General features: G+C 30.5%; 46 protein-coding genes and 1 riboswitch (1 of these 47 running past the window's edge). All 46 genes read right to left on the bottom strand.

Features of this window, described 5'->3' with window-relative positions; all coding sequences use genetic code 11:
- Window positions 1-82: 82 nt before the first annotated feature.
- Window positions 83-1,378, bottom strand: a complete 1,296-nt coding sequence (locus DMR38_RS02600) for a putative ABC transporter permease (RefSeq protein WP_127719869.1) — start codon at window positions 1,376-1,378, stop codon at window positions 83-85.
- 145 nt (window positions 1,379-1,523) lie between these two features.
- Window positions 1,524-2,171 (bottom strand): hypothetical protein, encoded by a 648-nt coding sequence (locus DMR38_RS02595; protein ID WP_127719868.1) that lies wholly within the window; start codon window positions 2,169-2,171, stop codon window positions 1,524-1,526.
- Window positions 2,172-2,418: 247 nt separating this feature from the next.
- Complete coding sequence (locus DMR38_RS02590; RefSeq protein WP_127719867.1) at window positions 2,419-3,678, bottom strand: vWA domain-containing protein; 1,260 nt, start codon at window positions 3,676-3,678, stop codon at window positions 2,419-2,421.
- Between the two features lie 271 nt (window positions 3,679-3,949).
- Window positions 3,950-6,295 (bottom strand): hypothetical protein, encoded by a 2,346-nt coding sequence (locus tag DMR38_RS02585; protein ID WP_127719866.1) that lies wholly within the window; start codon window positions 6,293-6,295, stop codon window positions 3,950-3,952.
- A 32-nt stretch (window positions 6,296-6,327) separates the two neighbouring features.
- Window positions 6,328-9,735, bottom strand: coding sequence for a tubulin-like doman-containing protein (locus tag DMR38_RS02580; RefSeq protein WP_127719865.1), 3,408 nt, complete (start codon window positions 9,733-9,735; stop codon window positions 6,328-6,330).
- Window positions 9,736-9,754: 19 nt separating this feature from the next.
- On the bottom strand, window positions 9,755-11,209 hold the full coding sequence (locus DMR38_RS02575; RefSeq protein ID WP_127719864.1) for a vWA domain-containing protein: 1,455 nt from the start codon (window positions 11,207-11,209) through the stop codon (window positions 9,755-9,757).
- Window positions 11,210-11,230: 21 nt separating this feature from the next.
- Window positions 11,231-13,837, bottom strand: coding sequence for a hypothetical protein (locus DMR38_RS02570; RefSeq protein WP_127719863.1), 2,607 nt, complete (start codon window positions 13,835-13,837; stop codon window positions 11,231-11,233).
- A gap of 6 nt (window positions 13,838-13,843) precedes the next feature.
- Window positions 13,844-15,022, bottom strand: a complete 1,179-nt coding sequence (locus DMR38_RS02565; protein WP_127719862.1) for a zinc ribbon domain-containing protein — start codon at window positions 15,020-15,022, stop codon at window positions 13,844-13,846.
- Window positions 15,023-15,286: 264 nt separating this feature from the next.
- A complete protein-coding gene (locus tag DMR38_RS02560; protein WP_127719861.1) occupies window positions 15,287-16,330 on the bottom strand; it encodes a hypothetical protein in 1,044 nt (347 codons plus the stop codon).
- Between the two features lie 137 nt (window positions 16,331-16,467).
- Entirely contained in the window at window positions 16,468-17,343 is an 876-nt protein-coding gene (locus tag DMR38_RS02555) for an oligopeptide/dipeptide ABC transporter ATP-binding protein (RefSeq protein WP_127719860.1), read from the bottom strand.
- 171 nt (window positions 17,344-17,514) lie between these two features.
- Window positions 17,515-18,189, bottom strand: a complete 675-nt coding sequence (locus DMR38_RS02550) for an ABC transporter ATP-binding protein (protein ID WP_127719859.1) — start codon at window positions 18,187-18,189, stop codon at window positions 17,515-17,517.
- Window positions 18,182-19,336: an ABC transporter permease gene (locus DMR38_RS02545; RefSeq protein WP_127719858.1), complete on the bottom strand. Its 1,155-nt coding sequence runs from the start codon at window positions 19,334-19,336 to the stop codon at window positions 18,182-18,184. Before DMR38_RS02545 ends, DMR38_RS02550 begins: the two co-directional genes overlap by 8 nt.
- A gap of 92 nt (window positions 19,337-19,428) precedes the next feature.
- On the bottom strand, window positions 19,429-20,355 hold the full coding sequence (locus DMR38_RS02540) for an MBL fold metallo-hydrolase (RefSeq protein ID WP_127719857.1): 927 nt from the start codon (window positions 20,353-20,355) through the stop codon (window positions 19,429-19,431).
- Window positions 20,356-20,533: 178 nt separating this feature from the next.
- The gene (locus tag DMR38_RS02535; protein WP_127719856.1) at window positions 20,534-21,925 is read right to left on the bottom strand and encodes a cell wall-binding repeat-containing protein; all 1,392 of its coding nucleotides are present in this window, start codon (window positions 21,923-21,925) and stop codon (window positions 20,534-20,536) included.
- A 347-nt stretch (window positions 21,926-22,272) separates the two neighbouring features.
- Window positions 22,273-22,935: an MgtC/SapB family protein gene (locus DMR38_RS02530; protein ID WP_065077077.1), complete on the bottom strand. Its 663-nt coding sequence runs from the start codon at window positions 22,933-22,935 to the stop codon at window positions 22,273-22,275.
- A 398-nt stretch (window positions 22,936-23,333) separates the two neighbouring features.
- Complete coding sequence (locus DMR38_RS02525) at window positions 23,334-23,816, bottom strand: PilX N-terminal domain-containing pilus assembly protein (RefSeq protein ID WP_127719855.1); 483 nt, start codon at window positions 23,814-23,816, stop codon at window positions 23,334-23,336.
- A 24-nt stretch (window positions 23,817-23,840) separates the two neighbouring features.
- Window positions 23,841-24,365: a type II secretion system protein gene (locus DMR38_RS02520; RefSeq protein ID WP_127719854.1), complete on the bottom strand. Its 525-nt coding sequence runs from the start codon at window positions 24,363-24,365 to the stop codon at window positions 23,841-23,843.
- Between the two features lie 17 nt (window positions 24,366-24,382).
- Window positions 24,383-24,742 carry a type II secretion system protein gene (locus tag DMR38_RS02515; RefSeq protein ID WP_127719853.1) on the bottom strand — a complete coding sequence of 120 codons (360 nt, stop codon included), beginning with the start codon at window positions 24,740-24,742 and terminating at the stop codon, window positions 24,383-24,385.
- A gap of 27 nt (window positions 24,743-24,769) precedes the next feature.
- The gene (locus tag DMR38_RS02510) at window positions 24,770-26,191 is read right to left on the bottom strand and encodes a type II secretion system protein (protein WP_175412904.1); all 1,422 of its coding nucleotides are present in this window, start codon (window positions 26,189-26,191) and stop codon (window positions 24,770-24,772) included.
- A gap of 28 nt (window positions 26,192-26,219) precedes the next feature.
- Entirely contained in the window at window positions 26,220-26,948 is a 729-nt protein-coding gene (gene pilO / locus DMR38_RS02505; RefSeq protein WP_127719851.1) for a type 4a pilus biogenesis protein PilO, read from the bottom strand.
- On the bottom strand, window positions 26,935-28,173 hold the full coding sequence (locus DMR38_RS02500) for a hypothetical protein (RefSeq protein WP_243124414.1): 1,239 nt from the start codon (window positions 28,171-28,173) through the stop codon (window positions 26,935-26,937). The genes pilO and DMR38_RS02500 overlap by 14 nt, the downstream gene beginning before the upstream one ends.
- A 214-nt stretch (window positions 28,174-28,387) precedes the next feature.
- Window positions 28,388-29,581, bottom strand: a complete 1,194-nt coding sequence (locus tag DMR38_RS02495; protein ID WP_127719849.1) for a type II secretion system F family protein — start codon at window positions 29,579-29,581, stop codon at window positions 28,388-28,390.
- A complete protein-coding gene (locus DMR38_RS02490; protein ID WP_127719848.1) occupies window positions 29,578-31,254 on the bottom strand; it encodes a GspE/PulE family protein in 1,677 nt (558 codons plus the stop codon). The genes DMR38_RS02495 and DMR38_RS02490 overlap by 4 nt, the downstream gene beginning before the upstream one ends.
- Window positions 31,255-31,318: 64 nt before the next feature.
- Window positions 31,319-31,834, bottom strand: coding sequence for a type II secretion system protein (locus DMR38_RS22470; protein WP_127719847.1), 516 nt, complete (start codon window positions 31,832-31,834; stop codon window positions 31,319-31,321).
- Window positions 31,835-32,199: 365 nt separating this feature from the next.
- Window positions 32,200-32,949: an A24 family peptidase gene (locus DMR38_RS02480; RefSeq protein ID WP_127719846.1), complete on the bottom strand. Its 750-nt coding sequence runs from the start codon at window positions 32,947-32,949 to the stop codon at window positions 32,200-32,202.
- A 53-nt stretch (window positions 32,950-33,002) separates the two neighbouring features.
- A riboswitch (cyclic di-GMP riboswitch) is annotated at window positions 33,003-33,086 on the bottom strand.
- A gap of 68 nt (window positions 33,087-33,154) precedes the next feature.
- Window positions 33,155-34,522, bottom strand: coding sequence for a GGDEF domain-containing phosphodiesterase (locus tag DMR38_RS02475; protein ID WP_175412903.1), 1,368 nt, complete (start codon window positions 34,520-34,522; stop codon window positions 33,155-33,157).
- A 645-nt stretch (window positions 34,523-35,167) separates the two neighbouring features.
- Entirely contained in the window at window positions 35,168-35,734 is a 567-nt protein-coding gene (gene rfbC / locus DMR38_RS02470) for a dTDP-4-dehydrorhamnose 3,5-epimerase (protein WP_127723866.1), read from the bottom strand.
- Window positions 35,735-35,934: 200 nt separating this feature from the next.
- Window positions 35,935-36,822: a dTDP-4-dehydrorhamnose reductase gene (gene rfbD, locus DMR38_RS02465; RefSeq protein WP_127719844.1), complete on the bottom strand. Its 888-nt coding sequence runs from the start codon at window positions 36,820-36,822 to the stop codon at window positions 35,935-35,937.
- Complete coding sequence (gene rfbA / locus DMR38_RS02460) at window positions 36,819-37,721, bottom strand: glucose-1-phosphate thymidylyltransferase RfbA (protein ID WP_127719843.1); 903 nt, start codon at window positions 37,719-37,721, stop codon at window positions 36,819-36,821. The genes rfbD and rfbA overlap by 4 nt, the downstream gene beginning before the upstream one ends.
- A 254-nt stretch (window positions 37,722-37,975) precedes the next feature.
- Window positions 37,976-39,031 carry a dTDP-glucose 4,6-dehydratase gene (gene rfbB, locus DMR38_RS02455; protein WP_127723864.1) on the bottom strand — a complete coding sequence of 352 codons (1,056 nt, stop codon included), beginning with the start codon at window positions 39,029-39,031 and terminating at the stop codon, window positions 37,976-37,978.
- Window positions 39,032-39,346: 315 nt separating this feature from the next.
- A complete protein-coding gene (locus tag DMR38_RS02450) occupies window positions 39,347-40,714 on the bottom strand; it encodes a mannose-1-phosphate guanylyltransferase/mannose-6-phosphate isomerase (protein ID WP_127719842.1) in 1,368 nt (455 codons plus the stop codon).
- A 52-nt stretch (window positions 40,715-40,766) separates the two neighbouring features.
- Window positions 40,767-42,197 (bottom strand): oligosaccharide flippase family protein, encoded by a 1,431-nt coding sequence (locus DMR38_RS02445; RefSeq protein WP_127719841.1) that lies wholly within the window; start codon window positions 42,195-42,197, stop codon window positions 40,767-40,769.
- 42 nt (window positions 42,198-42,239) lie between these two features.
- Window positions 42,240-43,241, bottom strand: coding sequence for a UDP-2,4-diacetamido-2,4,6-trideoxy-beta-L-altropyranose hydrolase (gene pseG / locus DMR38_RS02440; protein ID WP_127719840.1), 1,002 nt, complete (start codon window positions 43,239-43,241; stop codon window positions 42,240-42,242).
- Window positions 43,242-43,250: 9 nt separating this feature from the next.
- Entirely contained in the window at window positions 43,251-44,303 is a 1,053-nt protein-coding gene (gene pseI / locus DMR38_RS02435) for a pseudaminic acid synthase (protein ID WP_127719839.1), read from the bottom strand.
- Window positions 44,304-44,310: 7 nt separating this feature from the next.
- On the bottom strand, window positions 44,311-45,495 hold the full coding sequence (locus tag DMR38_RS22615) for a GNAT family N-acetyltransferase (protein ID WP_127723862.1): 1,185 nt from the start codon (window positions 45,493-45,495) through the stop codon (window positions 44,311-44,313).
- Between the two features lie 8 nt (window positions 45,496-45,503).
- Window positions 45,504-46,694, bottom strand: coding sequence for a UDP-4-amino-4,6-dideoxy-N-acetyl-beta-L-altrosamine transaminase (gene pseC, locus DMR38_RS02425; protein ID WP_127719838.1), 1,191 nt, complete (start codon window positions 46,692-46,694; stop codon window positions 45,504-45,506).
- A 16-nt stretch (window positions 46,695-46,710) separates the two neighbouring features.
- Entirely contained in the window at window positions 46,711-47,769 is a 1,059-nt protein-coding gene (gene pseB / locus DMR38_RS02420) for a UDP-N-acetylglucosamine 4,6-dehydratase (inverting) (RefSeq protein WP_127719837.1), read from the bottom strand.
- 3 nt (window positions 47,770-47,772) lie between these two features.
- Window positions 47,773-49,224, bottom strand: coding sequence for a hypothetical protein (locus tag DMR38_RS02415; protein WP_175412902.1), 1,452 nt, complete (start codon window positions 49,222-49,224; stop codon window positions 47,773-47,775).
- A gap of 15 nt (window positions 49,225-49,239) precedes the next feature.
- The gene (locus DMR38_RS02410; protein WP_127719835.1) at window positions 49,240-51,036 is read right to left on the bottom strand and encodes an asparagine synthase-related protein; all 1,797 of its coding nucleotides are present in this window, start codon (window positions 51,034-51,036) and stop codon (window positions 49,240-49,242) included.
- 13 nt (window positions 51,037-51,049) lie between these two features.
- On the bottom strand, window positions 51,050-51,754 hold the full coding sequence (locus tag DMR38_RS02405) for a hypothetical protein (RefSeq protein ID WP_175412901.1): 705 nt from the start codon (window positions 51,752-51,754) through the stop codon (window positions 51,050-51,052).
- Window positions 51,755-51,777: 23 nt separating this feature from the next.
- Window positions 51,778-52,731: a hypothetical protein gene (locus DMR38_RS02400; RefSeq protein WP_127719833.1), complete on the bottom strand. Its 954-nt coding sequence runs from the start codon at window positions 52,729-52,731 to the stop codon at window positions 51,778-51,780.
- A 178-nt stretch (window positions 52,732-52,909) separates the two neighbouring features.
- A complete protein-coding gene (locus DMR38_RS02395) occupies window positions 52,910-54,025 on the bottom strand; it encodes a glycosyltransferase family 1 protein (protein ID WP_127719832.1) in 1,116 nt (371 codons plus the stop codon).
- A 77-nt stretch (window positions 54,026-54,102) separates the two neighbouring features.
- Window positions 54,103-55,257 carry a DUF1972 domain-containing protein gene (locus tag DMR38_RS02390; RefSeq protein WP_127719831.1) on the bottom strand — a complete coding sequence of 385 codons (1,155 nt, stop codon included), beginning with the start codon at window positions 55,255-55,257 and terminating at the stop codon, window positions 54,103-54,105.
- Between the two features lie 44 nt (window positions 55,258-55,301).
- Entirely contained in the window at window positions 55,302-55,970 is a 669-nt protein-coding gene (locus DMR38_RS02385; RefSeq protein WP_279230801.1) for an exopolysaccharide biosynthesis polyprenyl glycosylphosphotransferase, read from the bottom strand.
- A gap of 522 nt (window positions 55,971-56,492) precedes the next feature.
- Window positions 56,493-56,678 carry a hypothetical protein gene (locus tag DMR38_RS02380; protein ID WP_127719829.1) on the bottom strand — a complete coding sequence of 62 codons (186 nt, stop codon included), beginning with the start codon at window positions 56,676-56,678 and terminating at the stop codon, window positions 56,493-56,495.
- A gap of 720 nt (window positions 56,679-57,398) precedes the next feature.
- Window positions 57,399-57,671 carry the end of an RNA-binding domain-containing protein gene (locus DMR38_RS02370; RefSeq protein WP_127719828.1) on the bottom strand. It continues 1,056 nt past the right edge of the window, so 273 of the gene's 1,329 nt are visible here — the last part of the coding sequence; its start codon lies beyond the right edge, outside the window; it ends in the stop codon at window positions 57,399-57,401.

Genomic DNA, 57,671 nt, shown 5'->3' with positions numbered 1-57,671 from the left:
CAGTTTCGAGTATAAGTATTCTTCTTATACATGTCTCTATATCTATTGTTCAATAGTCCAAATACCATCTATTAAATAGCTTTTATGGTAAAACCGCATTTGGATAAATCATTTTCATTAAAGTATCTGGATAATAGATAGAAAAAAACAATTCCACTTTACCACTCACAGATATACCAGCCATCCGCAGACTATAATAGTATAGTGCCATAGCTGAGACCAATGCATTGAGCACTATAAATACTACAATGCACCACGTAAGCACCTCCCCTAACACCCGTGGGATTTTACCAATATATTTACTCACAAATGGATAAATTGCCTTCAACCATACAATAGCAAGCAGTCCCCAGAACAGACAGTAAAGCAGATTCACCCTACCATCCAGATTAAAAGGCATGCTACTATAATCCCAAAAACGGGCACCCAATACCTTTTCTGTAAACACACTGCACGAATACTCATAGGTGCCACCTAGGAAGAAACCTCCCAGAAAGATATATATGTCATTTTTATCAATCAATCTATGAAGCATTACTGTGGCAATTATTCCACCCAATCCCCAAACCACACTGAAAGGTCCATATATTAGACTACTGCGACTCATCAACTTACCCGACTTCACCAAGACAAATGCGGTTTCAATCAAATCCCCTGCCAGTGCACTGATAAAAAACATCCATACCAGTTTTTCAAAACAAATGCCTTCCGCAAATTTTTTTTGATCTATAACTTTAACATCAATAATCTCCAGTTTGGCATTCTCCAGCTCAGGGAAAGCTTTGTAAATACGCTTTTGCAATCTAGAAAAAAAACGTTGTCCCATAATCTTCTTCGTATTACTCAAACCTGCCGTTACCTTTAGTTCTAATCTACTTTGTTTACGAATATGGAATGCTGCCACGAATGAGGCAACAACATCAACCATCAGTAAAACAAAGAGTATCCAGAGAATAATGCAAAATAATAAATGTGGAATCAGCTGACTTATTGTATAAACCAATGGTTGCAGCAGGGAAATAACCAGCACAGAAACACCACTATATGCAAAGGCAAAGGTAACGTAGAACCTTGGACTATCATAATTCCACAGGCGTCTTCCGATTATCCGTCTTAGTAACCCCCCATCAATATACTCCACCACAGTAGCCAGAACGGCATTTCCGACAAACAATGCAAAAGGATTGGCATTGGCCGCCTCTAGAAATTGCAGACTAAGTATAATACTTAACCCATAGACCGGGCACAGTGGCCCATTCAGCATCCCCCGATTAACAAAATCACCTTTTCGTAAGCTCACAATTAAGACTTCTACTACCCATCCTAAAAAAGAATAAATCAGAAAAAAAGCAAAAAGCTCATATCCTGTATAATGCATATTCTCTTTCCTCTCTATAATTAATAATTTTCAAACCTTAAATTCATTATAATTTACAAATGTGAACTCTCTCATAAATCGCTAATAGAAATATCTTATAGTAGTTGAGTATTTAATATTGACTATTTATCTATGTGATTTTACTTTACAACCTGCAAAGCTTATAACTACCACCATATTTATCAACATCCTTTATAAATACTTTCACATATTCATCTTTCTTTACTGTTATTTCCGGCATTTCATTTATTCCCACATGAATGTCACAGATAAAATCAAATCTTATGCCATCCTTATTGTTCACAGGATAAGAACCTCTCTTTTTTACATAGCACAGTACATCCTTATGGAGGGGAATTTGTGACTTTATAGTTATCTGCAATTTTTTATCCCTGGAAAATAAACCTTTTAGAGATTTTACTTCTTTTATGTCATAGTATATGTCAGGTTTCCCTGTACTCACTACAATTTGATTCTTACCATTATTCTGCTTTACAAAAATTATATCATCATCACTTTCAATAGCTGGAAAAACATAGTACCTATACTGATTTATTTCTTTAATGCTCTCACAATACCCATTGAATTCTTTATACTCTTCCATGGTATACAATTTTGCCTTTTTCAACTCCGCATCGTTCAAAGAAAAATCATCCAAATTGTCAGTTTTCATTACATACACTATATCTGTATTTTTAGGCCATTTCCATCTTATATAAAGCCTGTCTTTCTCAACTTCGCAGCTAATTTCACATATTTCACTAGAACCATCTTCAAATTCAATTATCTTCATTGCTATACCACCCAATTCTAAATCAATTGACAATTCACAGTTCACAATGTACAATTTCGGTAGATTTTTCTCCGCTATGCTTCGAAAAATTTTAAATTTGAAGCTTATTGAAGCTAAGCTTCAATAGTGCTATATTCTAGATTTTCTGAAGTTTTAACGCAAGAAAATCATCCTTAATTGTGAATTGTGCATCGTGCATTGTGAATTAATTTTACGTTATTTTCAAACTGCAAAAGTTAATTAATAATTATCTAAAAGTATTACCTTTAGTTTTGTCAAAACTAGTCCTCTGATTTCCTCTCAAATAACTGCTTTTAGAATAATCTTTTATATCAACTATAACTGGAATAAGTGTAAATATAAGTGCAATCATAATAACTAAAATCGCCCTATAAAGAGAACCATGATCTGGAGAATGTAAAAATCCTACTTCCATGATAAGTCCTCCTAAAAATCCAGCTGTAATTCCACCTATTAAAAATCTCTTAAGTAAATTTTTATTATCAAATACAAAACTTATAGACATTGTTATAAGTCCAGATATAATTGTAATTAAAAGTACTCTAAGTATCATATATAAAGTAGAAGATTCAGTTAATCCATCTCTTCTGTCTACTAATAACCTCTGCTGCGTTGCATAATATATCTTACTAAAGGTTCCCTTTAAATCACTGGCATTTTTTACATTATAATATTCTCCATGAGTATCTTTTGCAATTTTCTTTAAGGTAGTAAAGTTATTTTCATTAGACATACCTATTGTATAAATAGATATATTTGAATCTTTAAAAGGTTTAAGAGTCTCCTCAAATTTTTTATTTAATCCAAAATTATCTTCACCATCTGAAAGTAAAATTACCGCAGCCTTTCTTCCAGATTTTTTAGTTGAATTTATTTCATCATAAGCACTGTCAATAGCTTCTCCCATGTTGGTATTTCCAGATGGAGTTTCATATTGTTTCAACTCTTCCTCAGCATTTTTCTTAAGGTAATCTGAAACCTCTGTCATAGGTATTATTCTCTTTGAAGTATCATCAAACTTATATATTGAAACCCTATTTTGTGTGTTCATATTATCCATAAGATTTAAAACCGAAGAAAATCTCTCATTTTTAGGATCAGTATTTGCCATACTTCCTGACGTATCTATTACAAAAACTATATCGTTCACCTTTTGAAACTTCAATCCACTGCTTTCATATATAAATTGAAAAAGCATGCCAAATACAAAAATTGCAACAAAAGTACAAGGAATCAAAAACTTAAAAGAAGTCTTTAAATAGTTGTTTTTCCACGTAACTCCATTTAGCCTTGGATTTATCATCTCTCCTACAAGACAAAAAGTACCTATACAAAGTGCTATGATTCCAAAGTAAAACCCCATAAGTATACTTCCACTCATCTTATACTTATAAGCATTTATAAAAATTTCTCCTATAATAAATCCTATAATGCCTCCTATTAAACTCATAACGGTCATAGTTAAATTTACTCTTTTTTCTACCAACTGGATACCTCCTACTTGTTATATAAATATTCTAAGTAAAATTAGATTTATATATAAAAATCTTTTACTCTTAATGGATAAAAATACAATTAATAGTTAAGAGTTAAGAATTAATAGTTATGGATGATTTTCTTCCGTTAACACTGCAGAAAATCTAAAATGTAACGCCATTAAAGCTTCACTTTAATGAGCTTTAAGTTTAAGATTTTTCGTAACATAGTGGAGAAAAATCTTCATTCACTATTCACTATTCATTCTTAATTATTAATTCTTAACTAATTTCTGGCAACAGTTTCTCATCCACTCCGTGGATCAAATATCCATTTTCCATACAATAATTATAAAATTCCATTGAATTTCTTACATAAATTATATCCTTTGCTCCAAAACCACCCATTAAATTCAATTTTTCAATACCGCTGCTCTTTATTTCATCTATGTATCCTATTTTATAATTCCTGGTTTTTCTGTCAAAATCAAAAGCATACTTTATAAAATCGCTGCTGTAATCTCCAAAAAAGTATTTTTCCATGTAGGGCTTTACATCATAATTCATTATATAAATTTTCAAAGCTGAATTTTTATCCAGCATGTCGTAAAGTTTTCGATATAATTCTTCTTTTGAAAGCACTTTAGTTTCCAAATTAGGAACATTCACATTGGCCCTTTCATTAAATTCTTCTTCAAAGGATTTTTTAAACTGATCCTCACTTAAAATATATTTAGTACAAAAATATATTATCTTCCCCAGAAATTTTTCATCCGATTCCTTTAAATTCTCTACTGTATTTCCCAGGTATTTATCTTCTAAATAAAAAGCTTTTCCAAAATTTTTCTCAAGCTTATTCAATATATCATTTACTACATTTTTATAGTAAGCCCTTACATTTTGAGCTGTATATTTATCCTGTTTTTCTATAACTTCATTTTCATAACTTTTTATTGTTCGCCCTAAATCCTTTACCCTATTTATATAACTTGAAATTTCACTGTGAACCTTTAAAAGAACATCTTCGTAAATATCAAGAATTTTCTTTGATATATTTAATTTCAGTATTTCTAACTTTCTACCGTATATATCTAAAAATATTTCCTCCTGAGCTTCTTTCACCTTTGCACCTTTTGAAAAAAAACTTTTAATACCAAAGCTAGGAGCAAATCTTGTTTCATATATATTCTCAATTTCATCATTTAACTTACTTACAAATTTCAAGATAGAAGCTTTTCTATTTCTTATATAATTTATAGTTTCTCCTTCATCTGAGGTCCAGTTAAAGGCACAATACAAATTAAGCTTATTGTCCTTAAGTATATTTTTCTCTATTAAAATTCTCATATTATTTTCTAAATCACAACTTTTAATTGCCTTTTCAGAAGCCTTTTCAAAATTTTCGAAGAAAAACTTTTCGCATCTATCATCGTATAATTTTTCTTCTATCTCCCTTAAGTTAAAACTTGACATTTTTTTCTCTACCTGTTTTAAATTATCTGTCATAATCCCCTGCATGTCTTCTATCGTTACTCCCCCAGGAAGTATTTCTTCAACTTGCAGTTCAATATTTGCCTCATCAATTTTTAAAATTTCATTTATAAATTCCTGCTGCTTTTTAGAGAGTGTATTCATTTCCTTTAACATTCTTTCATAAAATGCTCCAAGCACAGAAATAGCAATGGCACTATTAGGTCTTTTCACCTGTGAAAGTCCTGCTGAAATATACCTATTCATAGAATTATCATAACTTATGTTTGATTTAAATATATTGTTATCATAGTACTGATTTTCCGTATCCGAATAGGCATTAGATGATGCCTCCCTATTTTTTATAAGGTTTATATAGGAAATTATTTCATAATTGTTATCCATAGAACCTTTAGGAATTATACCCTTCTCATTCTTTTCCTCCAGCACATAGGTAAGATAAAATAGAGGTCCTTCCCAGGTAACATTAAGCTGTGTCTCATCTCCATAAACAGCTATGTCTTCTTTAAATCTAAAGCTATCTTTTTGAAAATATTCCACTTCCCTAAAAAATCCTACTGTAACTGCCCCTTCATAGACCTCATCCTCTAAATTTTGACTTTTAATTAAAACATAGAGATCTGCAGAACTTAGCTTAAATACCTCCAGCATCCTCTTTTTTAAAAGTACCGTTACTTCTGTAAGTATTACATTCAATGGGTCCTTAGACGTAGTAATTACAGAAATATTTATGCTGTCAAAGGAGTTAAACATATACCCCTCTGACAACAATTTATTCCTAGCTTCTGTAATTTTTCGATTTAAATTTTTAAGATTTTCCTTATTACTGTAAAATCTATCTCTTATATCTTTTCTCAACGTCTTTTTATTTTTAAAATCTTCACGGAGCTGGATGTTAAAAGAATTATCCGTATCTTTAACAGGTTTTGTGGAAACATTTATAAAAACTGCGCCTCTGCCATTATCCCATTTTTTATCTATATTATTTCTAATATACTCATAGGCATCTTCAGTACTATCTCCTATAAAGAGAAAAAGTATGGGATTATTCACATTTCTTTTAGTGTCACCATCGTATATTGTTTTTTCCACCTTTAAATCATACTTTTCCACAAAATTTTTTAAAACTTCTTCCATGAAAATTCCTCCCAATTACAGATCCATATTATCTAAGCCAATAATTTTTGTACTTCCTGAAGTCTTGAAAGTATGTCAGTATAAAAAGCATACAGTTCGTCACCCTCTACCATCTGATATTTTCTAGTTTCCAGTTCCCCAGCAGATGATTTAACTTCTTCTATAATAGAACTTACTTTTGATTTTAGAATTTCAACTCCATCTCCTGTGGAAAGCTGTTCTAACTTTCTATCTGAAGTTTTATCTACAATAGTCTTTTCTCCCTTATCTAAAGTCTCATATTTATCAAATATTGCTTTATACTGATATTCCTTTTGCTTTAATACATTTATAAAAGGTTCTATATCTACCTTGCTGTCTTCACTTCCATTATAAACATAAAGCAAACCCTTTTTTATTATAGTTTCCGTATAAAGTGCCCTTAAAAAACTATCTACGTTAGCTTCAGCTTTACTCAAATTTGATATTACATTTTCAAGTTCCTTTTTCTTATCTATTATTTTTTCATACTTTTCCACTTCTTTTTTTACAAGTTCTGTAAGCTCTGGAGTTCTTATCAGATCAATTTTAGCCTTTTCGCTGCTGCTGCTTTCATAAATATAATATTTCTGACTGTCACTATCTTGCACAGGGGTCAGTTTATCCTGAATAAGTTTATTCATGTCCCCTATGGCCCTTTTTGCCTCTCCTATATTTATTTTGTCACCTTTCATATCTATATTATAATTTTTCATAAAATCATCTATATCAAATTCTTCAGTAATAACACACTTATATCTTTCATTACTTCCCTTTTGGGTATCTACTATACATCCAAGTTCTAAAGCTCTATCAAAGAGATTCCTTACTTTTTCATTATATCCTTTTACTCTATCATTTACATAAGTTGTACCCCAGGCTTCTTCTGGTATAGGTGATGGAAGGTACACCCAATTTTTCTCTCCGTTTTGATATAAATGCCTTCCTATTCCATCCCGTTCAAACATAGTTTTTTCATAAATCTCTTCATAATGTTTTATAGGAGCATAAGAATACAATGGAACTCCATTTTTGGTATTAAGCCAGAATATCCTATTTGTAACCATGCTCTCCTTGATGTTAATGGCATTGCCTTTATTGGAGTTTTTCTTATACTCCTTAATTCCTTCAAGAATTTTCTTTGCATTTCTAGGTACTGAAACCATACTCCATGCCGGAAAATTCAATGCTTCCGTGTTACTTAAATGGAAAATAGGCACTGCATCCCTATCAAGCTTTGGTGCAATTTCATCTTTAACTATATTTATTATCGATTTATCTTCTCCGTATTCCAAAGCAAGGAAATCTTCCATGGACTTTGTTATTACATCTCCATATTCTTCTGAGACAAAACTTGAAATTGAGCCAACTACATCAATATGCATTTCGTCAATCCATTTCTCAGATTCCTCTAAAAGTCTCTCTGAAAATCTCCTTACAATATCATCTGCTTCTTCTTTATTCACAACTTTTTCAATATAATCCACTAAATCCGGCACTTTTACTACTGTCCAGGAATAAGTTCTTCCAAGAGCCCCTTCTATTTCCTCTCCCTTTACAAGTACGTCTCCATCTTCTTTAAATATCCTGTTCAATTCATTTAATATTTCAGTGTATACCTTATAAATACTGTTATTCAGTTTGCTAAGTTCTTCAATTACACTGCTGTAAAAATCAGCCATCCTCATTATTCTCTGTTCTTCAGATTTTAATAAATACTCCTCACTTTTAGCCTCTATGTAGTCATTTTTCTTACCTTCTTTAGTAAACAATAGGGCTTTTCTAGCTTCTACAAATTTATCCTCAGCTAGTTCTTCTGCAGACTTTATTTCCGTAGAAATATTCATAAGTCTTTCATTTAAAGAAGTTACCTGTGTCTCTAGAGTTCTTACAACACAAAATCCATCTGAAAACAACACTCTAGATGCATAAAAAGGTCCTTTTTTAGGGTCTTTAAAAATTTGATTCACCATATCCTTAACCAGTTTTAAAATTTCACCTGGATACTGTATTTTTACTTTATCATATTCGTTAGTGCAGTCCCTCAAGTACTCTTTCATCTCTTCATCTATATTCACGGACTGCTTTTTTATTACATTGTCATAATTAAACTTTTCCCTGTTTTTATAACCTGTTAACGGCTTTCTATTTTGAAGATGCTCTTCAAATCTGTCTATTACAGCATCCTCATCCAATCTTACCTTTCTTATGAACTGATCTATTTCCTGTTCTTTAGGCATGTTCTCAAACATATACTGTATTTTTTCAAAAAGTTTATATGCCATATAAGTAGTAATTTCTTCAAGAGGAAGTACTGCAGAGGAAGCACCTATCATTACATATTTGTAATTTGCCATATATGGTTTTGCCATATTATCCGTGTTCTGCTTCAAGTTGCTTATATAATCCTGTATTGCAAATACTCCTCCAGATTCTCTAACCTCATTTGACATAAAGTTTACAATATTTTCTGCAGTTACATTCATGCAGTAGTCATATGCATTGCTCATGGGTCTACCATCCACATTTGTAGCAGAAATAAGATGACACAGATTAAAAGGAGGCATAGGTGAATCCACTGTAAGCCTGTTTCTGTATTTTTGAGTAAATCTCTCATGCCTATCTCCAATACCCATGAGATAATCCAGTTCCTTAAGTGCTGCAAATCCATTTTTTATAATATAGGATTGTGCGGACTGGTTGTCGGAGGTTTTGGATAAGTTAACATCCGGCATAAACAAATAGCTCATAATATTTACCTTGTCATCACCTTTTGCTCCATAAATATTATTCATTATTCCCCTTACTATATAGGCAATATCTATGAAGGTTCCACTTCCAGTTCCTCCTGAAAGTCCAGAAAGTACAAACACATGTAAAATTTCCTCTGTGTCTTCCTGAAGAAGTCTTATTTTCTTTTCTAGACAATCCACAATCTCATTAATTTTTGTAAAAAGCAGCAATCTTCCAACCTGTCTAACTCCACCGGCACCATCAGTACCACTTTCAGAAGATAATTCTGGTGCCAGCCACTCTTTTATACAATCATCCAATATCTTACGATCGTTTAATATGGACCTGACTTCTGCATTTGAAAGCATGACAAGTTCACTTTGAGGATCAAGTCCTACCCCACCATTCATGGGATATCTTTTATTTTTCTCTCCCTGATTTGTTTCAAAACCTAAAAACTCAACTTTCTTAGGTTTATCTTTTCTTGTATTTGAAATACTATCCTGCTCAAGCACAAATCTCTTATTTATTTGATATTTTAATCTCAGCATAGCATCTATACCTGTTCCTCCAAGTCCTATTACAAGAACTGGATTAGGTATTGTTTCTATACGTATCTTGTCACTTATTATTCCTCCACCTTTGCTAACTTCAAGGTCTTCCAGGTGCTCTCTAACTCTAGTATTCATATTCTACCTCCCTTTGACACTATTTTGAGTGAAATTCTAATGTTATACTCTTTGTTACTTTATTTAAAAACACTGTTACTTTATCCCTGTTATAAAGAACTAGCTTAGAACTTTCCTCAAGCTTTCTACCAGACTTTTGCAGTACACAGCCTGACTTATTTACAAGTTCTATGCTGTCATCTTCTTTAAATATAATTTTTATATTATCTGTTTCTGCATACTCTTCTTTTAACCCTAAGACTTCAAAAAGTGTAAAACTTCCGTTGTAATTGTCCAAGTTTCTAAATTGAGGTGAAAAAACCTCACTAGTATTTTCATCCTTAATATGAATTTCCAATCTTCCAAATCCCTGTACATGTCTTTTCTTCATCAGTACAAAGACTGCAAGACCTATAATAATTAGTGCTGCAGCCACAGCTGCTCCTATGGTCTTTGAACTTTTAAGTGTAGACTTATTGCCTTCAAGATTTTTATCTGCAGAACTTTGTTTTCCCTGATTTTTATAGTTAAATACGTAACTTATCTTTATATTACTTCCACTTACACCTTTCACCTTTAGATTCCACTGACCACTTGCAGGCTTTACAATCTTAAGTACTGAATACTTCTTTGACTTTGTAAAAACCACATCACTTGAAGGTATCTGTATTTCCTTACCTGAAGGGTTTATAAGCTTTAATTCTAAAGGTTTGTCTGTAACCATTGATATATTGGCCTCCAAAACATTTGACCCTGGTACATTTATTTTAAAATCCTGAAAGGTTCCATCAGCCACAATATTTCCCTGATCCTGAACTTTTACATTTGCACTGTCTCCATATATATCCTTTAGTATATCCGTAAGGTCTGATGCCTTATTTGTTATGTAATTTTTTCCCTTTGTTTCACTGGCTATTTGAGTTAACTGTGCTTTATCCACAGTTCCATCATAGTTGAGTCCTATAGTGTACACAGGATAACCTTTGCTTTTGCATGTGCTTATTGCACTATTTAAATCCTTTAAAGATTCACTGGAACTCCTTTGAGAATCATTTTTACCATCGGACAGCAGTATTATAAGTGGTCTGTTACTTTTGTCATGTCCACTATCTAATACCTTTGCACCTTCCAAAAGGCCTCTTCCAATATCCGTTTTTTGTCCAAGAGGTATATTGGAAGCCATTTCCTCTATTCTCTCTTTATCCGATTCAGAATTTATTGCATCCAGGTTATGTTCTTTTATTATGGTATCTGAATAAGCCACAAGTCCTGCTTTGTTTCCCTGTACCTGTCCCATATCCAAAAACATCTTTATAGCTTCTGTCCTTATTTCTTCTGGATCACTTTGTTTCATGGAGCCACTTGAGTCAAGCACGAAAACTACATCTACATTTGGAGATGATGTAATGGCGTATACCTTTTGCGAAGGCATAAAACCAAATTGAAGAACATACACAAAAACTGCAATGAGAACCATCTTAGCTCTAATTTTCACAGTAAATAACACCTCTTTAAATCATTTTTTAAAAAGATCAAGTATACCCTTTTTTTTGCCCCTTCCCTCTGCTTCTTTTTCAATTTCAAGCCACTTCTCTCTAATATAGACTTGATTTTTTAATTTACTTGTCTTATCAACAATATAGGCAGTATACTCTTTTAACTTTTTTTGAGAAATTTTTATAAGTATTTCTATTACTCTATTATATATAATATTTTCCCTTTCTTCACTTAAATTTTTCTTATTTTTATATAAGGTTATGAAAAAATCCAAAAATATTTTATACCTCTCATTATATCGAGAACCCATTAAGTTTTTATATTTTTTTGTAAAAAGTATCTCTTCTATACCATTAACATATACATTGTAAAAGGTATCTTCATATTTGGAACAAAAAAAAGTCTTTTTTACCTTTATATGGCCTGTAAATCCAGAAGACTGCACCAATATATTAGGTAAAAGCCAGCTTAAGTATTCTCTATACTTTTCTTCACTCATATATGAAAAGTTATATTTGACCTTCTTAAGAAGTTTTTCATCATAGTCCATATCTGGATTTTCAATTCTCTTACCAATATACAAAAGCTCTGATATATTACAGATAGTTGTAATGTTATACTTTCTTTTTAATTTTAAAATTGTTTCAATAAGTGCATTTTCTTCTCCTGCATTATCTATATTTAACTTTTCTTCCACATCCGTTATAAACTTTTCCATCACTTTTTTATCCACAATGTGAATATTTAAGTTCTCAATTATATAATTCAGTATGCTTTTGTAACTTTCAAGAGATGCATCATCTCCATGATAGAACTCCAAATATAATTTAAAAGCATCTGAAAATTTTTCACTTCTGTATTCTTCAAAAGAATTGAATATTTCACTGCAGTAATTTACAAAAAAATCCCTATTTTCAATGTTTTCCTTTAGTTCAAAAACATATAGAGAAAATAAAAAATTATAGGAGTTTGGAAGGTTGTATATATTTAAATAGACTTTTTTCTTCCAATTGCCATCCTTATTTCCCTCATCTACAACAAATTTCGCAAGCAAATCCAAAATAGCCTGGCTTCTACCTAAATAATAGTTTATACAGTAAATTCTAATAATAATTTTTGAAATACACTCACAATCATTTTTAAAATAATTTAGCACATATAAGGTGTTATCCTCAGATCCTATTAAAAATTTTATACAGTTATTTAAAAGCAAAGTCACATTTTTATCTTTAAAAGTGTACCCAGAATAAATTATATCTGATATTGTAGAAATTGAATAATAAACTGGGTTTTCTTTAATGTCATTTTGAATATTTTTTATTCTATCTGGACTCAGCGAGACTTCTAAAAATTGGCTGATATTATCCATTTCATCCTGCGCCATCTTTTTACGTAAATTCAACATTTCATAAATATCAGTATCTTTGCTGTAAATTGCAATATAATCAAGAGAGTCAAAGAAAAATTTATAAGCCCTTACTATATAATTCTCATCACCTATGTCTCTGGACGCTTTAAGTAAAAACGTAGTTATCATATAGCAAAGCTGCACATCTACCTGTGTACTTATCTTTTTAAGTCTTGCATTAATCTGATGAAAGAGTTCCTCATAGGCCTCTTCCGATTTATATTTAATTGCAAAACTAAGAGCCTTTTTCACATCTTCTATACTACATTTTTCAAGTCCTTTTTTTACTATATTATAAAGAGTTACACAATTATCCACTTCTTCATCTAGTTTATTGTACTCAAACTGATCTAAAAATTTTAAAAAAGGCAGGAATACTTCTTTTGAAACAGTATATCCTACTTCAGCCCGCTTTGAAAAACTGCTTTTGCTCCTTGGACAATCTTCTGAAAAATTCATAGCACTGTATTCATACATCTTTCGATTGTCTGCAAAATTGAATTTGCTGCCATTTTTACTTATACCGCAGAGTATATAGTCTGTATTGTCCGGGTTATAGCTGTAAGTAGTAAAACTAAATTGTAGTGCCAACTTCTTAGGTAGTGACATACAAACTGCCCCAATCCAAAAAGGAATGTTTTCTTTTACATCTGCAAGTATAGTTCTTTTTCTGGAACTATTATACATCACAACACGTTCTAAAAGACTTGTAAATTTCTTACCCCTGTCTCCTCCACTGCCTTTTAAAAAATTACTTATTTCATCAAAATCAACTACATTTCCTAGTGGAATCTCCGTAATTTCAGGAAGATAGTCTATTTCAACAGCATTTTTTTCTTCTTCACTCAAACAATATCTAAAAACAGGCGATTTATAAAGCTCTATGGGATAAAATTTCCAGGCATCATTTGATATAAGTACATGGCAAAAGTAATTTCCATATCTCTCTGAATAATCTTTTCCTACATATTTAATTTGTGAAATACAGTACTTTCCATTTTCAAGTCTAAAAGAAGAAAAAGATATAGGAAACAACCTGTCTATCTCTTCTTTGGTAGGTTGTGTTGGAAGATTAGAAGGCGGTATGTATATGCAGTGGCTTTCTATTTCCATTCTCTCTTTGTCTGTAATACCTTTTGACATGGAATAAGTTTGAAATCCCATTCCAGAGGACAATCCCTTTTTACAGGACGTATAAAAAAGCTGCTGAACTGCCATTATCTATCACTTCCTCTTTTCTCCTTTAATAAATTTGTATTTATAAAGAAGCCACAAAAAAGGATCTTCCACCCTATGTGGTCTAAGTTTAGCTATCCTGTTACTTTCAGGATTGCACCCAAGAGCTGTCAATCCAAAATAAGCGTACTCTTTAAAATTTGAACTGAGCTGATTTGCAAAATTTTCTCCGCCCCAGCTCCTGACTAAAGATTCCATTGTTCCATTTACATCCTCAAAATCTGCCAAATCAAAATATCCCTTGCTTACATGGCTGCTTGGATAATTTATGCAGCTTGACGGATCAATCAGTGATTCCACTGCATCTATTTTTGAAAAAGCCACAGCCACAGGTATGTCTATAAGTTTATCCATTCCTATACCATTTGCCTTTCTAATGAGGTTTGCCGTTCTAGAAAGCAAGTCTTCTATCTCCGTATTTTGCTCTGGCAATTTAATATTTTCAGGCAGCTTCCTCCTGACTTCCTCCAACTGAAGAGGATCAAGCAAAAATATTATACCTGAAGAGTTATATATGTACTTATTTACAGTTTTCATAGTATTTTCAGAATCTAGATCCTCACCTGCAGTATCAAAAAAAGCAATGGTAACTGCATTACTTATCCTCTTGCTTTTCAGAAGACTTCCAAATATTCCGTTATCCTTAAAAACAAGATTATATATAAGAGGCTGCTTTACAGAGGCATCAGTTTTAGCAGAATGAGTTACTCCTATAATTTCATTTCTCTTAAAAATAGGATTATAAAAATCATTTCTATATCTATTCATAGTAGCATCATCAACTGCTGAAAGACTATAATTGAAGGCCGAAGCTATCTCATTCATTATCTTTTGAATCAAAACTGCAATATAATGGCTTTTTCCTGCCTCCTTTGCACCAATTACTGCAAATATTAAATTATCATATTCTCCAATTGAATATGGAAGTTCATGGTTACAGGTTGGGCATACTTTTATATTGGTTTTCTGTCCACACTCATTACAAAACACATAATCCGGCATTTCATTTTTGTCCTCAACGTTCTTTGGCTTTATAGGTGTTAGGTTTCTTGCATTTTCACATAAATCAGGATCATTTTTGCATATAAAATTCACTTCATTTAAAGCATGTTTAGAAAAACAATAGGGACATATATAATCATCTTTTTTTCTAAAGTTAAGTTTCACAGTTAACCCTCCTCATTTAACGTAGATATTACAACTTAGATTTATATTTGTATACAGGAATATTTTCCCCATTATGAGATCTAAATTAATTCACAATTCACAGTTCACAATGCACAGTTTCGGTAGATTTGAAGCTTATTGAAGCTTTGCTTCAATAGTGCTATATTTTAGATTTTCTGAAGTTTTAACGGAAGAAAATCATCCTTAATTGTGAATTGTGCATCGTGCATTGTGAATTAATTATTTCGCTTTGCAATTTCATCTTTACTTAAAGTATAGCTTTTCCTTAGCTGGTGAAACTATCCTGTATAGCTTGCTGTTAGAGTCATCTACAAAAAATAATTTCACATACATATTTTTTCTTATATTTTCAACAGGCAAATCAAAGTCTATGATTTCATCATTTTTTAAGGTTTCATAATCTATATTAAACAAAGTTTCTCCATCAGATTTTTGAATAGGCATATTTCCTATCTTACTGATTAAAACAAGCTGCGGCAATTCTATTTCATCCTTTGGAGAAGATTTAGAAGATGGTGCAGACAAGCTTAGCCTAGCAGATTTTAATTTACCCAAGAGGCTTCTTTTTAAGTCTATTTCATAAAATATTTCCTGGGGTACTTTATTTACCACAAGCCTTCTCTGACCTTCAGAATATAATGTCTTGTTTTCATATTCCACCACAGTATAAATACAGAAATAATAATTTCCTTCTTCTATTTTACTTATGGTGTAATCTCCTGTTTCAAAATCTTCCTCTCTCTCTATGATTACATGAGAAGCACTGGAATCTGAAGGTGCCTTGGGAAATCTATCCATCCTGCAGCATAAAAGTACTTTGTCTATACCCTCTGGCCATCCCCATTCCAGAGACAGCTGTCCATATTTTATTTCTGCTTTTACAAAGGGTACATCCGGAATGTTTCCATCATCAAAAATGGGTTCAATTTTATTATTCTCTGATTTCTCAGGTAATTCATCTATATGTAATTGTAAATCATCATTTACATTTTCAATTTTATCTTCATCAAATTCTTCTGGAGAGTCTTCAGTCTTTACTTCACTGCCTCTTTCAGCATCTATATTCTTTGTGGAGTTTTCATCTTTTTGATGTGAAGACGAATTTTCTATATAAGAATTATTTCCAGTAATTTCTGATATTTTTTTTCGTATATCATCTTCCGATAACTCAGTAAATTTATTTAGGAAGTTATTTATTTCACTCTGAGAAATATTATCTTTAACTGAAAATATTATATCAATTTCCTCAGCTAATTCTTCCATTTCCCTCTCCTTTTTTTCGTCCATTTTGCTCATACTCCCTTCAATATTAGTATATACCATTGTATTAGGAGTTCAAAATTAAAATTTTGTGAATATAAAAAAGTTCCTTGTTGTAGTCATTTCAATATCTACAACAAGGAACTCTATATACATCTTACTTTTTAAGCATTATAGTTCACATAGTTAGAACAAATTACCTGTCGACCTGAACTCAAAAATTTTATTTCAGGTCTCATATACATGCAATCATAAGATGACTTTTCACAGTTCAAACAAAAATAACATCCTGTTCTAGGCATATTATTAATACTTTTTATATATTCTTTAATCTCAGATGATGCTTCCGCAAACTTCGGATTGTTTTTATAAAAAAGAATATATTTCGTATATGGGTGAATAGGATTTTTCAAAATTAAGTCCTTTTTTCCATATTCAATTACAGTTCCTCTATACATAATTGCTATATTATCTACAGCTGCAGCTACAACCCTAGCATTTTTGGATATGAATATCAAACTAGTGTTATTCTCTTCCCTTAACTTTTTAAGTTGTGCCAACATATAATTCTTTATTTTATTGTCCAGTCTAAAGATAGTATCATCTAATATTATAAGTTTTGGTTTAATTAAAAACGCCATGGCAAACATAAGACGCTGTTTCTCATAAGCTTCTAATTTAAAAGGAAAAGCTTTAAAAATACTCCCACTATTATCACAACCTAATGTGCTCAATATTTCTTCCAATTTAGATTTTGATTCTTCAATAGTCAATCCAGTGTGCCTGGAAATAACTTCAAAGCACTGTCTTCCCACAGACTTTATAGGATTTAAGGATGTTAAATAAACTTTTATCAAAGATATAAATGTATTGTCTATTGTTTTAGTGTACTTTGTTGCAATATCTATAATGTTTTTACCTTCAAAAGTAATTTTACTGTTTTTAGATAATTTTTTCTTTCTATTTACAACTAACAATGCATCCCCAGGTTTTACATCAATATCAATGGTTTGTTTTGATAAAACTTCATTTTTTTCCACAAATATGCACCCCTTTTAATAACTATATATCATGTTATTATTTTAACATTTCATTTGTTACTATTTTAACATTACTTTTCAGAAAAGTCTATATATTTATAAAATTGTTTCTATTTTAATAAAAAAATAACATTGCAAATTTATTTTACAATGCTATTTCCCACATAAGAGCTATTCTCTTACTTGTCCATCTTTTATCTGTATTATCCTATCAGTTTTATTAGCTATATTTACATCGTGAGTTACAATAATAAAGGTAGTATCAAATTTATCATTTATTTGTCGAAAGAGCTTATAAATACTCTCTGCATTTGTAGAATCGAGATTTCCAGTGGGCTCGTCCGCAAGAACTATGCTGGGCTCATTCATAAGTGATCTAGCTATAGCAATCCTTTGCTGCTGTCCCCCGGATAAGTCATATACCTTTTTTTTACTGCATCCAGAAAGTCCAACTAGTTCAAGAAGTTCTTCTGCCTTTCTCTTGGCACTTCTGCCACAGAAAAAATGCTTTATTCTGTAAGGCATAAGTACATTTTGTACTGCATTAAACTCAGGGAGAAGATAATGAAACTGAAAAACAAAGCCTATACTTTTATTTCTCACTGAAGCCCTTGAATTTCTTCCTATACTTTTTATACTTTTACCTTGTATGTACACTTCTCCTGTTGTTGGTTTATCAAGCATACCCATTATATTTAAGAGGGTAGTCTTGCCGCTTCCCGACGCCCCTATAATAGAATTAAAAGATCCATTTTCTATAGATATATTTACTTCCGATAAAACTTTATTTTTAACTCTTCTTCCATATATCTTATTCACATTTTCAAGTTGAATAATATTATCCATTTTTTATTACCTCCACAGGATTAAGTCTAAATGACTTAAATGCTGGAAAGAGTGCCGCAAAAGTTGACGCAGCTACATCAATAATAGATGATGCTAAAATAAACTTATGATTCACAACTATATTAACTAGAGGCAATCCTTCAGAATTAACTATATACCTGTTAAACCCTTTTATGTACAACCATGTAAAAAGTAGCCCCAAAGCCGTTCCCAATACTCCAAGTATAAAAGCCTGTACAAAAAATATAAAAGCTGCACTTCCATCCTTTATACCCATGGCCTTTAATATACCTATCTGTTTATATTTTTGAACTACACTTATACCAAGTATACTTATAATACTAAGAACTGCTGCAAGAAGTACAAAAAATTGAATTATTATTGTACAGATTTTTTCTCCAACCATTCCACTAGCTAAAAATTTATTCTGATCTTTCCAATTCTGCACATTAACGCTGTTATCAGAAAGTATTTTAGTTATTTTCTTTCCTTCCATATCTGCATTATATATATCCTTAACTGCAATCTCCACAGAAGTAGCTTTATTTCCAAAACCAATTAGATTTTGAACATCACTTAAATCTGTAATAACCCAAGCTCCATTTATTTTAGCAGCCCCAAGATCAAAGAAGCCAACTACGTTTAAAGTCAACTTTTTTCCACCCATGGTAAACAAATCTATATTATCTCCAAGTTTTAAGTCAAGCTTCTTCTTCAAATCCTTTCCTATAATAACTTGTCCACTATTTTCATACATTTTTCCTTCATATATACTTCCTTTTATGTTATAAAGTGAAGTAACATCTTGAGGCATAAATCCTCTGATCTGAACAGGTTGGTTAGTATCTTTTAATTTAATAAAAACCTGAGAATCAACTACAGGCGCTGCAGTTTTTACATTTTTATCTTCTTTTACAATCTTATTTTTTATATCACTCCAATTTTCTATGCTGCCGTTATTAGAATAAACCGTAACTTGAGCTGAATTTCCTGCAATTTTATTTAAAATGGTATTTTCAAGACCACTGCTTAAAAGCCCTATGAATATTTGCACAGAAACTCCTACTGCAATTCCCAGTATTATAACAAAGGTTTGCAATTTACTGTGTTTTAAAAACTGAAGAGCCACTTTTGATGATATAAACAATAACTATCCCTCCTTAGAACATATTATCCACAAATTTTATATTATTACTAATTTTTATTAAAGACAAGATAATTATTGCTTTCTATACATAATCAATAAACATTAGTACAGATAGGTACCTTTTTTAGATATTTATAAAGTCCATTTTCCATATTTAAATCCAACATACCTTTTTCATTAAGATATCTCACATAAGATACTAAAATTGTCTCTGTTAATCCATATTTTACTCTGTTATCCAAGCTAATATCAAAATCTTTAGTTACTGATGTAAAAATTTCTTCCATTGTCATGCTTCTATTTCTATCTATTACATCATATATGCTATTTGCCGTATCTTTATAAAATTTTATATTGTCCTTTATGAGTTTTGTAATATCATCATATATGTCTTTATGTGCCACAATATATTTACTGCATTTTAAGTCATAGAGTTTCTCTTTGCTTTTCAAATCATCCGTAAGAGAATAGGAGTAAGGCATTTTTGCTTGCTCCATTAATTCATATCCAACAAGGGCATCTCCTAAATATGCCACATCATCAGGAGTAATGACACATATATGGGCAGCACTATGCCCTGGTGTATGAATAATTTTGAATTTAACACCACAAACATATATATTTTGCTGATCAGGTGTAATCATAATATCTGTTTTACAAATCATCTGTCCAAAATATTTTGCAATTTCAGCCATATTATAACTATTATGATAAAATTTCAAGTTAATAATTGAACTGCAAGTAACAGCTTCACATTCCGGCATAGCAATAATACAATTATACTTTTCTTTCAAATATTCAGCATTACCTATATGATCCATATGAGCATGAGTGCATATTATAGCAGCTACTTTTAAATTATTCATTTTTAAAACTTCAGCTATACCTTCTCTTTCTCCTCCTTTTGGCCATCCAGAATCCATCATAATTATTTCTCTATAATTGATCTTATAAAAAGGTATGCATGCCATTTTAGTATCAATACAAAATGTATTTCCCTTTATATTTTTTATTTTCATATGCTATTTTAGCAGCAAAATTGCTTAGCATGAAACTGCTAAATACTCCCTTCCCTTCTTTATGATATTTTTCACTCAAAATTCTACATAAAGAACCTTCCTAACATATAAAACCAATTTCATATATTAAGAAGGTTCTATTTGCAAATTAATAATTGCACATAGCCTTATTCTTCTTTTATGGTCTAAACTGCTGATCCATTTTCATTACTTTACCATCTTTAATGAATAAATTAAATACAGGCTTATCTTCATATTTACCATTGACCATATCAGTGAAATTAGGTTGGTTATAGAATATATTTCCATCGCTATCAAAATGAATTAGCTTTATGCTCACATCACTATCTACCTCTAATTTTACCTTATCACTTATGGTCATGTCAAAGCCATCATCCAATATAAACCACTGTCCATTATCTTCTTCAACTACACTGCTATCTCCCGTTCTCTTTACATAATCTAAAGCTTCATTTATATCTGTAACATATTTTAAATAATTACCTTCTATATAATACTTTCCATCTTCACCTACAAATTCATTAGTTACCTCAAACAGCTTTTTTTCTATTCCTTTTAATTCATTCTCCGCATCTTCACTTACAGCACCACTTCCTCCAAGTATAATTTCATCTGTATACTTTGTGGTATCTATATACTGTTTTTGAATTGATATATTCTTTCCATCAGTAAGCAAAATAGGGGCCTGAAGTTTTGACGCTAAAGCACTTCCAGATAAAGCATCCGGGAAATTTTCTCCATTTGCAATAACTATAGTACTGCTGTCCAAATCAAAATGTTTACATATGTTTAATGAAGTTTCATATCTATTCTTTCCCCATATTCTTATAATATTTCCATCCTCTATAGTTGTGTCCAATTTCTTTATCTCAGAAATAATATTATCACTTAATGCACCATGTCCTCCTATTATGTACACATAAGAAGGACTTATCTCACTTATCTTTTCTTTTACTTCATCCGGTAGTCTATCTGTATTACTTAAAATTATTGGATAACCTTTCATACCTGCTATACTTGATATACTCAGTGCATCAGGGAAATTACTGCCATTAACTACAACTAGAGGCGTTCCCTTACTTACATTCATATTTTGTACTATTACTTTGTTAGTTTCAAATCTATTTTTTCCACCAAGTCTTTTAATATTGTTAAATCCTAAAGATTTAATGTAATTTATATATTCATCACTTACAGAAGCATATCCGCCTAGAACATATACAGTTCCACTTGCATCCAAATGATCTTTTATATAATTAATAGAATCCTGACTGTCACTTAAAGACTTGTCTACCAAAAGAATAGGAGCATTTAATTGTTTTGAAAGCACACTACCAGCTAAGGCGTCGGGGAAATTGTTTCCACTGGTTACAATAACATTTTGTACTTTCCCGCTGCTAAAGTTGTTACAAATATTTATTGAGGTTTGGTATCTACTTGATCCGTAAATTCTGCTCACATTATGGCCGGAAGCAGCAGATACAGTTCCGGGGAAAGCAAGTCCTAAAATTATTGCTTGCCCTAAAGCCAGCTTAAATATTTTTTTCATATGTTTTCCTCCAATATTATATTATATAGTTTGTTAATAACTCAATTTTCACATATATAAAATTTTGACTTAATATAAAAAAATTGCGAAGCAATGAATTCACAATGCACGATGCACAGTTCACAATTAAGGATGATTTTCTTCCATTAAAACTTCAGAAAATCTAAAATATAACACCATTGAAGCAAAGCTTCAATAAGTTTTAAATTTAAAATTTTTCGCAGCACAGCGGAGAAAAATCTACCGAAATTGTGCATTGTGAATTCATTTAGGTCGTAATTTTTTTAAACTGCAAAAGTTGAGTTAATAAAAAAACAAATTATATTTCTTCTTGTCCCTAAAAAACTTTATTCTATGTTTACGTCCCTTACATAAGGAATCTTCAGAAGACTTACCATCATATCCTTCATTTCATTTTGATTTCTGCTATAAACTTTAAAGGTAATCCTTACTTCTAAATCCTTATTGGTTTTATTATGATGCCTGTTAACCTGAATATTAGATATTTTCATTTTTGAATTTTTTAATATATCCAGTGTAGAATTAATACCTTCTTCTGATAAATTTGCCCTTCCAATAGAATATACCTCGTTTTTTTGAAGTTTGTTGAATATTTCAAGTCCTATAACTATAAGCACTGTAGCTCCCACACCAGGTATATACATACCTGCACCAATTGCTATACCAATACCTGCTGTAGCCCACAGTCCAGCTGCAGTAGTCAGTCCTCTTACAAACTGGTGTTCCACAATAATAGTTCCTGCTCCCAAGAAACCAACACCGCTTACAACCTGAGCAGCTACCCTACTTGGATCTAATGATACCGAATTCATACCAACTAAATCCCAAAATCCATATTTAGACACAAGCATAATAAGGGCACTTCCAACTGCTACGACAAAATGAGTTCTAAGTCCTGCTTGCTTAGAGTGGCTTCTTCTTTCAAATCCTATTAAAGCCCCAAGTACTCCCGAGAGTACTAGCCTGAGTATCATTTCCCATTCTCCCATAGTATCCCTCCAATTTTAGCATTATAGATTTAATTATAATATATATGGCAGATAAAATACATATTTTTATAAAAACTTTTATAGAGTTTCAATGTAGAAAGTTAACTTATACCAGCCATGTAGTGACAAATTTTAATTAGAGTTTTCTAACTTAAAAATCAACTTATACGCAGACATATTTTTAAGTTAAGAATTGATAATTAAGAATTAATAGTGGAGGTCAATTTGAAACTTATTGGATCTTTGCGTAAGTGGCGCTATGTTTTAGATTTTCTGAAGTGCTAACGAAAGAAAATCATCCATAACTATTAATTCTTAACTCTTAATTTTTAATTACTAAAAATATTCGGAGAATAAGTTGATTTTTTTGCTTAGAAACCCCTACATTGAAACTCTATTCAGTCTTCTACCCGTCTGGAATTTATTGTATAAGATGTATACTTGTTATCTGTATAAACAATAGATACATTTACAATTATAGTACAAGTTTCAGCACCATAATTTCCTTTAGAATAGACATCAAATGTATAGGTCTTTATATAATCACTATCTTGCGGCATTGAGATATCGTGCATAAGTCCAGCTTTATATGCTTCCATATTGTCATTATAAAGACCAGCTTTGTTATAATTATTAGTTATAGTATTCCCTGAAGATATATCAAGTTTATTGTTCTTAATATTGTTTTTAATATCATCATTGACATAATTTATAAAATCATAGATACCTGTCTCAGCACTATAATATGCCCTTGTTTTATCAGAAGTATCTGAAGCTGCTCTATTGCTTTTTATACTAGTATCTACCATAAATGCAGCCAATAAAAAAGTTACTGTCATAATAATAATAACAACTATAAGGGCAGAACCTCTTTTTTTCATAAATATCCTATTTCTCCTTACAAATTAATTTGCCTGAACATTAATGGCAGTAGAACTTTTAATCTGTATATTCCCTTCTGAAGCTGAAATACGTATGAAAATTAATCCATCTTTATACGAAAAATCAACTGAATCTATATTGGAACATTTATTCTCATCTTTATCCTGAAGTACTTTGCTTTTTATATTATAAAGTATGTTAGAAGATGCGTTTGAAATCAAATTAATTTCATCTTCATTAGTTCCACTAGCATTACTTACAGTACTAACTTTAATTTTGCCATTTTCATCTCTAGAACCTAACCTAAGAACAGTATCTCCATCTGAAGATTTTAAAATCTTAGTATCATTAACTGAATCATAATTTCTTATTTCATCTGTAAGCATATTTAAAGCTTTATTTGCATTATACTGGATATCTATATTATTTTTAAAATTAAAAGATTGTCTTATTTGAGAAAAAAAAGTTTGATAAAGATATACCGAAAATATAGAGAATATAGCCAAAGTTATCATGAGTTCTACTAAAGTAAATCCTCTCTTTTTCATACTAATGTCCTACCACCTTATTTTTTTAAAAAATGTGATTTTAATACCACTTCATTTTTATCACTATAAATACTGTCCCTAACCCTTACTGTAATTTCAAAAAGATTAGGCGAATCAGCTTTAACCTGCATGGAACTTATATTAACATAGTAACCATCTATATTTTTATAATCACTGCCTTTATATTCACTGCTGTCCGGATTATTTTTACTTTTTTCAAGACATTTCTGTGCTTCCATCATCATATTTTGCCTTAAAACCTGTTTGTTTACATTTTTATTAGCTGCAATATTAAGTCTAATAACAAAAGCAGATAACATTATAAATACACCGATAGCCATCATTACTTCTATATAAGTAAATCCTCTTTTCTTCATTTTAATCCCTGCTTCTAACAATATCATTTATTTTACCTCAGTATAAGCATACTTATTTCCAGTATAATCTATACCATAAATAGCATAGCCAGTGGCATCTGAAAGTACATCTACAATAACCGTTCCTTTGTAATCAGTAACATAATTTCCCGGGGTAAGTTCTATAACTAATGAATTTCCATTATCCTTGTCAAAATTATAGGTATCTGTCTTTATGCCAGTCCAATCCGGTATATAGGAATTTTTTAAATTCAACTGCTGAAGTTGATTTTTTGCCAGAGACTGCAGCACAGTAGTCCTATTGTAGGTACCCTGAGGATATTTATCATAAGCTGATTTAAGATTTGCAGCAAGGTTATTCTTTAGCATATCAGTTGCAGATTTCACATTATTTCCTAATACAGCTGTCATTTCAGGTGTCACTTCTGTAGAAAGATTAATTGGAGTTTTATAAACCATTTTGCCGCTCTTATCAACCCCGTACACCACATATCCCATTGGATTTTTGCTCATATATGCAACTACAGTACCCGGGTGATCGGAATATTTACTATCTATATTTGAATAATCTGAAGGATTAGCATTGACTATTATAGAATAATCTCTATTTATGCCAGGGTCTCCATTAGTATGATACCCATCATCATCAATTGCATCCTTATTCAAATAATATGGATTGACAATATGCTTTGAAGCATTTCCCGGAGTAAATTTATCGATCAAACCTTTATATAACGGTCCCTGGATTACTTCATAAATTTTGTTTTCAGGCACTCCCATTATTATCCTTCTTATTGCATCAATTCTTATATAATTGACCACTTTATTTACATTCGTTTCCATACCAGAATCAGTATTTGTGTTTGTGTTTTCATTAATAACCGTAGAAGCTTTAAATTTAATGATATATGGATTAACTCTCTTACCATCGCTGTCTATTCCATATAATGCATAGCCTCCAACTTTATCCTGGGTACTTCCATAGACAATAATTACTACATTGCCCTTAACATTTTCTCCAGCAGGTAAAGTGCTGTTATTAACTATTGCATCATTATCTTTTGGTAAAGCATTAGAAGAATAGGAAAGTAAAACAGATGAATTTCCAGACAAATCTTTAGTAATAGACTTGCTGCTATTAAAAGGATTTATTAAAGAATTACTTCCTGAAAAATTAGAATTCATATCTGTTTCAATATTTTTTAAAATAGCAGTAAGAGCCTGCTCTTTTGTTTCATTTCCATTGACAGCAGTTTTATATGCACTGCTGTCTTTTGCACATCTATTTTCAAGATAAGTTCTAACTAAAAGCACACTGGTGCTTACACTATTATTTTTTGACTGCAGCTTAAGAGCTCCTACCTTGGGCACCAAAATTATGGAAAGCAATCCTATGATTGATAATACTATCATAATTTCTATTAATGTAAAACCTTTTTTTCTATTCACAATCCGCACCCCTTACAATCAAAAAATTTTACTTGAACATATCAGCTATACTGTTAAATCCCTGTTTTTGGCTGTCATAAAAAACATAATTATCGGGAACTTTTGTATTGCTGCTTCCGCTGCCCTGTACATACTGATAAAAAATAATTTCTCCGGGAAGTTCATCTCCATTTTTTTTAGCATTACCAATAGATTTATTACTATTATCCTTGCTAACTTTTTCATCAGAACTCTTTAATTCACCATTGTTCAGTTCTTCATCATCACTAGAACCAATAGTAATGCTTTTTACATTAAGCTTTCTTTTGGTAATAGTATTTAGATTTCTTATAAAATTCTCTATATTTGCCTTGTTTCCTGTAATCTTTAAGTCTATTATAAGAGTATGAAAATTATTACTATTTGAACTGCTATCCCCATTCAACAATTCAAAAGAGATATTTTCTCCATTTACTCCAAATGACTTGCATCCATTATAAAAATCATATATAAGTTGGGGTGTATCTATTTGTTTAGGAACCATACTATCAAAACTAGAAGTCTTCTGTCTCAACTTTTTTAACTCCTGCTGCTTAGTCTCAATAGATTTTTTCTTAGCCTTAAGAGAATTTAATTCTTTTGTTTTTAAAGCATACTTATTTTTAGCCTGCTTCACCGTATCTAATTTGTAAGTTATAAAATATGTATAAATCACATAATTAAATCCTATAAACAATATTGCTATTAAAATCATCAAATCCCTTTTATTTTTTTCCATCTTTATTCACGCCTTTATATGATTCTAATAATTTCAATTTCAGTGTAACCTCTTTTACATTATCATTAAGATCTACCTGGGGAAGCTCAACAGGCTCAAATGCATTCATAGAATTTATTGCCACAATAAGTCTGGCCGCATCTATTGTATTTTTCTCCACATCAAACACAACATTTATATTTTGTTTATCCATGGTAATGGCTTTTATAGTTACATCTTTAGGTAAGCCATTTCTCAAAGTTTCTAATACTCCTATGTAGTCGAAATCATCGCCTTCAATTTTCTTTATATAATTAGCTTTATCCTCATAAGCTTTATTTTCCTTATCTAATTTATTCACATCATTTTGTACACCACTTAAAGCAGCTATCTGTGAATCTATGTTCAAAGTATCATACTTTAATAAATTTAACTTTGTATATATAAGTGCTGCTCCTATTATAATAATAGTTATTAAAAAAAATAATTCTATTTCATGTATAATTAACTTATTTTCAAATTGTTTCTTCTTATTTTTTCTATAAAACCTATCAAGAAAATCTATACTTTTATTATATATATTTTTTACAGGTATAGAATCTCCAAGTATATCAGGATATATGTTTTCATCTACTGTACTCTTTTTAATTAATTTTGACGCTTTAATATTGAATCCTATATTAGTCTCTATTGAAGTTTGAGTACTAATAAGCTCGCAAAGCTTTGAATTTGTACAAAGTTCTCCTAATACATATATCTTGTCAATCTTACTCCCAAAATGCCTTGTTGAATAAAAATTAAAAAAATAATCAATACTTCTCATTAAGTCACTAAAGTCTTCATCCTCTGTTTCATTTAATATATTGGAATAAAGAAATATTTTTCCTTTATCCAGTATAGTTAAAGTCGTCTTTTCTACATTTGCATCTATGACAGCTATACTGCAATAATCTTCATCTAAAAACAAATTTGATACGGAATCAGGATATATTCCTATTGACTGTGGAACCAATCCACAATACTTTATAAAATCCAATACCTGCTTTAATTTTATTCTAGGCACAACTGCAAGCATAATGGTCATTTTATCCTTATTAGTTAAGGAAATAACCTCATAATCATAAAGATATTCATTCATGTTAACAGAAAAATACTCTTCTATATTATTCTTTATAAAACCTGCAAGTTCCTTTTTATTCATAACTGGAGTCTCTATTATTCTTGTTATAATACTTTCCCAATTCAATATTATTCTTACATTTTTATTTCTAATTTTTAACTTTTCCCTAATACTTTTGATCTTATTTAAATTATATTCATCAGCATAGGGTTTTCCCCCAGAAATAAATTCATTCTTCTCATGTATTCTACTTACTTTTTTTATTTTTATTTTGTTTATTATCTTGGACGCAACAGCTACATCCGCATAATTTTCCTTAAAACTAAATATAATTTTTATTTTATTTCACCCCCTGTGCCATTTGAACTATAGGTAATGCTACTCCTAATATAACTACTCCAACAATTAAACCTATAACCAGAGTTAAAATAGGTTCCACAAGTGACATAATTCTAGCAACTCCTGTCTCTACTTTTTCATCATAAATGTCAGCCAGTTTAAACATAATCTCATCAAGTTTACCTGTTTCTTGTCCTACTCTCATCATCTGGGTCACAAGCGGCTTAAAAATATTCTCACTTTCAATAGAATCAGCAAAAGTTGTACCCCCAACTAGCTGGTTTTTAACTTTATCCATTTTTTTCGATATAAATACATTTTCTACAACAAGCTGCACATTATCCATTATAGTTATAATAGGGATTCCAGAATTCAAAAATATTCCCATACTTCTGGTAAACCTAGCTGTTATAATGTCTAGCTTAACATCTCCTAAAATAGGAATCTTTAACTTAAACTTATCAACAAAATATGCAACTTTAGAAATTGTATTTATGTATTTGAAAAAAATTACTGCTATAATCGTACAGATAATTATATACATATAGTTATTATCAAAAAAATTCATAATACCAAGTACAATTACTGTTATAGCAGGTAATTTCATGTCTTCAAATAGGCCTTTTATTTCAGGAAATACAATAAAATTAAAGAATACAAGCATTCCTAGTGCTACAATTAAAATTAACATAGGATACACAGCTGCACTTTTAATCTTACTTTTTATACTGGCCTCTTTTTTATAAAAACTCTCCATGTTATATAGTACGGTATCTAAATTTCCACTGATTTCTCCTGTTTTGACCATGTCAATTAGTAATTTTGGAAATTTACCGCAGCTTTCCATAGATACATCCAAGCCATTTCCTTTTTTTATACTATCTGTTATATTTAAAATTATTTTCTTCATATTCTTATTTTTAATTTGCTGCTCCATTATTTCAAGCCCATTTAAAAGACTTATTCCTGAATTTAAAATCATAGCAGTTTGCCCACAAAAATTAGCCAAAATTTCATTATCAAGCTTCTTATCTAAAAACTTAAATCTAGATAAACTAAACTTTTCTTTTACGTATATTACTTTTAAACCTCTACTTTTCAAATTTCTAAATGCTTCATCAGCATCATTATCTTCAATTTCTTCCTTTATTACATTAAATTCATCATCCCAAGCTTTATATATAAATTTTTTCATATATCATCTCCATAAGTAGCCCTTAACATTTCTTCAACAGTAGTTATACCCTTTAACACCTTATTTATACAGGATTTTCTTAAAGTATTCATGCCCTTATCCACAGCTAATTTTTCAATTTTATTTTCAGTATAATCTGTATCTATAATATTTTTAATGTCATTATCTATTTCAAGTATTTCAAATATACCTATTCTTCCCCTGTAACCTGTACTATTGCACAAGCTGCATCCTTTACCTTTCTTTAGTTTAACCGGTTCTTTAAGTCCAAGTATTCTCATTTCTCTCTCATCACTCATATATTCCTCGGCACAACTTGGGCATATCTTTCTAACCAGTCTCTGAGCTATAACGCCTGCTAAAGTAGAAGATATAAGAAAAGGCTTTATACCCATATCAAGAAGTCTTCCAACAGTTCCTACTGCATTATTGGTGTGGATAGTTGATAGTACCAAATGTCCTGTAAGTGCAGATCTTATAGATATTTCCGCTGTTTCATTATCCCTTATTTCTCCTACAAGAATTATATCCGGATCCTGCCTCAATATACTTCTTAAGCCGCTGGCAAAATCAAATCCTATTTTAGTATTTACCTGCATCTGATTAACACCTTTTAAATTATATTCCACGGGATCTTCTATCGTTATTATATTTTTGGATACATCGTTTAATATGTTTAATATAGAATATAGAGTTGTAGTTTTACCACTTCCCGTAGGTCCTGATACCATTATTATACCATAGGGACTTGCAATCATTTTCTTTAGTTTGGTTAATTCATCATTTTCAAGGCCAATTTTTTCAAGATTCATTGAAAAGTTGCTCTTATCAAGCAATCGCATTACAATTTTTTCACCTAAAATAGTTGGAATGGTAGAAACTCTAATATCTATTGTATGCTGCTTAACTTTAAAGTTAATTCTCCCGTCCTGGGGTATCCTATTCTCAGCTATATTTAAACTGGCCATTATCTTTACCCTGCTTATTACAGCAGAAAGCATATCTATATCCGTTCTCATAATTTCCCTAAGCATACCATCTACTCTGAATCTAACTCTCATTTCTTTTTCATCCGGTTCTATGTGAATATCCGAAGCATTGTATAACATTGCATTTTCAATTATAGTATTTAGAAATTTTATAACTGGTGCAGCTGTTTCGTCAGCTAACTCCTCATCACTTTCTACCGTTCTATTTACAAAGTTTTTTCTATAATCCTGTACTGCTTCTTGTGCCTTACTTTTTCCATAATATTTATCAATATTTTTCAATATACTATTTCTAAGCGCTATAGCTGTCTTAACATGATAGCCTGTTGCTACTTTTATATCCTCTATGGCAAAGTAATTTAAAGGGTCACTCATAACTACAAGTAAAGAGCCGTTTACAATGTCTATGGGAATAGCCTCACGTTTTTTTGCGGTACTTACAGGTAAAATATCTATAATATTCTGGGATACATTGATATTATCTAAATTTATCAAAGGTATGCCAAGCTGTTCTTTTACTGCATTAACTATCTGCTCATCTGTTGTAAATCCCATATTTACAAGTACTTCTCCAAGTTTTTCACCTGATTCCTTTTGCATTCTGAGAGCCTTCTCCATAACTTCTTCAGTTATAACTCCCTCATCCACAAGTATCTGTCCCAGACGTTTTTTTATTTTTGGCATAATAAACACCCCTAAAAATCATTATATTATAAAGAACATGGAAAAACCATGTTCTTTAATTGCTTTATTTAACTTTAAATGTTTGAGTAAGATCTCCACCTTTATCAACACCAAAAACAACATATCCATCCTTACATACATAAATTACAACTTCACCATCGTTAACACCAGTACTGCTTGGACTTACGGTATCTACTTTATTATTTGTTTCATCTGATGACTTATCAACAACTGAAACTGATGCATTGTCTTTGTTAAAAGGATTAACTAATTGTTCACTTGAACTTGAACCGGTAGGTACAAAAGTTGATGAATCTAAACTAAAATTTGATGCTATTGCTGTTTTCAAGGTAGCCGCATTCAAGTAGCTATCAGCTCCTCCACTATTGGTAACCTTCGTTTCCAAGTAACCCCTTACAGTATTTACATTGGTAGTTACACCTGCATTTTTAGAATTGTTCTTAAATATTTGAGATTTAGGAATCAAAACTACAGCAAGTATGGCAATAATAGCAAGCACTATCATGAGTTCAATAAGTGTAAAACCTTTTTTCTTTTCTAATTTCATTACATTTTCCATAGGCTTTCCATCCCTTCTTTAATTAAAATAGCTCAATAGCTCAACTTTTCCATATATGGAATTTGGGCTTAATATAATAAAATTGCGAAGCAATTAATTCACAATGCATGATGCACAGTTCACAATTAAGGATAATTTTCTTCCGTTAAAACTTCAGAAAATCTAAAATATAGCACCATTGAATCAAAGCTCCAATGAGGCTTTAAATTTAAAATTTTTCGCAGCACAGCGGAGAAAAATCTACCGAAATTGTGCATCGTGAACTGTGAATTGTGAATTCATTTAGGTCGCAATATTTTTAAACTATGAAAGTTGATTTAAAATAACATATTATAAATTAATATATGTCTTACATTGTCCTCTTGTTATAAATACCAACTTACAATATTTTGCCCCAAAAATACTGTAATAATAGATGCTATTACAATAAATGGTCCAAAAGGTATGTAATCTTTTCTCGACTTCTTTCCTGACAAAATAAGTATTACTCCTGCAGTCGCTCCTATAATAAAGGACAAAAACAACATTAGGAAAGTAAGTTTAAGCCCGAGAAACAAGCCGCACACAGTACAAATTTCTGCGTCTCCCCATCCCATACCACCTTTTGTTATGAGAATGATAAGAGCTAAAAGTCCACCGCCTACTATACCTCCATATACATATGTCTTTATAGGCAGACCGTTATAATAATATATTGCTAAAAATATAAATGCAGAAATCAAACCTACTACTGTGGTTTTAAAATAAATGTCCGTGGTATTCAAATCTATCATTCCTACCACAATCAAAACACTTATAAATACAATATACTTTACAATATCTATGCTAATTCCAAATTTAACATAAAGCATAGTATACAATAAACCAGTTGTAAACTCTATAATAGGATATCTTGCAGATATCTTCTCTCCACAATTTCTACATTGTCCCCTTAAAATAATATAGCTTACTATAGGAATTAGGTCATACCACTTAATCCTGCTGCCGCAATTTGTACAATGAGAAGGTGGATACACAATAGATTCCTGCATTGGTATTCTATATATGCATACATTTAAAAAACTTCCTATTATGGTTCCAAAAACAAAAACAATAATACTACAATAAATATACATATGCACTCCATTTTTAGGGTTAAATAAAGCCTTATGATTATAAAAAAATTTTATGATCATAAGGCCGGTTGCATCATTAACTCAATACACACCAGATGCCCACATAAAGTGCGTATTTCATTGTTTCCCATTAATATATTAAGTTACTTACTATGATTCTACCATAAATTTTATAAAAATATAAGTGTTTTCAAAATTTTGTACTCTATTTTTTACTTTCTGAAAAAATACTATTACCTGGCTTACCAAATTTTGATGTTTTCATAAAACTTACAAGATCATTAGAGCTAAGAGGTTTTCCAAAAAAGAAACCCTGTACATTAATGCAATTAGCTTTTTCTAAACATTTAAGCTGCTGTTCCGTTTCCATGCCTTCTGCCACTACCTCCAAATTTAAGTCCTTTGCAAGATTGATAAGATGTCTTACAATAGTAAACTTTTTTTCAGATTTATCTATACCATTAATAAAAGATCTATCTATTTTTATGCCATCTATAGGCACACTGTACAGGTAATTTAAAAATGAATATTGAGTTCCAAAATCATCAACAAATATTTTTATTCCCATATCTTTTATATTTCTCAAGGCAGATGTAATTTTTTCAGTAGAATTAATAGCCGTCCTCTCAGTTATTTCAAAATTAATATATTCAGGCTTCACCTGAGTTATTTCCAATATATTTTTAATAAAAGTAATAAAAAAATCATCTTCAAATTGTCTTATAGACAAATTAACAGACATAATTAAATGGGAGTATCCAAGATTATGAAGTTTTTTTGCCTCAAGGCATGCCATATAAAAGACCACTCTGCCTACTTTATTTATTTCGCCATTTTTCTCTATTCCATCAATAAAATATGAAGGTGTTAGTATCCCAAACTCTGGATGATTCCATCTGATAAGAGCTTCTACTCCATAAATCTCACCGCTGTTAACGTTTACCTGTGGCTGATAATATAATATGAACTCATGATTAATGAGGGCGTCCTGTATATCAGTTCGAATTTTTTCTTCCATAGCATTATTTTCATACATATTAACATTAAAAAATTCATATGTGCTGCCGCATTCTTTATTTGCACAATTTAGAGCTATACTTGCATATTTAAATACATTACTAAGCTTCACATCGTCATAGGGATATAAAGAAATCCCAAGTTTTATTTCCAATTTAAATTTTTTATCTGCCAATAAAAATAAATCTTCATTTATTTTCATTATTCTTTTTACAATCTCTACGGAACTGCGTCTAGATTTTATATTAGGTACTATAATAAGCAATATGTTCCCGCCAAACTTATAAATATATGATTTTTGATTAATAATAAGTTTTATCCTGTTCACAATATTATGCAATAAAACATTGCCATATTTGTACCCTAATATATAATTGCATAAGCCTAAATTAGACACATTAAGAAGACATATTGAGAAGCTATCTTTTTCCTGCACATATTTATGCATAAATTCATCAAAATTGTATATAGAATAATTCAAGTCATAATTATAAGGTAAGAAATTCTTTTTCATGGACAATATATCACCGCCCTTATATTTTGATAAATGCTCCAAAATATAGCTAATTCCATATTTTAATAACTTATTATATCATACATTTTACTTAAATTCAAATTAATAGTTTAATTGTATTAAATTAACTTACAGTTTTAAGTTGATTATTTAGACATATTTTAACTTTTCTAAATAAAATTAAAACCACCAATTAGCTATCATATAACTAACTGGTGGTTAAGCAAATCCTAACTCTTTTGAGTACTCTGACCTTACCTGAATATTCATCACCCTTTTTCAATTACCATTACAATGTATTAATACACTATAAAAATTTAATTTATTATTTTTCTTAAAACACACTTCTAAAAAACTTTAATTAACTTTCTAACAAAAGACTTACCTTTAAAACTATACTTCTTTATTACATAATACTTTAATCTAAACTTACCAAATTTCATACATTCTTGTTGAACATTCTTACAAATTAAATATCCACAAGTACTTTTCAGATATTCCTTATAACTTACTCCAGTGAATATTTAATCATATTTACTTTCGTTCTAAATAAGTGTATTAATATCTGATTTTTTAAACTTTCTACTTCTTTAAAACAATTTCCTTAGTACTCTTTTCGAGTTAGGATTGCTAGAAGAAGTTATATCTTTCTTCTTGGTTTTATTATATAGTAAACGTTTATATAAGTCAATACTTTTTTATTTTATTTTTGCACTCCTTCAGTGTAGGCCATAATTTATCTCTTTCAGAAAAAATAATATTGTCAATTCCCTCAAGAGGCCATTTTATATTTATATCAGGATCATTCCATATAATACCACCTTCATCTTCAGGATGATAAAACTCAGTGCATTTATAGCAAAATTCTGCTTCGTCTGAAATAACTAGAAATCCATGGGCAAATCCCTTTGGGATATAAAATTGTTTCCTGTTTTCTTCAGATAGTGTAACCCCTATCCATTTCCCATAGGTAGAGGATCTCTCTCTTAAATCTACAGCGACATCAAATACCTCCCCTTTTTCTACTCTCACCAATTTTCCTTGAGAATAATTTTTTTGAAAGTGAAGTCCCCTTAAAACACCCTTTTTAGATTTAGATTTGTTATCCTGAACGAACACCTCATCAAGACCTGCCGACTTAAAATCATTATAGTTATACGTTTCCATAAAATAACCTCTATTATCCCCAAAAACACCTGTTTCTATTATGTACACACCTTCGATATCTACTGATTTAAAATTAAATTTACCTATTTCAATCATATCCCTTCCTGTTCAATTCACAATTCACAATTCACAATGCACAATGCACAATGCACAATGCACAATGCACAATTGAAAGTTCAAATAACAAATATCAAATGTGGAAAGTTTTCTTCCTGTGTCAGAAAATAATTATATTGATTTTACCTATAGCAAAATTTCATTATTTGTTCTTTGATATTTGATCTTTGTTATTTATTTTTGTACAGTTTTTCAATAAAGGATTTAAGTGCGTCTTCCCACTGTCTCATATTGTTACCAACGGTGCACCGGAGCATCATATTATCAAGAGAAGAAAATTCCGGTCTTTTAGCTGCCCTGTTGAGTTTTTCTGAAGTCATAGGGGATACAATGCAGTCTATACCGGCATACTCCACAATTTTGCAGGCAAAATCATACCAACTGCACTCACCCTTGCCAGTACAGTGGTATATACCATATTCACAAGTAAGAGCAAGCTTTAAAATGTGATAAGCAAGATCTTCAGCATTAGTAGGATTACCTCTCTGATCATTTACCACATCTAAATGTCCTTTTTCTTTTGCAGCTTTTAGTATAGTGTATACAAAATTCTTCCCATATAAACCATAAAGCCAGGATGTCCTTACTATAAAATATCTGCTGCAATTTTCTCTAATATACTGCTCCCCTAAAAGTTTAGTCTTTCCGTAAACACTAACAGGATCAGGTAAATCGTATTCCCTAAAAGGGACAGTACCTCTGCCGTTAAAAACATAATCTGTAGAAATATGTACAAGTTTTGTTTTTGTATTCTGTGAAGCTAATGCCAAATTTCTAGCTCCTAAAGAATTTACCTTAAAAGCATTTTGAAAATCAGTCTCGCACTTATCCACATTGGTATAAGCAGCACAATTTACAATTATATCTGGAGCATAATCAATCATAAAATCTCTGACATCATCTAATTTAGTTATATCTAGTTCTTCCCTGCTGGCCAATCTCACTTCAGCATCAGAATAAATTTTATCAAGTGCTCCTACTTCAGATTTTCCCATAACCAAAATTTCTTCAAGCTGCCCAGCAAGCTGTCCTTTCCCTCCTGTAATCAATATCTTCAATTGTATTCACTCCTAAAATATGAATGATGCTGTTTATTCAACAATTCTAAAATATATTTCCCATAAGCAACTTTTTTAAGAGGCTCTGCCAACTTTATCAGTTGATTGTCATCTATATATCCTTCTCTATAAGCAATTTCCTCTATACAAGCTATGTAAAGTCCCTGCCTTGTCTGAACAGCCTCTACAAAATTAGCAGCATTTAAAAGTCCCTGGGGAGTTCCAGTATCAAGCCAGGCCATTCCTCTTCCAAAGAGCTCTACTTTAAGTTTACCTCTTTTTAAATACTCATTGTTTACATCTGTAATTTCAAGTTCTCCCCTTGAAGAAGGTTTGATATTCTTTGCTATGTCCACCACATCATTTGTGTAAAAGTAAAGTCCTGGTACTGCATAATCGGATTTTGGCTTTGAGGGTTTTTCCTCTATGGAAATAACATTGAAATCATCATCAAATTCCACTACACCAAAATTTTGAGGGTTGCTTACATGATATCCAAAAATAGTTGAACAGTTATGTCTGTCTGAAGCCGCCCTTAACCTTTCTGTAAAACCATATCCATGAAATACATTATCCCCTAAAACAAGAACTACATCGTCATTTCCAATAAATTTTTCTCCAACTATAAAAGCCTCAGCCAGTCCCTTTGGCTCATATTGCACTTCGTACTGAAAGTGAAGTCCAAGCTGACTTCCATCACCAAAAAGTTCTTTAAAAGCACCTGTATCTCTTGGTGTGGATATAATTAGAATATTGCGTATTCCAGCTAGCATAAGCACAGAAATTGGATAATAAATCATAGGTTTGTCATATATTGGAACAATCTGCTTAGATATTGCCTTAGTCATTGGATAAAGCCTGGTTCCAGATCCACCGGCCAGTATTATGCCCTTTCTCAAAGTTAACACCACCTTTTTTAATTGACAGTTGAAAATTGAGAGTTGAGAGTAAAGGTTGATTTTTTGCTAACACAAAAAAATTTTTAAATTTATATAAATCGGCAATGTTTCGCCTTAGCGAAACGAGCTTTCAAAAATTTAATCAAAGATTTTTTGTAGTATAACGAAAAAAAATCCACGTTAACTCTCCACTTTCCACTCTCAATTCTCAACCAAGAAAACTTCATTATTTGTTCTTTGATATTTGAACTTTGTTATTTATTTCTGTACATTTTCTCATAGTACTTCTTATACTCCCCGGAAGTCACATTATCCATCCAATCTTTATTGTCTAAGTACCACTTTATAGTCTTCACTATACCATCCTCAAATTTTGTTTCAGGATACCAATGGAGTTCATCTTTAATCTTTGTAGGATCAATGCCATATCTCCTATCATGTCCTTTTCTATCTTTTACATATTTTATAAGACTTTCATCTACAGAAGGATCCACATTGTCGTGTATATATGAAATTATTGTTTTAACTATATGAATGTTTGTTCTCTCGTTATGTCCACCTATGTTATATACTTCACCACACTGACCACTATAAATAACCTTATCTATAGCTTTGCAGTGATCTTCTACATAAAGCCAATCCCTTATGTTAAGTCCATCACCATATACTGGAATATCTCTTTTGCTTAGACAATTGTTTATAACAAGTGGGATAAGCTTTTCTGGAAATTGATAGGGACCATAGTTATTGGAACATCTGGTTATATTCACAGGCATTTTATAGGTATCAAAATATGCCTTTACCATCAAATCGGCAGAAGCTTTGCTTGAAGAGTAAGGGCTGTGAGAATCAAGAGGAGTTTTTTCCGTAAAATATCCTTCATTTCCAAGGGAACCATAGACTTCATCTGTGGAAACCTGAAGATATTTCTTCCCCTGTTTAAAACCACCTTCTACACCCCAAGCATTTTTAGCAGTATCCAAAAGTGCCACAGTCCCCATCACATTCGTTTTTACAAAAATTTCAGGGTCTTTTATACTCCTGTCTACATGGGATTCTGCTGCAAAATTTATTACATAGTCTATATCATACTTCTGAAACAGCTGTTGAAGTTTTTCCCTGTCACATATGTCTCCCTGGATAAATATGTAGTTAGGATTTTTAGATATGGTCTCTAGGTTTTCAAGGTTACCTGCATAGGTTAGTTTATCGTAGTTTATTATTTTTACATTTAAGTATTTTTTTAACATGTAATGGATAAAGTTAGACCCAATAAAGCCTATTCCTCCTGTCACCAGGTATGTTTTCATATAGGTATCCCTCACTTTTTTAACTTCTTTAAAGTTATATAACTTAACTTTCACAGTTTAAAAACTTTGCAAAACAAAGCTTAGCAAGTTAAGAATTAATAATGAAGAATTAATAGTGAAGGATGATTTTTAGCTATCGCAAAAAATCTTTAAATTTATATAAATCGGCACTGTTTCGCTTTAGCGAAACGAGTGGTTAAAAGCTTAATTAAAAATTTTTTGTAGTGTAACGGAAAAAAATCCACATTAACTATTAATTCTTCATTCTTAACTATTAATTAAAAAAATTGCTTCGCAATATTTTTACTTTTCACATCAGTCATCATCAAATCTCACAATATCATCATCTTCTAAATAGTCTCCCATCTGAACTTCAATAATTTCAAGAGGTATCTTCCCTGGATTTTCAAGTCTGTGTTTTTGTCCTGGTTTTATAAAAATGCTTTCTCCTGCAGATACCAGCTTTTCTATATCATCTATTGTAACTTTTGCCATACCCTTAACAACTATCCAATGCTCACTTCTATAATAATGAATCTGACAACTTAACTTCTTACCCTGGCTTACTTTAATCCTTTTAATTTTAAATGAATTTTTCTCTTCTTCTAGAACTTTATAATTCCCCCAGGGCCTGTAATCTTGGACATGATATTCTACCCTGCTGTCATTTCTTTCTTTTAAGGTCTCTACAATTTTCTTTACCTTTTGTGACTGGTCTTTTTTACAAATAAGCAAGGCATCTCTATTATCAACTACAATTAAATTATTAATGCCTACAGCTGCAACTAACTTACCTTTTCCTGAATATATGTAATTATCCTTTGAATCAATGAGTATACTATCAGCATGAGATATGTTATTATTTTCATCTTTACCAAAAACCTCATAAAAAGAATCAAAACTGCCAAGATCATTCCAACCTATATCTACGGGTTTAACTACAATATTTTTACTTTTTTCCATAATTCCGTAGTCCATTGAAATTTTTTCATCTATTTTGCTAAAAGCTTCCTTTATAGTATTACTACTTTTAAAAGCATTATGTATATTCTCAGCATAAAGCTTTACTTCATTTATAAATATCTCAGTATTAAACATAAATATTCCTGCATTCCAATAATATCCCCCATTAACATATGTAACAGCTGTCTCATACTCCGGTTTTTCTTTAAACTCTTTTATTTCATATCCATTTAATTTTTTATTTCCCGGTGCAATGTATCCATATCCTGTATTCGGACTATCCGGTTTAATTCCAAAGGTTATAATTGAATCTTTAGTTAACGGTTCTGAACTTTTAATAATATTTGCAAATTCCTGACCTTTTATAATCATATGATCAGAAGGGAAAACAACTACTGTATCATTACCTTTTTTAGCTATTTCATGAACACCTGCGTAAATTGCAGGGAGAGTATTTTTAACTTCAGGTTCAACAATTATATTAGATTCATTATATTTATAATCTAATTCTTCAACTTCACCCATTACTAAAAATTTATACTTTTCATTCGTTACTACATATATATCATCTAAGCTTGCCAATAATAAGCTTCTCTTAAAGGTTTCCTGAAATAAGGATGGTTTATTACCTTGCAACTTAATAAATTGTTTTGGATATCTGCCGCGACTCAGCGGCCATAGTCTTGTTCCACTTCCACCTGCCAGGATTATTACTTTCATTACATCAATCCTCCCTTTAATTCAGCTACCTAATTTAATACATTTGTTACTACTATAACTTTCCCAAATCAATTATCATATTTCTTAAGTTCCTATAATATAAAATAAACGTTATAATGCTAAGAATCACAATATATAAGATAAAATTTATATTCATAAAGCCAATAGCTATACATGTAATTGTAAATAATGTAAATTTTAGATATACCTTTAAAGTGTTCCTTATGAAGCTTATTTTTAAGTTCAATATTTTTAGATATATCAAATGCTGCATTATGGAATACAATATATTGGTCATCAAGGTTGCCAATGAAACTCCAATTATCCCCATACCTGATTTAATGAAAACATAATTAAGAATGACTGCTGCTGCAGTTGCTAAACATTGTAGATACACTGAATATATCTGCTTTTTATTTGATACGGTAAAAACATTGGCAAAATAAGATATTTCGCTGAAAACTCCACCAAAAACCAATATTCGATATATATCAATACTTACAGAATATTTAGGTAAAATTATATTGGTAAAGGGTTTTATTAATATTATGCCTACTAAGCATAAAACTACTCCTAGAACTTCTACATACCTGGTATACTGTTCTATTTTTTTTAAAATTTGTATTCTATCATTATTTCCATTAATATATAAATTTTTTATAACTTTAGGATAATATAAAAATAGAACCGAGGATATGAATACCATAGTCCCATTTACAAGCTGATTTGAAAATGTGTAGTATCCTAAATCCCTGTATCCTAAAAAATTAATTGTCATCAACCTGTCAACTGTTGTTAGAATATAAAATCCCAAATTGTATATAAGTAATGGAATTCCAACTATTATCAAATCTTTTAAAACTTTTTTATCTATGCCCAGTTTAATCTTTTCACTATTTTTATAACCATAGATAAAAACTACAATATCCGCTGTGAACATAGCTACTAATACAGAATATATTTTAAAATATTTTATAGATATGATTATTAACACAAATGATAATACATTATTGATAAGCTCTATAAAATTTATTTTTCTAACCTTATTAACCAGCCTATAATAATTAATATAGAAATTTCTATACTGCTCCAAAATTCCTATAATAAAAACCAACAAAATATAATTGCCTAAATTACCCTTATATGTAAATTTAGCAATTATACCAGCTGCTATTAATAATATTGACAATATGAACAATGACGTAAAAGATGTACTAATAACTTTACTCGCTTTATCTTTCTCGTTAGTTGATTCATATATGACATATTCCCTATTCATGGAATATAATATTCCAAGATTAGAATAGGATAGATAGCTTAAAACAAGCAGAAGGTTACCGAGTACACCTAATAATTCAGGTCCAAGTGCCCCAGCATTAATTATGCCTTTTAAAAATGCAATAATTAATGCTATATATTTAATAGAAGAATACTTTAATAAGACATTAATTCTACCATTACTAAAAATTTTCTTAAGTTTCATTACTACTATACCGCCTTAACCATTTTATAATAGCATGTTTATTTAAAACATTTCATTAATATTTTTACAAAGCTTTTCAACCCCATTTTTATCAATAACTATACTCTGGTTATAATTCATCTGTTTTCTCCTATTTAAATCACTGCACAATTCCTCCACTGTATTTACCAACTTTTCTCTATTTAATTTATCTATAGGACCTAAATTGATTATTAATTTTTCTTGTTCCATTTTTTTAGCTATCTCCTTTTGGTTTTCTGCAATTATGAGTCCTAATGTAGGAACTCCACAAGCTGCCAATTCATACAGCGTGCTTCCACAGGCTGATATAGCTACATCACACCTATCCATTAAAGCCTTCATATTTGTGTTAAAATGTAATTTAATATTACTGTTCATTTTCTCATAGTTACTAAGTTCATCTATATATTTAAAAGATGGTCCAACTACAACATGAAAATTGTATCGTAATTCTTTTACAAATCCTAAAATTTTTGATGTATAGTTATTAAAATCTGACCCACCTAGAGTTATTAAAATATCTTTTACAACTTCATTTACCCTCTTAATTTTTGACTTTCTAAATTCATCTCTCAATAAAGCAAAGCCAGGCCCTAAAAATAATATTGTCCTTTTGTCAGTATTATAATTTAAATCTTCTGCATTTATATTTTGATTTATTATAAAATCCACATCAAAATCATATAAATTCATATCATCAAAATATCCCGTCTTTTTAAATAACTCTTTTGTTTTAGTAAAATAATGTTCATCTACATCATAACTGTCTGTTATCAGACAATCACACTGAATCCTTTCTAATTCCCCTAATACATTATTTTCATCTATAGCAATTACTTTAAAGCCTTCTTTTTTTACTTTTTCCATGCCATAACTATACCTGTCACTTAAAGGTTTATCTATCCTGCATAAATAAAAAACATCATTAGTTTTCGCAAGTTCCTTAGCTAAAACCAATGTTCTCATAATATGCCCCATGCCTATTTGAGAGCCACCATCTGCTCTTATTGCAATTGCAGCCATATAATCACCCTATTTAACATACTCCCAATGCAGTGGAGTACCTTTCAGTAAATTTTCACCAGCAGTTCTTCCTAAAATATCATCTATGTATTTAGGAGGTAATCCAAATCCCGGTCTTATTGATCTAACATTTTCCTCTGTAAAAGTTTCCCCCACTTTAATATCTTTTACTGCAAATAAAGATCTGGAAAATGCTCTATTTTTCATCTGCTTTTCTGTTAGTTCATAGCTGACTTTTCCAATAGCTTTCTCAGTATTTCGAATTGATTGAACCATACTTTTTAATTCATGTGGTTCTAAGGAAAATGCAGCATCCGGTCCTCCATCTGCCCTTGAGAGTGTTATGTGTTTTTCAATAACTTTTGCTCCAAGTGTTACAGCTGCTATAGGAACTTCTATACCTAACGTATGATCGGAAAGACCCGCTATTACATCAAAAGTTTCTCTCATATTAGGAATAGTTTTTAAATTAACTTCTTCAAATGGAGCAGGATAGGCACTAGTACATTTAAGAAGAATTATCTGATCATTGCCAACTTTTTTACATGCATCTACAGCTGATTGAATATCTGAGATTTCTGCTATACCTGCTGCTATTATCATAGGCTTTCCCCTGGAAGCCATATATGTAATAAGTGGTATATCAGTAATTTCAAAAGAAGCTACTTTATATGCCGGTACATCCATATCTTCCAGAAAATCTACTGCTGTTTTATCAAATGGTGAAGAAAAGCAAACAAGACCATTTTCTTCGGCTATTTTCTTTAATTCAGGCTGCCATTTCCAGGGCATATATGCCTCTTCGTACAGATCATGGAGTGTTCTTCCATCCCATAAAGTACCCTGTTTTATTTGAAAATATTTATTATAACAATCTATAGTTATGGTGTCTGCAGTATATGTCTGCAATTTGACAGCATCTACTCCTGCATCTTTTGCAGCATATATAAGCTTTACTGCATTGTCAAAACTGCCATTATGGTTAGCTGAGATTTCTCCTATAATAAATGTTTTACTAGTTTCACTGATTTCAAAATTTTTGATTTTTATATTTTTCCTCATTAAAATCTCACCTGCTTAAATTTTTCTCAAACTTCATATTATAATCATCATTTTCTACCAAATCATAATGTAATTTTTCAAATATTTTTACAGAGTATATATTTTCTTTCTTAACATAACCTGTCAGTACAATATTCTTGTTTTCTTTCATAAGCTTATCCTGAAGCTTTTCCAAAATCTTATATCCGTAACCTTTTCCCCGAAATTGTTTCGATATGCTATAGCTTACTACATTTTCATTTCCTTTTTTCTCAATTCTCACTATTCCTATGTTTTTATTGGAATCAGCCAATAAATAAATAAAGCAATCCGGATCCTTCAATTTCTTAAAATACCAATTTACATGCTGGTCATAGGGTATTTCATTATCATCAAAAGAATTTTTTCTTACCTCATCCTCATTTACCCATTCATATATTAAATCACAATGGCCTTCACCAGCAGGTATCAAAAATAAGCTGTCATCAATTTTTTTCTGTTCTATACACTTATTGATTTCTTTTACTTCAGGGTTTTTCTCTAAAAATTTTACTATTTCATTCATGCCAAAATAATCTCTACCTTGAAACTGTTCATATATTATTGATATTAACTTAAAATCCTCTTTTGTATCTAGTGTCCATCTTAAATTTGAATAATCCATTTCATTTTTATATTGAAAAATATTGAAAATATTATCGTTATCCCAAATATAGGGTGTTACATGCTCCCTGTCTCTTTGAGATGCCGCTTCATTAAAAGCTTTCTCCAATGCGTAAAAGCTAAATACCTCCGTATCTAACCCTCTTGGATAAGTCCTATCTATAGTATTGCTTACATAATCGTATTTTTCTCTATTTTCCATATAGCACTGAATTATACTTTCAGCAACTTCACTATCTATGAGCGGACAGTCAGATGTAACCCTAACAACCACATCCGCACTATTTTCCTTAGCAGCATAATAATACCTGGATAGCACATCCTCCTCCGAGCCCCTAAAACATTTTACCTTTAATTTTTCACACTCTTTTACAATAGCATTATCCTTTTCCAATGTGGTTGTAGCTATTACTATTTCATCCAAATTTTTTATTCTTCTTAGTCTATCTACATCGTGCTCCAGAACAGTTTTACCACAAATTTCTTTCAATACTTTTCCCGGAAGCCTTGTAGAACTAAACCTTGCCTGTACAATACAAACTACTTTCATTTCAGTCACTACCTCTTATAATAGTTTATTACTTTTTTAACTCCACTTATAACATCTGATACATCTTCATCCGTCATCTTGGGGAATAATGGTATAGTTATCATTCTTTCATATAATTCTTCTGCATTTTTGCACAGCCCCTTTTCATAACCTAGCTTTTGGTAATAAGGATGTAAGTATACAGGAAGGTAATGTACATTCACTCCTATATTTTCAGCCTGCAGAGCTTCAAAGATTTCTTTTCTTGTACAAGTTAACTTTTCCAAATTCAACTTGATTACATATAGATGCCACCCTGAGTTAGAAAATTCAGCTTCATAAGGAGTAGTAATTTCATCCATATCTTTAAAAGCTTCATTATATGTTTTAACTATGTCTCTTCTTCTGTTTGTGAATTTATCTATTTTATTCATCTGACTTGCACCTAAAGCACATTGAATATCTGTGATCCTATAATTATAACCTAAATCTATCTGTTCATAGTACCAGGGGCCTTCATTATGAGTTATCAAATCTTTATCCCTGGTTATTCCATGACTTCTAAAAAGAATCATTCTTTTATACAATTTATCATCATCCGTAACTACCATACCACCTTCGCCGCTGGTTACAGGTTTTACCGGATGAAAACTGAATTCTGTCATTTGTGCCTTTGTACCTACTTTTTTACCTTTATATTCACTACCTAAAGCATGTGCTGAATCTTCTATTATCATAAGATTATTTTTATCTGCTATTCTTTTTATTTCATCTATATCAACAGATTGTCCTGTAAAATCTACTGGAATTATCGCTTTAGTTTTGCTTGTTACTTTCTTTTCAATTTCTTTTGGATCTATGTTATATGTCTTAGGATCTATATCCGCAAATACAGGTGTACCTCCGCAGTATAGGACACAATTAGCTGAAGCTGCAAAAGTTATAGGTGATACTATTACCTCATCACCTTTTTTTATCCCTGCTGCAAAGCAAGCCATATGCAGTGCTGCAGTGCCATTAGCAACTGCAACTGCATGCTTTGCCCCTACATAGTCTGAAACTTTTTTTTCAAACTCTCCCACAGAAGGACCAGTGGTCAGGAAATCACCTTTTAAAACTTTTACTACTGATTCTATATCTTCTTCATCTATATCCTGTCTTCCATAAGATAAATATGTTTTCCTTATTGGCCTTCCACCATTTATCGCCAATTCATTCATTAATTATCTTCCCTTTCTATTTAGTAGATATTACTTCACCATAATGTATGCCATTGACTTTATATGCATCAAATATACCCAATCTATACATTTCCTGTCTCAACTCATTTACTGTAAGCCACTGCGTGTTATTTCCAGAGTTATATTCAAATCCTTCTTCTATTAGCTTTCCACCAGGTGTAAAATGTTTATCAAAACTCCACCAATCAAAATGAGGATAGATAATATAATGTTTTTCATATTCATAAGTGCTTCTTGAATCATCTCTTGTTATCATAATTTCATGTAACTTTTCGCCTTCTCTAATGCCAATTTCTTTTATAACAACATCATCAAGCATTGCTTTAGCTAAGTCAGTTATAGTAAAAGAAGGTATCTTAGATATATAAGTTTCTCCGCCCTTTGATTCATCTAATGCCTTAAATACTAATTCAACACCCTGTTTTAAGGTTATCCAGAATCTCGTCATTCTACAATCAGTTATGGGTAATTCTTTTATCCCTTTTTCAATTAGAGACTGAAAGAAAGGTATAACTGAACCCCTGCTTCCTGCTACATTTCCGTATCTAACTACAGAAAATACAGTTTCATTTCCTCCTGAATAAGCATTGGCCGAAATAAATAACTTATCTGAAACAAGTTTTGTACCTCCATATAAATTAATGGGATTAACGGACTTATCTGTTGAAAGCGCAACTACCTTCTGAACTCCCCTGTCTAAAGCTGCATCTATTATATTTTGTGCTCCATGAATATTAGTTTTTATTGCTTCAAAAGGGTTATATTCGCAGGCCGGTACCTGCTTCATTGCTGCAGCATGTATAACATAGTCTACACCATTAAATGCTCTATAAAGTCTATCTTTATCCCTGACATCACCTATAAAAAACCTAAGTTTATTTATTTTATCAGGATATCTTAACATAAAATTCTTTTTCATTAAATCTTGTTTAAATTCATCCCTTGAGTAAATAATTATTTTCTTAGGGTTATATCTTTGTAGAATCATCTCAGTAAACTTTTTTCCAAAAGAACCAGTTCCTCCAGTAATTAAAATTGATTTATCATTAAGCATTTATTATCCTCCTATTATTTCATCTTTTATACTGTTAACTATATTTTTAATATTTTCATCTTTAAAAAAGGTTTTATCAAACAAGTGGCTATTTAAATTTCCATCTTTTAAACTTCTTATACAGGCTAATATAAAACAGTTTCTATTAGTTATCCTTTTGCCCTTACATTTATCCCAATCTTTTAATGCTGCTATTATATTATCTCTAAATTCCTCAAAATTATTACATTTAAAGCTGTAATCGTATTCATTGTAAAACACATTTCCAAATACAAACACCGGTTTATCTTTCACTACAGCCTCATATCCTGTTGTATTTGTCAAGGTTATTACTCCCATAGATTTTTCTATTAACGCATTCATACTAAATTCAGGATGAACTAACTTTATATTAGGTACTTTTTTTAGCTCCTTGTAAAATGACAACTTCCTATTTGCAAACATTGCAGGATGTTCTTTAACGTAAATATAAGTTCCACCAGGTATGGACTTTGCTAGATTTTCTATAAATGCAAGCTGATTTAAATAGTACGGTGCAAAAGTCATTGTGGAGGACTCAGGTTGATAATGCAGCGGTGTTAAATAATATTTCTTATTTAAGTTCACATTATCGTAGTATCTTTTGAGCAACAGCGACTTTATTGGGAACACAACTTTTTTGAGTCTTTTATTTATTTTTTCAGATACTTTTGGAGATTGATCTGCGGAATATTTTAAATCTATCTGATAGGACTTCATATATTTTTTTAATCTAGCTCCAGGATTTTGTATATATAACTTTCTAAATAAATTTTTGAACTTAGTCTGCTTGCTAAATTTCATGTAATCGGGTGCCGTTTGTTTTTTAAATTCTTCCAAATATTTATCAAGATATTCTCTTTCCTCTTGTGAAAAGCCATTTTTTTTATAATTAATATAAAGTTCTTTCAATCCATTACGTCTGCCTAATACATCTGAAAACTCCATCTTGTTACTGATTCTGCCATGCCAAAAAAACAGGTACTTTATTCCAAAATACTTGCTAAGGTAGTAAAATATCAAATCACTTGAACTAGAAAGCTCACCTACAATGACTTCGTATTGTGTTTTTTCAAGCAGCATCAAAGAAAATTTAACGAGCATATATATAATTTGTTTTCTATGATTTTCACTGTAGTTTATTATAAGCCTGTCGGCATATAAAACCTCATTTATTGGTATATTATAATTTAATTCAAATTTATACAGTTCATCATCTATATTTACATTCTCTTCCGCGTAAGTCTTGCAAAATTCTGTAAAGTCATATATATTTCTAAATACCCTCTCTTTCTCATTTAATTCATAGACATCTAAATAGTTGCGGTAACTAAACACACAACTGTCAACAAAACTGTTGTCATTATCAGACAATATTTCTTTAGAAATAGTATATTCTCTTTTGGGTGCCTGCTTAGTTAAATATAAAATTTTCAATTTACTCACATCCATCTATTTTATATAACTTTTCAAAACATCTAAAACAAATACATTGTATATTTTTATCAAATAACTATAGTCCATATCACCATAAATTCTATCTTCACTGCAGAATTGACTTATTAGCTTATCTAGTCCTAAATTGATGACTGCCGGATTATTTAATAGCGTGCTCCCATTTAATCTGTCTTTTACTATCTTTCCAAATTGATCGTTAAAATATAAATGAATTGTACTGGAAACTGCTTTTTTTCTTCCTGCTAAATTAATAGGCACATTTTCATCTTTTAACATTCTCATCAGTAAATATTTATTATTTATTGTAAATCCATTTCCAAACCCTGATTTGCCAATATATCTCTTGTTGGAATATTTAAATGGTATGGAAGCACTGACTTCTGCCAATTTAATATCATAAAAAGGAAATTGGCATGTATTATAGTAGTGACTGCATAGACTATCCATATATTTAATGTCATCTGTGTACTGCTGCCCCCATCTTAGCCAGGTAATTTCATTAAATAACTCCTGATAGCTTAACTTTTCATATTCTATATTCTCTTTTATCTCTTGTTCCAACATACTGTTTACATTATTGTTATCTATTGAGCAATGTAAAAAATATTTAATCAAATATTTCTCCATATGTTCAGCATCCTTACATCTCTCCAGAGCTCTTGTAATTTTTTTATTAAATTTTAAAGGTGCAAGCTTTTTACCCAAAAAAGGAACTGCTTTAGAATTGATCTTATTTTTAAATATCATATCATCTAAAATATTAACGTATGGTGTGTGCAGTCTTGTGTCCTGACCTGTAAATACATTGTATCCCTTTAGTTTTAATGATTTAAAAATACTTCCTATATACATTACACCCCAGTAAGGAAAATTGAGGTTTATTATATCCTCCAATATTTTTTCATTAATATCAGATGGATCTATTAACACCTCCCTATGCTTTAATCCAAAATAATCTGCTACTTTTTTAGCATATGGAGCTTCACTATTTTTTTGGTTTTTCACTGATACATTAAACGACTCCAATGAACTGGTTGTGCAATTTTTTAAGGCATAACACATAACATTAGAATCTATACCACCTGACAACATTATTCCGTTAATTGAGCCTACTCGTTTTTGATGAGATTTTATTATTTCATTTTTTAACGTTGATATGGATTCTTCCAAACTGATATTTTTGTTGATTTCATATTTAAAGCTATACACTTTTTCTTTTTTTAAAGAATTATTGTTTAAGTCAAATTCATAAATATATGTTCTGCCTATTTCATAAACACCTTCATATAATGTATATGGCTCCATTAAACAATCCATTACATACAACTGTTCAATTGAAAAATCACTAATTTCAACCCTTTTAATAGCCTTTGCAATACTATGAACATGCATTGACATAACCAATGTACCATCTTTATAAAAATAATACATAGGTACAACACCATTTGGTGTTCTGAAACTATATATTTTATTCTCTACTTTATCTATGATAATAACCGCATAGTCAATCTTATATAATAAAGAATTAAATAAGTCTTTACAAACACTCATATCTATAAAGCTTAAATTTTCAAATAATTTTCTTATGTCATACTTGCTCTTGGAAAAAAACAGGATTTCATATCTATCCTTATGTTTAAAATATTCAACTGTTTTAGTGAAATATATATTATACTTATCTTTTTTTATATTACTAAAATTATATTGTTCTTCAATAAACTTACCATCTAATTCTACATTGCTATCATAAGAATTTAGAAAGAATAAATTATCCTGTAATCCTATATCCAAGTTATCTCCTCCATTAATCAATTATTTTTCTATATACCTTCTTATTATTAATAGTTCCCATTTCTTTGTAACCAATTTTGTCATTATTCAATTTTGATATTGGTTTTGCCGGAATGCCACCTATTAAATAGCCTTCGCAATTAATTGATTTGGTTAATATACTGCCCATTCCCACAATATTATTACTGTTTACTTTTAAACCAAAGTTAAATTTTACACCTGCCCCGATATATATATTGTTCAGTAACTTAATTTCACCTTGAACTCTATTATTTTCCAGGTCAAATCCATGTGTCCAAAATTCAGTTCCATTACCTGCAATGGTGCACTTATCACCAATATAAATATCATCTGTTAAATCAAAATAATGTCTATTAACAATAGTGGTAAAATTTCCAATAATAATATTGCCCCCAAATCCAAGTCCTACATTATCATTGTGTAAGAATTTATTATCTCTTACAATTACTGTATTGTTTCCGACAATTACACTCTTACAACTTTTAAAAAAATTATACTTCAATATTGTAGAGTTTTCTTTGATCACTATTTTGCTGCAATTCTTAATTAAATTAAAGCTTCCTATAACACTTCCTCTGCCCAATTCAAAATAAACAGCATCAATATAAGAAAAACCAATTTTACAGCTTTTATCTATTTTGTAATGCAGCAATTTATTGTATAAATATATCTTCAACCTATTTATTGGAACAAACATTAATAAGCAATTTTTAATTTTCATCATGACACCTCTGATCTTTCTTCAGCACTATTACTTAATATTATTCCATAAATAATCCAATTAATTGGATTGGTAAAATATCCTCCTCCTATTTGATATAAAAGTATGAATATTAATAGTGCATATTTAAAAATATCATTATTAATATGTTTCCACATATAAATGAAAAGGCAGCTCAGATAAAATAAAAGCAATAATCCTCCTTCTGCTATTGCATACATAAAGGAATTTGCTATCTTGCTTACTAATCCATATGAGAGCAGCATATATTGATAATAGTCCGTGTTTAGATTTCCAAAGCCAATTCCTAAAAATGGATTAGACGCTAAACATGCTTTCATTCCATTAAATCCTTTAAATACTCTATAGTTAAAAGAAGAATCCGATCCGCTCATAATAGCTTGAAGCCTTAATACTATAGAACCCTCAAAATAGTTAACGAAAATAAAAATTATTGGAATCATGCATAGAATTATATATATATATATAATTTTTCTTCCAGCTGTAGATTTTTTTAAATTATCACGGCCTAATATAAATGTAACTGTAAATAAAACTAGTACAATTCCTCCTAAACCGCCTGAATATGCCATAATTACTAAAAGAATAATTAAATATAATAAATTCTCATAGCTTGCAAAAAGCTTCTCCCAATTATTATTGTAAAATAAGATAAATAATGCTAGCACTGCGGCATGAAATGATAATTCACTAGGTTCTATATATAAAAGTTTTAATCTGGTTGTAAGAAATTTATTAGTTAAATCATTAAATATCCAAAAAACATCTGTTTTCACAAATAAGCTGGTAACAAATAGTAACATCAATAGTAAAACAGCATATTTATATAGTTTAGTAACATTAACTCTATTAAAATTATTTTTTACTGTATTTAATAAATATAAACATAAGAATATCTTACCTACAGATGCTATTCCTTTTTGAACATTCAAGTCATGCAACATAAGAATTTGGAGTATAAATATAAATATTATGGGCAGTAAAAATATAAATGTAGTCGATATATTGCGATATCTAAAAAAAAGGATATCTTTTAATATCAATAACAAAGCCATTATATAAAAGAGGTCGAAATTGCCTCCAAAAAATTGATGTGTAACAAATAAAATACTAAGTAACCATTCCATGGTATGCCTCCAATGTTATTTGGGCAGTTTTTTTCCAAGAAAAATCCAGTGATCTTTTTAGTCCCAGTTCACTTAATTTATTAAGCCTATCCCCATTATTTATTGTAGTAACAATTTTTTCTTCCATATCTTCCACATTCCATGGATTAAATAGCACTGCTGCATTTCCTGTTACTTCAGGTATAGAAGTAATATTTGAAGTAACAACAGGTGTTCCACATGACATTGCTTCCAAAGGCGGCAGTCCAAAGCCTTCGAATACAGAAGGATATACAAACAATTTGGCTGCATTGTAAAGTAATGCCAAATCTTCTTCTGACACATAATCTGTAAAAATTATATCCTCCTTATACTTTGATTCATTGACAAATTTGAAAATATCGTTGAACAACCAGGCTTTTTTACCAACAACAACAAGTTTTTCATCAATTAATTTTTTATTTCTTAAGTTAATATAAGTAGTAAATAATCTGCTCAAATTTTTTCTTGGCTGAAGATTTCCAACAGTTAAAATAAATTCTCCATTAATATTAAATTTTTTCCTGGTTTGTTTTAATAATTCATAATCCTTTATAACTTTATATTTTTCACTGGCCGCTAAATGCGTAACAACAATTTTATCAGGATCAATTCCATATTTATTGCTAATATCCTGCTTTGAAAAATTGGAAACAGTCAAAATTTTATCAGCCTGTTTTGCCAGAGCAGGTACCAAAATCTTATTCATCAATAAATTTTTCTTAGTAAAATATTCTGGATAATGTTCAAAAGAAATATCATGTATAGTACCTACAATTTTGCACTTTTTCTTTATTACAGGGAAATACTGTAAATGAAGTACGTCAAGTTTATCCTTTTGTACGTAATCCGGTAAATACTTCATATACCTCTTAACTGCATTAGAAGTCTTAAAGCTTTCTATTTTAATATTATTTTCATTGTCAATATTAATAAGTTCTGATTTTTTTAGATCATTGAAATATAAGTAGACTTCTTCATCTGTAACTAATTTAGTTATTTGCTCTATCAAATTTTTATAATATGTTTCATTACCTCCGGATTTATCCCCTATAACATGTGCATCAATTCCTATTCTCATAAGTGCCCCCTAATAAGGCATTTTTAAAGAAATAGCCAGTCAGTATACTGGCCTATTTTTTATTTTCTTTCAAATGCCTAAATACCAAATAATTCTTCATAGTCGTTTACAATCTTATTCCATGAGTAACTATTAATTATTCTATTTTTAGCATTTTCAGATAATTTATTAATGTTATTTATATCCAATCTCTCTATTTCTTTAATCAAGGTTGATAAGTCACCACTACTTTTCTTAAAATAAATAGCTCCATCCCTGCCAACTTCCCTATTAAAATTAACATCTACAAGTAAATTTAACTGAGTACTTGCTAAAGCTTCTAATAGAGAAGGGTTTGTTCCCCCTACTTCATGTCCATGTATATAAGCGTAGGCATTTTCTCTGATTTTCTTAATTAACTCCTGATCATAAACTGTACCAACAAACTTTATACGTTTATCTTTATCAAAGTGGGTTTTTAATAATAACTCATCATAAAACTTATTTTTTTCAACATTTGTTATAATAACTAAATCTTTATCCGTTTTTGATGCCATAATTTCTCTAATCATAACTTCATAATTATTTTCAGGAACAAACCTTCCAACAATCAAATAGTATTGTTTAGATTTAATACCATTTTTATAAAACCAATTCAATAGCTTTGGGTCATCATCTGATAAAGCTGATTCTTTGATATCTGCACCATAAGCTATAAATGTAGTATTAGGATTATACGCTTTATACTCTTCCTTTATATATTCTTCAATTCCAAGTGAATCACATACTAAAAAATCTGCATGCCTTACCATTAGTCTTTCAGAATATTTCCAGTATGCTTTTACTGCTTTGTTCCACTTGCTCCTTTTCCATTCATGTCCATCAGGGTTGACATATACTTTAATGCCCTGCCTCTCTAACTTTTTTTTATAAAAAGCTAAAAAAGGACCTATTCTACAAGCCAGTATATAAATGATAGAATCTTTCAAATTATTTTTCTTTATATATTTTTCAGACATTTTTAACGCTTTTATATCATATAGAATGGCCCTAGCACTTCCTATATTTTTTACTTTAACATTGAAGCATCGTGCATTATTATATTCAAACTCTTTTTCATCTTCTGCCAAACATGCTACATGATACTTAATATCAATATTTTTTTTATGAAAAGTAAGTTTATCAACAAATGTCTCAAAACCGCCATATCTTGCAGGTATGCCTTTTGAACCTATAATAAAAATATTTTTCATTTTTTGTATCCACCTTAGCAAATTTTATTTTATATTTTTAGTTCTTAACTTGCATTTTTATCTCCAAAGAATACACCTAAAGTTTTAAATATTAACTTTATATCTAAAAGCGTGCTCCTGTCCTTTATATACTTTAAATCCAGTCTTATCCATTCTTCAAAATCAACATTGCTTCTGCCCATAACCTGCCAGTAACATGTAAGCCCCGGTTTTGCCAAAAGCTTAACTTTTTGCTGAGAAGTAAATTTTGCAACTTCTTTCGGAAGATTAGGTCTCGGACCTACCAGTGACATTTCACCTTTAATCACGTTAAACAACTGTGGAAGCTCATCAAGACTAGTTTTTCTTATAAACCTTCCCACCTTTGTAATCCTTGGATCCTTTTTTATCTTAAACATTGGTCCTGTCATTTCATTTTTATGTTGAAGGTTGTCCAAAAGCTGTTCTGCATCATGGGTCATAGACCTTAGCTTGTACATTTTGAAAATTTTACCGTTTTTTCCCACCCTAGCCTGTGAAAATATAATTGGCCCTTTAGAATCAAGCTTAATTGCAACTGCCACTACAAACATAATCGGAAAAAAGGCAATAATTCCGACAAAAGAGAAAATTATATCCATAATTCTCTTAAGGAAATGATAGCCGACACTTTTTTCATACTTTTCCATACTTTTCACCACTATTTTAATAGATTCGATTTGCAGCCCATTCAATGGAAAATCCCCACCTTTTCTAATTAATTAGGTCTACATAACCCCCTCATATATAATAATAATGTGATATTTGAGTATAAACAAGTTTAAAATATAAGCAGTTCTGTCAAGTTTAATGAAAAAATACTAAACTATGATTTTTTGTTAAATTGGGGTAGATATATACCGTAATTTGTCTAGAAAAGTATGCAATTTTAAACAAAAAAATATCCAGCAATTAGTAGTAATTCTAAACAAAAAAATCAACTTATATCAGCCATATACTAACAAATTTCATCACCTTAAAAACTTTAATAAGTCTAAAGCTCGGTATTTTGAAAATCTAAGAAGCTTAGCTAAACTCGTACCTCAAACATATCTAAGCTCCTAAGATTTTCTAAAATGCCTCGCTAAGACTTATAGAAAAGTTTTTAAAAGTGTTTTCAATTTTGTTAGTATATTTTATACATAAGTTGATTTTTAAGTTAGAAAATACACACTAACTGATGGATATAGTAAAAAATAAAAACAGGGTAAATCACTCTACCCTGCTATGAGGTCTTCTCTAATTCCTTTAACTTCCCCTTCAATTTTTGCAGCAGTATAATTAACTTTATCTATTTCTACTTTATGCATCTCACTCGCATGCTCTAAAGATCTTAATATTTGTGTATGTTCATCAAGTTTATTGTTGATAGTTTTTAATAGATCTAAAATTTCATTATCCATTTTTTCACCACCTATATTAATAATATCATTGTATCATACTGTATTTATTTATAGAATACTCATGTCAGCTAAATATCCCTTATCATTCTTGTTATATAAACCGATTCACTAAATTTTTTAAATTCATCTTATTGACTTTAAAAATACATACTGTATAATTAAGTTAAGAAATTGACATAATAAAAACAGGGTGTTGGGACACCCTGTAGTATACAATTCTAGTTGTTTAGGCAACTAGTTTCGCTAATTTAATTATTTAAAAAAGTAGCTATACCAATTGCGTGGGTGGGCTACTTTTTTATTTTATCCGATGACTACTTGCTCTAATACTCCAACTTTCCCAAGTTTACGTTGCGAGCAACTACGTCCCTGGATAACGATTTCTACGCATCAGATGGAGTTAAAACTCCATCTGATACCAAGAACTCTGTTTATCTATAAGTACGATAATCAAATTTATCAACGCTACCAAAAATGATAGAGCAGCAAAAACTACTATAAACATTTCGTACATATGTATCACCTCCCTCCTAAAAGGGATAGCAATACCAGCTGCCCACACACAACTATATTAAATTGTACGTAGATAGTTTATCATACCTTCATATTTACATCAACCATAGAATTAATTTCCTATAGCTTATCTCTTAATGCAATATTTCTGACTTATAAAAATGCATATAATAGTTAAAAACAGGGTAAATCACTCTACCCCGCTTACTACTTTACTTTATTCAGATGATACTCTACATTTTTGCCTTTTCCTACTTGTAAAATTAGCTTCTCTGCTGTCATCTCCTTTAAAATTTTGAGTGTCCTAGATTGCCCTACTCCCAATATATTTTGTGCTTGACGTCTGGTAACACTCCCCTGATTTCTCATCGCATCTAATATTGCCTGAAACTGAGGATTATAAGAACCGGAAGCTCCAGCCCCTTCCTCAATATTATCTTTATCAGATGTATAATTTAAATTGGGAAGTATAACTTGAAA

The sequence above is a fragment of the Clostridium sp. AWRP genome, from assembly GCF_004006395.2.
In the GTDB taxonomy this organism is placed as follows: Bacteria; Bacillota; Clostridia; order Clostridiales; family Clostridiaceae; genus Clostridium_B.
This window is presented reverse-complemented; position numbering and strand designations above follow the sequence as displayed.

What these genes read in the sequence shown, in the direction of transcription:
- DMR38_RS02480 (WP_127719846.1), bottom strand. Translation starts at nt 32,949, where the DNA reads ATGTATATTTATTGTAGTATTATTGTTTTTGTTTTTGGAACCATAATA.
- DMR38_RS22615 (WP_127723862.1), bottom strand. Translation starts at nt 45,495, where the DNA reads ATGAAAGTAGTTTGTATTGTACAGGCAAGGTTTAGTTCTACAAGGCTT.
- DMR38_RS02390 (WP_127719831.1), bottom strand. Translation starts at nt 55,257, where the DNA reads ATGAAAAATATTTTTATTATAGGTTCAAAAGGCATACCTGCAAGATAT.
- DMR38_RS02560 (WP_127719861.1), bottom strand. Translation starts at nt 16,330, where the DNA reads ATGGACGAAAAAAAGGAGAGGGAAATGGAAGAATTAGCTGAGGAAATT.
- DMR38_RS02595 (WP_127719868.1), bottom strand. Translation starts at nt 2,171, where the DNA reads ATGAAGATAATTGAATTTGAAGATGGTTCTAGTGAAATATGTGAAATT.
- DMR38_RS02515 (WP_127719853.1), bottom strand. Translation starts at nt 24,742, where the DNA reads ATGAAGAAAAGAGGATTTACTTATATAGAAGTAATGATGGCTATCGGT.
- DMR38_RS02495 (WP_127719849.1), bottom strand. Translation starts at nt 29,581, where the DNA reads ATGAAAAAATTTATATATAAAGCTTGGGATGATGAATTTAATGTAATA.
- DMR38_RS02535 (WP_127719856.1), bottom strand. Translation starts at nt 21,925, where the DNA reads ATGAAAAAAATATTTAAGCTGGCTTTAGGGCAAGCAATAATTTTAGGA.
- DMR38_RS02450 (WP_127719842.1), bottom strand. Translation starts at nt 40,714, where the DNA reads ATGAAAGTAATAATCCTGGCAGGTGGAAGTGGAACAAGACTATGGCCG.
- pseB (WP_127719837.1), bottom strand. Translation starts at nt 47,769, where the DNA reads ATGCTTAATGATAAATCAATTTTAATTACTGGAGGAACTGGTTCTTTT.
- pseG (WP_127719840.1), bottom strand. Translation starts at nt 43,241, where the DNA reads ATGGCTGCAATTGCAATAAGAGCAGATGGTGGCTCTCAAATAGGCATG.
- DMR38_RS02600 (WP_127719869.1), bottom strand. Translation starts at nt 1,378, where the DNA reads ATGCATTATACAGGATATGAGCTTTTTGCTTTTTTTCTGATTTATTCT.
- rfbB (WP_127723864.1), bottom strand. Translation starts at nt 39,031, where the DNA reads ATGAAAACATACCTGGTGACAGGAGGAATAGGCTTTATTGGGTCTAAC.
- DMR38_RS02490 (WP_127719848.1), bottom strand. Translation starts at nt 31,254, where the DNA reads ATGCCAAAAATAAAAAAACGTCTGGGACAGATACTTGTGGATGAGGGA.
- pilO (WP_127719851.1), bottom strand. Translation starts at nt 26,948, where the DNA reads ATGGAAAAAAATAAAAGGGATTTGATGATTTTAATAGCAATATTGTTT.
- DMR38_RS02550 (WP_127719859.1), bottom strand. Translation starts at nt 18,189, where the DNA reads ATGGATAATATTATTCAACTTGAAAATGTGAATAAGATATATGGAAGA.
- DMR38_RS02585 (WP_127719866.1), bottom strand. Translation starts at nt 6,295, where the DNA reads ATGGAAGAAGTTTTAAAAAATTTTGTGGAAAAGTATGATTTAAAGGTG.
- DMR38_RS02445 (WP_127719841.1), bottom strand. Translation starts at nt 42,197, where the DNA reads ATGAAACTTAAGAAAATTTTTAGTAATGGTAGAATTAATGTCTTATTA.
- DMR38_RS22470 (WP_127719847.1), bottom strand. Translation starts at nt 31,834, where the DNA reads ATGGAAAATGTAATGAAATTAGAAAAGAAAAAAGGTTTTACACTTATT.
- DMR38_RS02540 (WP_127719857.1), bottom strand. Translation starts at nt 20,355, where the DNA reads ATGAAAATAAAAAATATAAAGGGAAATACATTTTGTATTGATACTAAA.
- pseI (WP_127719839.1), bottom strand. Translation starts at nt 44,303, where the DNA reads ATGAGGAAAAATATAAAAATCAAAAATTTTGAAATCAGTGAAACTAGT.
- DMR38_RS02525 (WP_127719855.1), bottom strand. Translation starts at nt 23,816, where the DNA reads ATGAAAAAAAGAGGTTCTGCCCTTATAGTTGTTATTATTATTATGACA.
- DMR38_RS02520 (WP_127719854.1), bottom strand. Translation starts at nt 24,365, where the DNA reads ATGAAAAAGAGAGGATTTACTTTAGTAGAACTCATGATAACTTTGGCT.
- pseC (WP_127719838.1), bottom strand. Translation starts at nt 46,694, where the DNA reads ATGAATGAATTGGCGATAAATGGTGGAAGGCCAATAAGGAAAACATAT.
- DMR38_RS02580 (WP_127719865.1), bottom strand. Translation starts at nt 9,735, where the DNA reads ATGAATACTAGAGTTAGAGAGCACCTGGAAGACCTTGAAGTTAGCAAA.
- DMR38_RS02570 (WP_127719863.1), bottom strand. Translation starts at nt 13,837, where the DNA reads ATGGCAGTTCAGCAGCTTTTTTATACGTCCTGTAAAAAGGGATTGTCC.
- DMR38_RS02395 (WP_127719832.1), bottom strand. Translation starts at nt 54,025, where the DNA reads ATGAGAATAGGAATTGATGCACATGTTATAGGGGATAAATCCGGAGGT.
- DMR38_RS02530 (WP_065077077.1), bottom strand. Translation starts at nt 22,935, where the DNA reads ATGGGAGAATGGGAAATGATACTCAGGCTAGTACTCTCGGGAGTACTT.
- DMR38_RS02380 (WP_127719829.1), bottom strand. Translation starts at nt 56,678, where the DNA reads ATGGATAATGAAATTTTAGATCTATTAAAAACTATCAACAATAAACTT.
- DMR38_RS02405 (WP_175412901.1), bottom strand. Translation starts at nt 51,754, where the DNA reads ATGTTTGTTCCAATAAATAGGTTGAAGATATATTTATACAATAAATTG.